Below are 57,671 nucleotides of genomic sequence, written 5' to 3'. Positions count from 1 at the left end.
CTCGTAAGAGATTACTTTCCGGTTTTATCCGGAGTAGTCGCGCTTTCCTTGTGAGGATCGTCGAGATTTTCCGGACGAAGATAGAAAACTTCGTTTTCCGGAGTTTGCAGATAGATTTCCGGATCCATTTTGAAACTGTAAAAGAACAGATACTTCTTAAACTTCACGTAAACCGTATACGTTCCTTTTTGAGGTTCGTAGAGCATGGTTTCCGCGTTCAGATCCTTGGTGATCTCTTTGTATTCGAGATACCTGTGATGAAGCGTATATTTCACCGCGGAAAGCAGATTCTTTTCTAGGGTCGCCTTTTTGACGGAATCCGAAAGCTTAACGTTTTTATTGAATTCTTCGACCTTGTTGAATTCTTCCACGACGCCTTGGGATTTTCCCGCTTGAAGGCCCGCAAAAGATAAGAGGAGTAAGAGTGAAATCACGAATATATTCTTCATCTGGGTTTCCTGTTTCTGCTATAAGTATCGGATTTTAGAGGGGCAAACTTACCCCTTCCTTATAATTTCTCGAGCGGGGTGTAGGCAACAAAAAAGTTCTTCTCCACGTTTCCGAAGCGGATTCCAACCTTGGTGTTTTTTTCCTTTCCGGAAACGGATACAATCGTCCCGATTCCGAATTGCTTGTGTTTTACACGGTCCCCCGGCTTGAGAAAGGCGTTATCCGGATTCGGAGCTTGGGAAAAACCGGAATCAAATTCTTCTTCCACGACTTCGCGGATCTTAGAAGCCAAAGGCGGTCCCTGCGGTCTTCGAGCAGTGCGCTCCCGAGCGGTGTAACCCCGATCTCCGAAACATTCCCGCGGAACCTCGGATAAAAATCGGGACGGAATCCGATCTTCCACCTTACCGAACTTGCGGGAAGTTCTGCAATAACTCAGATAGAGTTCCTCCCGCGCGCGGGTGAGAGCTACGTAGAAAAGTCTTCTTTCTTCTTCGTCTCCGAAATGAGAATCTTCCAAGCTCATACTGTGAGGAAACGTGCCCTCTTCCAATCCGGACAAAAATACGATTTTGAATTCCAATCCCTTCGCGTTATGCACCGTCATCAGGTTCACGTAGTCGGTCAGTTCTTTCGTGTCTTCCTCGCTGGTCAGAAGACTGATCTGATTCAGATATTCCTCCAAAGAGGGAGAATCCGAATTTTTTTCGTATTCCTCAATGGAGTTCACGAGCTCCTGAAGGTTTTCCAGTCGCGCGATCGATTCTTCCGTTCCCTCTTCCTTGAAATGGGACATGAGTCCGGATCGATTCAAAAGTTCTAATGCGATTTCCGAAGGCGCGGAACCTTTCTCCGATTTTTCGATCAGATCGTTGAAAAGATGATAGAGTTCTTTCCCTTTTGCTTTGGCCGCTTTTTTGAGAGGAATGTCCTCTTTTCCGAGCGTTTCCAAAAGAGAAATTCCGTTTTCCAGGGAGAATTCACGGATCTTATCGATGCCGGAATCACCGATTCCTCGCGGGGGATAATTCACGATTCGTAGTAAAGAAACGCTGTCGAGCGGATTGGAAACCACGTTGAGATACGCGATAAAGTCCTTGATCTCCGCACGATCGAAAAATCGAAAACCCCCGAAGATCTTATACGGGATCGCCAACTTGCGCAGGGTTTCCTCGAAGTATCTGGATTGGGCGTTCGTTCTATAGAATATTGCAATATTCTTATATTCCGTTCCCGAAGAATATGCCGAGCGAATTCGCGTTACTACTCCGTGCGATTCCTCTGACTCGTTTTCGTACTCGTTTAAAACGACGGGAGAACCTTCCGGATTGTTCGTGAAGATTTCCTTTTGCTTTCTCTGCGTGTTGTTCGAGATGACTTTCGACGCTGCGAGAATGATGTTCGAAGAAGAACGGTAGTTCTCTTCGAGTTTGATTACGACCGATTCGGGAAAATCCTTTTCGAAGTTGAGAATGTTTCCGATGTCCGCTCCTCTCCAAGAATAGATGGACTGATCGTCGTCGCCCACGACGCAGAGATTTCTTTTTTCTCCCGCGAGAAGAAGAACGAGTTCGTATTGGACCTTGTTCGTATCCTGATACTCGTCGACCATCACGTATTCCCATTTGTGACGATACTTTGCGATCGCATCCGGCGACTTTTGAAAGAGCTGAACCGTTTTCCAGATGAGATCTCCGAAGTCGAACGCGCGGCTCGCGTCTTTTCGTTTTTCATATTCTCTGTAAACGGCGGAAACCGTTTTTGAAAAATCGGTGCGTCCTTCCTTTTCCAGATACGCTTCGGGAGACAACATCTTGTCTTTGAGTCCGCTGATATAATTTCCGAGCATGGAAGGTTTGTAAAATTTTGGATCGAGAGAAAGATCCTTCACGACTTGTTTGAGAAGCGATTCCTGCAAAGTCGTATCGTACACGGTAAAACCGCTGTCAAAACCGAAGAAAGAAGCTTCTCTTCGTAAGATATAAAGACAAAGAGAGTGAAAGGTTTTGATTTGAAGATTGGCGGGGATAAACGGAACGAGACTTTTGACCCGTTCCAACATTTCCGCTGCGGCTTTATTCGTAAAAGTCACCGCGCAGATCCGGTCGATTCCGTGATTGACGAGAAGATTCGCGATTCTATGCGTAATGACTCTGGTTTTTCCGGAACCCGCGCCGGCCAAGATGAGAACCGGACCGGAAACCTGAAGAACGGCTTTTTTTTGTTCTTCGTTTAATCCAACTAAAAGAGGATCCACGGTTAAAATCTATAATCTCCGATCCCGAACACAAACTGAAATGCGTTGTCGGAATCGAATTTCGTAAACGGATGTTCCGCAACCCCCGTGTATTTCAACTTCTGCGCGAAGTAAATCCGGAGCGGAAGAACCGGGATCTGAATCCGAAGACCGATCCCCCAGGAGAATCGGAATTTATCCAAAGCGACGTTATTACCCGAAAGAACCAGGTTGGCCGGGTTGTTGAGTTCCTCATACGTATAATCCGCTTTGCGCAACGCACTGAGATTGTAGTGGTTCGTGAGCGCGTATCCGACCGGATCCTTGAGCTGTGCTTCCCGGATTCGCTGATCGTATGTCGTAAAAAGATCTCTTCTCACACCTTGGGCTCGATTGACCTCCTCATACAAGGCTCCCGCGTCGAAGAAAGCGACTAACCAGAGTAAGGTGGGCTCAATCGGAAAACGAATTTCCGAACCGAAGATCATACGGCTCGCGGCCCCGTCCCGCCACTCGGCGGGATATTTCGCGTCGTTGTAAAACCAACCGCGGAGGGATTCGTATCCGCCCAAGAATTGCAAATCCTGCAACTGAATATACGGATTTTGAATCGGGTCCTGTTTTCCGTAATACGGAACTCGTTGGAACGTGAAGAGAGACGAACTTCTGAATTCCTGCACGACTCTCCAGCGTCTCAGAGCGTTGTTTCTAAACAAACCGAAGAAGCTGTAATCGAACCAGGTATGATAGTATTCCGCAAGAACGCGATATTGGTCGAAGTGGGATTGCCCGCCTAACGCCTGTCCGACGTTGTCCATCTGAAAGAGAAGATCGTATCCTTGTGTAGGGTTGAATACGTTGTCCCGAATATCATACGCGATCCCGTTCGAAAGTTGCGAACGGAACTGCCAACCTCTACGAACCTCGGCAAGAACCTGATCCGAAACAAGGGAGGAAGGATTCGTCGAAGCGTAAATACTCGGAGAATATCTATGAAAATGCGTCCAGTTGATGAAGATCCTATGACCGATCCCCACCGTAAAACCGACCCCGTCCCTGGAATAAATCGCCTGTTCCTTGATGGACTGCTGGTTGTTGTTTTCCGTAATCGAAACGGCGCCCACGTTGTAAATTCTCGAAGAATAAAAAAGCGAAAGAGAAAGAGACCAAGGTTTATTGTAGAGCCAAGGTTCCGTCCAAGTAATCTGAAACAATCTTCGATACGGACCGAATTCCAGACGTCCCGAAATTTTTTGACCGGTTCCATTCAGGTTGTTTTCCCCGACTTCGGTAAAGATCGAAAATCCGGTGATCGTTCCGTAACCGCCCCCCATGGAGACCGTGCCTGTCGGTTGTTCTAAAACTTCGATGATGAGGTTCATCTTGGTTTGATCCGAACCCGGTCTCATGTTGAAGTTGACTTCCTTGAAATAGCCGAGGTTATAAATTCTTTCCCGAGAACGGTTTACGAGAGTGGAATTGAAAAGATCCCCTTGTTTGAAAAGAAGTTCGCGTCGAATCACTCGATCCTGGGTCTTCTTGTTTCCTTTGATGATTACGTTCTCCACGTAAGCGAGGTTGTTCTCGCGGATGTTAAAATCCACGTGAACGAATTTTTTACCGTGCAACTCCGGTTTGGTGTTGTAGAGCTGGCGAAGGCGTTTGACGTGAAGCTGCGTATATTCGCTTTCGCAAATTCTTCTTTCCTCTTCGGACTTTCTGCTGTAGCAATTCTCGTAATACTCGATATTTTCGCGATCGAGAGAGATCACCTTTCTGCGCGGAATGACCTGAGCGAACAGATATCCTTTCGAACTGTAGAGTTCGTTCATCGTTCCACGGTCCCGCATAAAACGAGTCTCGTCGAAGATGACTCCGATGTCCCCGTCGCTGTAATCCAAATTCTTTTCGATTTCTTTAGGGGTGAAAAGCGGTTTAAAATCATCCTTCGGAGTTTCGGGCGGATTCTTTTCCTTGTTTAAGAAGAGAGGGCGCCCTTCTCCGTCCAAGGACATATCGTGATTCAACGTATAACCGTTGAAGAAATAAACCTGACCTTCGGAAATCTTGATGTTTACGATGATAACGCGTCTGTCTTTTTTCTCGGGATTCTCCCAGTGAATCTCCCAGTTCGTACCTTCGCGCATGAGTTCGGCGTCGAGGTAACCCTTACTCTTGAGATAGGCGATGATCGTGTCCTTATCCTTTTCAAACGAGGACTCTTTGAAGTTTCCTCCTTCGAACACGCCTTCTTCCTTCATCTCCATCACCGAAAGAAGTTCCGATGTTTCCACGGATTCGTTTCCGTAGACGTTGATCTTGGAAACGGGAATCTCTTCCCCTTCGTCGATGATAAAACGAACGCGAACCAAGTTCGTCTTCGGATCTGGTTTGCCGAGTTCCACTTTTACGTACGCGAGAAAGAATCCTTCGTCCCTGTATTTCTGAAGAATCAAATCTCTGGATTTGGTGATCTTTTGGGGTGTGATGACTTCGTTGTCTTTGAGAGGAAGTTTGTCGCGCAAGTCGGCGGGAAAAACTTCGTCGGCTCCGACGAACTCCACGTCCCGAACCCGCGGTCGTTCCTTTAAGTCCACGATAATGCGAACTCCGTCCTGCACGTCTTCCGCTTGGATGTCCACAAAGTAAAAGAATCCGGAGTTGAATAAGGTCTTTAAGTCTTTATCGAGAACTTTTTTGGTAAGGGTTTTTCCGACCTTCATGTCGAGCATGGACTCGAGGTCGCCGTCGGGAGTGTTTTTGTTTCCCTTGAATTTGATTTCTTTGACGACCTTGCCGATGTAATCGGTTCGCTTGGAGAGAAGCTGAGTCAGTTCGCCCGAATAGAATAACAGTCCTAAAAGAATTGCTAATACGGATCCTTTCAGAGTTAAGGAGAATATTCTTTTCAAAGTAAAAGACAAGCCACCAGATATATGTTTACAGAACCAAACCGTCTAACCGAAGATTGTTTATTTTTCTCCGGAACCCGTTTGTCTAACCATGGCTAGGTTAAACTTACTCACTCCCGCCTCGTTTACCTTATCGATTACTTTGATCACGGTTTGATAGCTCGCCGTTCCGTCCCCGCGGATGATGACTCGATTTTTACCGGGTTCTCTTTTATCCGCAGGTCCGAGAAAGACGTTGATCTTTTCGGTGAGTTTTTCCAAAGGAACCGGATCGGTGTCCTTATCCAGAAAAATCTTTCCGTCCTTGTTGACCGTAATTACGAGTTCGTCCTTTTTCTTTTCCTGCGCGGTGGAAGAAGAACGCGGAAGTTCGATCTTCATCACCGTCGATTTTTCCAAAGTCGCGTTCATCAAAAAATAAATGACGATAAAAGAAATAACGTCGATGAGAGGAGCCAATTCGATTTGGCCTCCTCTGCTTGCGGAAGATCGGAACTTTCTGAATTTCATAATTTATTTCAGATATTTGAGAGCCTGACCGGAAAGGTTTTCCATTTCGGCTATCGTATCTTCCTTTTTCTTTTGAAAGTAGTTATAAGCAACGTAAGCCGGAATCGCGATTGCAAGTCCCATCGCGGTCGTAATCAAGGCCTCGCTGATCCCCACTTCCGCCCCTCTGGTTCCCGATCCTTCTTCAAAGGAGCGAATGATCCCGAGAACGGTTCCTAAAACTCCGAGAAGAGGAGAAATCGTCGCGATCGTTCCGAGTCCGGAAAGAAAACGTTCCATCTTCAGAATCTGCGCAAAACCTGCGGATAGCATTTCATCTTCTGCGGCATCCGAATTTTTACGGGAGGATTCGATACCCGCTTGGAGAACGATGGAAGCGGGACCGTTGTTGATGCCTTTGAGATAATCGGCTGCGGTGTCCCAATTTTTTTGACGGAATAAATCTTTTACGGAGCGCCAATCGTCCGGTGTGATCGGCTTCCACTTAGAGAAGTAAATCAGTCTTTCAATGATGATGGTAAAACCGATGATGGAAACTAAAACTATGATAATCGGTACGGATTCCGGAGGAATCGCAGAAATTAGAGAATCGGACTTGGCTAAAAACATTTGAATAAAATTCTCCCAGAAGTAGAGTTTAAAACTCTCTTGTGGCTGCCAAACAGTTTTCTAATCTGCGTGCCTCCTTTTTACAGGGATTCCAAATGAAAAAACCCGCACCGTTAGACCGCCTGTTTTTTCAGCAATTCCTTAGCGTGTTCAAGAGCGCCTTTTGAAACCCTCTGACCCGAAATCATTCTCGCAAGTTCCAAAGTTCGTTCTTCTAAACTCAAGAATTCCGCTTTCGAAAAAGTCCTACCGCCTTCCACGGATTTGCTGATTTTCAGATGATCGTTTGCGGCGGATGCGATCTGCTGCAAGTGAGTGATCAAGATCAGCTGGTGATTGGCCGCCAAGTTTCTGAGTTTGCGGGCCACATCGATCGCGATCTCTCCACCCAAACCGGAATCGATCTCGTCAAAAATCAACACGCGCAGATTCGATTGATTTCCAAGAATGGAACGGATCGCAAGCATTACTCGGGAAACTTCTCCGCCGGAAGCGATCTTACGAAGCGGTCTCGGTTTTTCTCCCGGATTCGGACTAAAGTAAAACTCAAGCTGATCCAGACCGGATTCGTTTACGATATAACTCTTGCCGGAGGCCGAAACTTCTCCCTCGGGACTCGGTTCCCAGCGGAGAACGACTTGCACGGCGGCGCCCGGCATTCCGAGTTGTTCGAGTTCCGATTTCAAAGAAGACTCGAATCGGATCAAGGATTCTCTCCTTGCTTTGGAAAGTTGAATCGAAAGAGAACCGAGTCGGGAAGTCACCTTTTCGATTTCGGTTTCCATAGATTCTTTGTTCTTGGAATTCTTTTCCATCGCTTCGAGTTCCTGTTCCGCTTTGTTTTTGCAGTCGAGAATCTCCGAAAGATTGGAGCCGTATTTCTTTTTCAGTTTGGAAATCAGATCCAAACGGGATTGAACGAATTGAAGTCTGTCCGGAGAGAAGAAGATCTCTTCCTTCTCATCCAAAACGGAAGAATTGATCTCCTTGAGTTGGATGTAAATCTCCTGTAACGAATCCAAGGTCTTGCCGAAATCGGGTTGAATCGATTTGATCTTTTCCGCGGCCATCAAAAGTCTCGGAAACGAAGGGAGAATCGCGGATTCGCTGTCGGCAAGATAGGAAGACAGAATTTCGTAATTCTCCGCAAGAAGTTCTCCGTGCGCAAGGAGATGTTCCTCTTGGACTAGACTTTCTTCCTCTCCGTCTTTGAGATCGGCTTCTTTGATCTCCTTGATTTGAAAGTTGAGAAATTCGATCCGTTTGAATTTTTCCTCTTCGTTTTTACGAAGTTCCTCCAAACGTTTCTTTAAACTTCTGTAAGTAAGAAAACATTCCTTCACTTCGTTTCGAAGAGGAATCAAACCCGCGTGCAGATCGATGATATCGAGCTGTTCTCCTCGATCCAAAAGAAGAATCTGATCGTTCTGATTGTGAACTTCCGCGAGCAATTCTCCCAAACCGCGGAGCGTCGTGGAAGAAGCCAAAGATTGATTGATGAGAATCCGGGACTTTCCATCTCGGCTGCATTCTCTGTGAAGCGTAAGTTCTTTGGATTCGTACGGGAACCCTTTCTCCTTCAACCATTCCAGCGCCGCCGGATTTTTAGAAAGATCAAAGGCGCCCTCTAACACATAACGCGGCGCCCCGGTTCGAATTTCCATCGGGCTGCTTTTCCCTCCCAAAAGCGAGGAAATCGCGTCCAGGATCAGAGACTTTCCGGCGCCGGTCTCACCGGTGATCACCGTCATTCCTTTTTGAAAATCGATACAGGCTTCTTCGATAAGAGCGAAATCTCTTATATTCAGTGTCTTGAGCATAGGTTCCTCTAAATACTAAACAAATTATACCCTTCATATAATTGCTATACAAATGATTGCAATCATTTTTTACCCGAAATTGAATTTTATTTTTCCAAGACGCAGAATCGGATTCGTATTCCCTTCTTCGCCTAACGAAACGACCGAAAAAGAAAATCGTTGGAACCAAAAGGAAATCGGTTTTATCACTTAGCGTTCGAACGAACGGGTCGAGAACGCGGAAGAAAGATCGATTCCTAAGAGCAATTCCCTTCTTATAAAAACGAAGGAGCCTATGTATCAAATTCAAATATGAAGAATTTAGAATGGAATCTTTTGTGAACCTCTGAGAAAAACATGCCGACGATAGGTTATGAATCCGGTAGTCCCTTTCTGTTTTAAAAAGAATTCAGAAATTCTAACGATCGGAACGGAGAAAGGAATCGTTCCGAATTTTTCTGATTTATCCGATTTTTAGAATATCGTAATTCTGGAATTTGATTGATTCCATCTCTTTATGATCGAAACTGACAGGGAAATTTGTAGCGTCCGGTATACCGCGGGGATTTAAAGAAATATGGCAAAAAGTTTTCAAGACTTAGATCAAAAGCTGTCCGAACTCATTCAAACTCGTTCCCGAATCACGGTTCAATCCTCCCGGATGAACTCCAAACTTGAAAAATACGTTCTCCGAATTATTACGGAAATCTTAACCAAGGTCGGCCAAACCCGATACATCGAGATGTTGTATACAATCACCAAAGAGATGTCCATCAACGGAGTGAAAGCCAATCAGAAGAGGGTCTTTTTCGAAGACGAAGGATTGGATATTCGAAATCCTGAACATTATGAAAAAGGAATTACCGCTTTTAAAGCGAAGTTCTCCGAGAAGATGGCGGACGAATATGGCAAGCGATGTCTTGCTCGCGGCATTTCTGTAAAATTAAACATTACTTATACGAACGAAGGTGTTGTCGTCGAGGTAACGAATAATACTCCCGTAATTGAAGAGGAAGAGGAACGGATGCGGGAGAAGATGAGAAAAGCGATGGGTTATAACGATATCGCCGAATTCTACATGGACAATATGGACAACACGGAAGGCGCCGGATTGGGAATCGCTCTGATTATGATTCTATTAAAAAGTGAGAATATAGATCCGCACCTATTCCGTATCATGACTCACGAACACCAAACGATTGCAAGAGTCGAAATCCCGTTTTCGGAACGTTATATAAGCATTAGAAGCAAAGAATTAAAGGAAAATAATCTTGGACATTAAAGGGAAAACAGTACTTGTAACCGGTTCCGCAGGCGGACTTGGAAAAGCGATGGCGGAGCATTTCGCCAAAAAAGGGGCAAAAATCGTCCTTTCAGACATATCTGAAGAAAAACTGAAAGAAGCCGAAAACGACATCAAAGCTTTAGGAGCGGAAGTATTCTCTTTCAAAGCGGACGTATCCAAAGAAGAAGATGCAGAAAAGCTTATGCAGTCTGCGGTAAAACATTTCGGAAGTTTGGATGTCGCAGTATTGAACGCCGGAATCTTAAGAGACGGTCTTCTCGTAAAAACGGATAAGGAAACGGGCAAAGTCGTTTCTAAAATGTCCTTATCGAATTGGCAATCCGTCATCGACGTGAATCTTACCGGAGTGTTTCTTACGGGAAGAGAAGCGGCGATCCAGATGATCGAAAGCAACAGCAAAGGTGTTATCATTCCGATTGCGTCGGTTGCGATGCACGGCAACCCGGGACAAACGAATTATTCCGCCGCAAAAGCCGGTGTTGCCGCAATGACAAAACTGTGGGCAAAAGAGTTAAGTAGATACGGCATTCGTGTGGCAGGTATTGCGCCCGGATTTATAAAAACAGAAATGGTTATGAAGGATATGAATCCGGAAGCATTAAAAAAATGGGAAGCTCTTATACCGATTGGTAGATTAGGAGAACCTTATGAAATCGCGCTCACTGCTGAGTTCATTGCTAACAACGATTTAGTGTCCGGAGTTGTATTAGAAATATCAGGTGGAGTAAAAATTTAATCGGAAATCATTTTTTTAAGAAAAGAACTTTACACTAAGATAAAATTATAATACAATAGACCGTAATTTACCGAATTGAGATTTACTAGTTTAACAAAACTGAATGGACTTAAAACGGTAAAGCGAGTCTAAAAAGAAAAGCATCTTCTTCTTTTAGAAATAAAAAAAAGAGTAAAACAATGTCTAAAGAAAAATCAGCATTAAAGAAAAACCAGTTGGAATCGGCAATTCGCGGAATCAAGGGGATCGCTCACCCAGACCGTCTGCAGATTCTTTTCTTCCTATCTCAGAAAGAACACAGCGTAGGTGAACTTGTGGATTTATTGGGAATCAGCCAATCTGCGGCTTCTCAACACCTGAGCAAAATGAAGATCAACGGAATTCTTTCCAGCAGAAAAGAATCCAACCAGGTCTTCTACTATCTGAAAGACGGAAAATACAAGGATCTGATCCGTACGATCGTAAAAATCTACGGTTAATCCTTAAAAAATCACTTTCAAAATACGTTATGTACCCTCTTCCTCATCGAGGAGGGTTACATACTCCCTCACCGCATCGCTCAATTTCGTAAAACCCTCGCTATAACCCGTTTTCAGCAGTTTCGTCGTATCGGCACAGGTGTAGTATTGATACTTCGCTTTTAAGGATTCGGGCATTTCAGTATACTCTATGTTCTTAGGAAGTTTCAACGTATCGAAGATCGCGGAAACCAGATCGTTCCATGTTTCGGCGATTCCCCTCCCGAGGTTGTAAAGACCGCCGTGACCGCCAAACGCCAGATAGGCGGTGATCTTTGCCGCGTCCTTCGCGTATAAAAAGTCGCGCTTCTGTTCCCCGTCCTTATATTCGGGCTTGTAGGATTTAAAAAGACGGATCTTTCCCTCTTTTTTAATCTGCTCGTATCCTTTCAACACGACGCTTCTCATGTCTCCTTTGTGCCCTTCTCCGTAACCGAACACGTTGAAGTATTTGATTCCGGTGATTCTATTGAGAAATCCCTGTTTTTGCGCGTAGAGATCGAACATATGTTTGGAATATCCGTACATGTTCAGAGGTTTCAAAGAATCGATCGAAGCCTTGTCGTCGTATCCGTTCGCTCCGTCTCCGTAGGTCGCGGCGGAAGAAGCGTAAACGAAACGCAATCCGTTCTTTAACGATTCTTTCGCGAGCAGCTTTGTGTATTCGAAATTGTTTTCGATCAGGTAGGAAGCGTCCGTTTCCGTGGTCGAGGAACACGCTCCCAAATGAAACAGAATATCATAATCTTTTAATAAGTCGGAACGAACCGCAGATTCGAGGAAACGATCCTTTTCCAAATAGTCCGAATATTTTTTACCGAGCAGATTCTTCCATTTGGAGGAAGTTCCAAGATGATCCACGACGAGAATCTCGTCGATTCCTTGTCTGTTGAGTTCTTCGATCAGATTGGAACCGATCAGCCCGGCTCCTCCGGTTACGATGCACCTTTTTTTCGTCATAGGGTTCAAATTTCCTAAAGTGAGTCTATCAGTCTACCAAATCTATCGTCGACCTTTCGGATCGTTTTCGGGTCCGCTTCCGTCAAGGGAGGATACCAGGTTTTTATTCTGCAGTCGACTACGACCGGAGGATACAGCGCCGGATGATTTCGGATTAATTTCGTATCGGCGTAGATATCTCCTGCGGGTTCGAATCTCGTAAAGATCGACCAGATAAAGTCGTGATCGCTTTTAGTCGCATCCTCCGAATCATCCACGATAAAAACGAAAAGAAAATCTCGGATCGATTTTTCTTTCAGAAGTTTCGCGGGAACTCCGTCCTTAAACTTATACTTCGGCCCGGAAACCACTAAGACTCCCGGATACGGAACCTTCGGATCGGTAAAGGAAGAATTCGCAAACTTGCCTCGGAAAATCGTTTTGAGATCGTTCTTCTTTTTACCCGATCCCAAAAGAATCGCCTTGCTTCCCTTGTTCACTTCCGGTCCGGTGTAATCCAGAGTATCCTGGGAAATGTTCGAAAAGATATGAAGGTCCGTAACAGGATTCATTCTTTCTAATACGCTAATAAACGTTTCTCTAAAGTTTTTGAGCTCCACGTTTTGATCCGTGACGAGCAACACCTTCGTCAGGGACAACTGCCCTTCTCCCAAAATCCGCAATGCTCCGGTAAACGCTTCTCCTTGGTATCTTTCCTGAACGACCGCAGCTGCAAGAGAATGTACGCCCGATTCTTCGTACGCCCAGACGCCTTTTACCGCGGGCATTACGACCGGAAACATAGGAGATAAAAGATCCTGAAGATATTCCGCGATCCAGTGATCCTCTTGCGGAGGACGGCCAACCACGGTCGCGGGCCAGATCGCATCCTTTCGATGATAGATTTTTTGAACCTGCACGATCGGATAATCGTGCTTCAACGCATAATAACCGTAATGATCCCCGAACGGTCCTTCCGGCTTTCGGATCTTCGGCGGGATCACTCCTTGAATCATAAAATCCGCGTCGGCAACGATCGGAAGAGGAGAAACGTTCGAATCGCGTTTTACTTTAAGCTTTTCACCTAACAATAACGATGCGAGAATGAGTTCGCTGATTTCTTCCGGCAAAGGTGCCACCGCGGCGATCGTCAATCCGGGAGGACCGCCCGCGTAGATATGAACGGGCAGAGCCTGTCCCTGTTTTTCGGCTTCGTAGTAATGATTTCCGCCGCCTCGATGAATCTGAATGTGCATTCCGGTTTCCATCGGACCGTGAATCTGAATCCGATACATTCCCAGATTTCCCTTTCCGGTTTTGGGACTTTCCGTATACACCAAGGGAAGAGTCACGAAGTTTCCCCCGTCCTTCGGCCAGGATTTGATCGTCGGCAGTTCATGCAAAGAATCTAATGTGTTTTCCAGAACGGGGGCCGTGCCGACCTTTTTTAATCCGACTTTCAGCGTTTGAAACGCGATGTTTCTCAGCCCCCAAATCTTGGAAGGGGTCGGAGGCAGAATGTGTTGAATCGTATGAGCGATCTTTTGTACGAATCGAACCGGATCTTCTCCGAACGCGATCCTCATTCTGTTTTCGGAACCGTAGAGATTGGTCGCTACGCTGAAACGAGAACCCTTTACGTTTTTAAAAAGAAGAGCGGGGCCTCGTTTGGCGACGACCCTTCTTTGAATCTCGGCGAGCTCCAAGATCGGATCGACCTCTTCCTCGATGACGAGCAGTTCCTTTTGTCTTTGCAGTTCTTGTACGAATTCCGCAGTGGATCTGAGTTTCATGATTTTCCCACCGGAAGTTCCGGATGTTTTTTATTTTTATTTCTGAGTTTGCTCAGTTTGCCGGAGATGGACGAAGGAAATTCTTCCTTGAGTTCCGATTCTCGGACCCATTTGAACTCGACGTCTTTTCGTTTCCGCAAAACGGCTTCCACTGTCTTGCGGTTCTTCGTTTCGAGTTCGCTGAACTTAAGCCGAATCTTATGATTGGTGATCGAATGTCTTGCGTGAATCGCGTTCTTTACGATCCGATCGTCCTCGAAAAGTTCTTCGATCCATTCGTCCGACTCATACGGATGTTTTCCTTCCAATCGAAACGGTAATGAATAAATCGTTTTGAAAAATCTTCGTTTCGGATCTTTCACCAAAAGAAGTTCTTCTTCCGATTTTAAATATAAAAAATTGAGATCCAGATCGATCCAATTCTCCACCGATTTCGGAGCGGGAATTTCCTTTTCCTTTCCCGCAATTCTCGCGGCGCAGCGTTTTTCCAAAGGACAAGCGGTGCAATTCGGAGCGGGAACACAAACGAGCGCTCCCAATTCCATCATCGCTTCGTTGTGATCTCCGGGAGATTCGGAGGTTAGGAATTCCTGCGCAAGGTTCGCAAGAAATTGATTGGTGGAACTCAAACCCGGATCGGACGTGATCAAAAACAATCGGGACAACACTCGCTTCACGTTTCCGTCCAACACCGCATGACGTTTTCCGTATGCGATCGATAAGACCGCGGCCGCGGTATAACTTCCCACGCCGGGAATGGACAACGCTTCTTCGTAGTTTTGCGGAAACGAACCTCGGTGTTTTTCCACGATCAACTCCGCGCCCTTTTTCAAGTTTCTCGCACGGGAATAATAACCGAGCCCCTTCCAATACTTCATGACTTCTTCTTCGCCGGCTTCTTGCAGCGCTTTGGGTTCGGGAAATCTTCGGAGGAAGGCTTCGTAAATCGGAAGCATCGCGTTGACGCGGGTTTGCTGCAGCATAATCTCGCTTACCCAAATTCGATATGCGTTTTTATTGATTCGAAACGGAAGGTCTCGTTTGTTTTTGTGAAACCAGGAAAGAAGATCCTTTCTGAGTTCCGGAAAAAGATTGGAGTCGATGAGATCGGTTGCCGCTGTCACTGTCGTAAAGAAAATCGATTTCTTTACATGGAATGATACGTGGAAGGAAGGTAAATCCCGTTTTATTTCCGAATTTCAATTTTCATTCGAAATCGGATTCGAAAACGCGAGAAAAGTCCGAGTTATTCTCTCGCAAGAACGGGTTGCTGCTTTCCTTGTTTGGCCGGATTCGAGATATGATACTTTCCTTCGGAGAACATGATGTGTTTTCCCTCTTCCAAAGCGTGATACAAACGTTTGAAATTCGGACCCGGCGTCTGCATGGACTGCGGATCTCCCAGATTCTTCTTAATGGAATCGATCGTATAAAGATCGTGACTGCCCACACCTTTGAGTTCCTTCATACCTATATACGCACAATCGAAATAATCACGCACGTCGTTGTAGACCGATTTGGAAACGGTGATCTTTCCGGGTTCTCCGATGTTTTCGATCCGGGAAGCGAGGTTGACCGTATGTCCCCAAATATCGAACGCGATCTTCGTATGACCGACTACCCCCGCGATCAAGGTTCCGGAATGAATCGCGATCCGAAGTCCCCATGCGTCGTCTCCGTCCTTGATTCGTTCCTTCTTTTTCATTTCCGTGTATTCCATCATTTCCAAAGATGCCAGAATGGAATCGAGTTTCGCGGTTCGTTTGTATCCGCCCAAACCTCCCACCGCAAGAAACGCGTCCCCGATGGTCTTTACCTTTTCGATTCTATGTTTGGTGCAGATTCGTTCGAACTCGTCGAAGTAGATCGAAAGTTCTTTTAAAAGTTCGTTCGGACTCATATAACGGCTGATATCCGAAAAACCGACGAAGTCCGTGATGATCACCACCGCGTTTTCGTGTTGGATCGGCCTTACCTTTCCCTTGAGCTTCAACTCTTCGATCATGTATTCGGGAAGAATGTTCTGCAAAAGAACGTCCGCCTTTTTTTTCTCCGCGAGAATCCGATTCCGATCGCTGTTGACCAAGTGATTCATCATCTCCCGCGTGAGAGCTTCCTTGTTTCGATAACGGACGATCCGGCTTAACGCGCGGTAGTAATCCTCTTCCCTTCGGATGATGTCTTCCGGACTTCCGATCGCGATGCTCTTCGCGAATTCCGCCAGTTCGTTCAACTTCTATCTCCTTTTCTCGCTTTTTGGATCATATCGTCCTTGATTAAATCCAGACCGCAGGGAAGATTCCAGAGTTCTTCGATGATCGAAGGAAGCTGTTCTTTGCGGATGATTTGTCCGTGTTGGGGCGCGATGACTTCCGCGTCGAAACTTTGAATCCGAAGAAGCGCATAACGCAGAGCCAGATTGGAAGGAATATAGGCCTGCATGAACGCTTTCATGTTGTCCAAAGCCCTCGCGTCGTGATACAAGGCCCATTCCTTTCCGAGACCGCCTAAAATATCGCTCGTAAAAAGCACTTTCGACTTTACGTCATACGTAATCATCGCTCCGGGAGAATGAGCGAAGGGCGTGCTGATAAACTGCAGTTTCCTTCCGCTCGGAGATTCGAAATCGGTCAACGAGTCCCCGATCCGAACGACGCTTCCCTTTACTCCGTAGTGTTTGATGAGATAGACGGTTCTCGTTTCTGCGACGAGCTGCACTTGAGTATCCCCCCTTAGATCTTCGAAGATGGGTACGTTCGCGCAAAGATCGGGGTCCTGGTGCTGCAGAATGATGGTTTCGATCGAATCCGGCGCGACAAGGGAGAAGATCTTTCTTGCGACCACGGGGAAGTCCGGAATGGAACCGGGGTCGATCAGAATGGTGCTGTCCCCGTTCTTGATCATGTAGGGATTGCAGTGAAGCGATTCCCTTTCGTCGTAGAAACCGATCCAGTATACGTCTTCGGCGATTTCCACCGCGTAATTCGTATCGATTTCAAGCGTTAATTCTCTTTGTATATTCTTTTGACTGTTATCCGGTTGAGCTACTTCTGTTGACAAGTACCGACTCCTATTCTATTCGATCTCAACGATCGTAACGTATACGACTTTGTCGGTTTACAAATATTCTATTTTTCGTATGTAAGAAGAAGCTCTCTGATCTTTTCGACGCTCACAGGTTTGATGAAAATTTCATTCACTCCCGCGATACGAGCCGCTTCAATAATCTCAGGTTCCGAGAAGGCCGTCATGGCTGCAATCGGAATATTAGAATTTTGTGCTCTTATTTTTTTCGTAAGTTCGATTCCGTCTAACACGGGCATTTTGATATCGGTAATAACAACGTCAGGTTGATACTCAAGGAATACGTCCCATGCGATTTTTCCGTTCTCCGCGGAACATACGGAAATCGCAAAACGTTCCAAAAAACGGACCATCATCACTCGAATCAGCTCTTCGTCTTCTACATAAAGAATCTTTAATGCGATTTGTTTCATGGAAGTTCTATCACCATCACCGCGCCCCGCTCGGAATTGTATGCGTAGATGCTGCCGCCCATGTTGTTTTCGATGATGGATTTGGACATATAGAGGCCGATTCCGGTCCCTTTCCCTTGATCTTTGGTCGTAAAGTAAGGCTGAAAGAGTTTGTCCAACACCGTCTTTTCGATTCCTCCGCCGTTATCTCGGATCGTTACGAGTTTTTTATCTTCTTTCATTTCGAGTTCGATCCTGATTTCCGGCTCGGAAGGATGCGTTTCCATAATCGCGTCCCTTGCGTTTCCGATCACGTTCAAAATCACCTGGGAGAATTCATTAGGAAAACCGAATACTTCATAATCGGAAGAAGGATTAAAGTAAATACTAATATTTTGATTTTTTAAACTTTCTTCCACGAGGGAAAACGTTTTATTGATCACCGTTTTGAGCGAAAACCTTTCCTTCGTTTTATTAGGACGAAAATAATTCCTGAAATCGTCTATCGTGCCCGACATCTGCTCGATCAGATTCATGATCTTGTCCGTCGATTGACGGATGTATTTTTCGTCCAGTTCCTCCGCTTCGTAAGCGTATAAGAAATCCTGCACGAACAATCCGATCGCGTTCAACGGCTGTCTCCACTGATGTGCGATATTGCCGATCATTTCGCCCATATCCGCGAGTCTGGAACGAAGAATCATCGCCTTTTCCTGTTCTCTTCGGCTATCGATCTCCGCATCGACCCTTGCCTCCAGACTTCGATTCAATTCCTCCAATGCGTTCGTCTTTTCTTTGAGTTCTGTTTCCGATTTTTTACGCGCCGTCATGTCGCGGATCACGCCGACAAAATACTGATTCTGGTTTTGGAAGAATTCCGAAACCGCGAGTTCCACCGGGAAAACGGTTCCGTCCTTTCGAAGAGCCATAACTTCCCTTCCGATACCGATGATCTTTTTTTCGCCGGTTTCGAGATACCGTTTCAGATAATGATCGTGTTCCGAATGATACGGCTCGGGCATCAAAAACTTGATATTCTTACCGACGACTTCGGTGAAGTTATAGCCGAACATTCTTTCGGCGGCCGTATTGAACATGATGATCGTCCCCTTCGGAGTAATCATGATGATCGCGTCGACCACGGTCTCGAAGATGGCCTGAAAGCGTTCGTCGCTTTCGCGCATCGCGTTGACCGCGAGAAATCTCTGTTCGCTTTCTCGAATATTCTTTAATCCTAATTCTAAGTTTCTTGCGATCCCCGCATACGTAGTCGCTTCCTCTTCGAGAAAATAGTTCTTTTGTTTGGAAAAGATACAAAGAACGGAAGTGAGTTCCCCCACAAGAAAGATCGGAAAAACTCCCATGGACTGATACCCCGCATTTACGCAGATGTCTTTCCAACTTCCGAAATCTTCCTGGGCGGCGATATCTTCCACGATGAGAGGGCTTCCGGTTTTGATCACGCGCAGCGCCGGTCCTAGATCTATGGCCTCGGATTCTTCCTGGAAAGCGAAGAGATTCTCCCCCGCATAAGCGACTTGGAATATTACGTTTTTCCTAGATTCCACCGTTCCGAAGCATACAAACCCGAAATTCTCCTCCGCGACGAGAATCTTGCAGATTCCTCCGTAGAGCTCCTGAACGGATTTGGACTTCAAGATCCATTGGTTGATTTCGTTTGCGATGAGATAGGATCGATTGATTTCGATTTTTCTTTCATCGTCCGTTTCGCCTCGTTCGGCCTGTTCGGGAAGAAGAACCCCTTCTACCTCGGAAACTTCTTCGTCTTTGAAAACCTTTCGAAGAAATACGGATCTCGTCTTGATATATCCGACCTCGGTCGTAAAATCGATCGCGGTGATCAGCTTATCTTTAAAAGCGTTCTTTGCAAATTCTCCGATAAAATCGGAAATGGTTTTTGAAAATCGGAAGGATTCTTCCCGTTCCGCATTCAATTCCAAAAACGTCAAAAACTCAAGATTGGAAGACGTATACGCTCCGCGCTGATTGGTTCGGAAGATGGGTGGTTTGAATTCTTGAGAAGATTCCCAGCCGGAATTCATGGCAAAAACTCGTTCTCTGAAAGAAGAATCAGAGACGACATTCGATCAAACCTCGGGATTTTTTAAATCACTTTTTTGCCATCTTTGCGTTTCTTTGATACATCGAAAAACTCATCCGTGAAATAGCCGAGTCAGAAAAGTTGTTTTTGAATTCGCTTTCATTCAGATCCAGAAGAGAATCGGGATTCTCCCGAAAAATAGAACGTACTCGAAATTCTTCCAGGCGCGTTCGAATCCCTTTTTTCCGGGCTTTTACGCGGTTCCAAGGACAAACATCCTGGCAAATATCGCATCCTGCAACCCATCCGTGCGTGGCCGAAATCTCAGGTGAAGAATCCTCCAAAGTATGATGGGAGATACATTTCCCTGCATCGATCCGATACGGTTCGAGCGCCTGCGTCGGACAAGCGTCGATACAAGCCGTGCAGGTTCCGCATCGATCCTTTTGTTCGATCTGCACGCTTACGATCGGGAGATCGGTAAGTATGACCGTAATAAAGAAGAAGGACCCGAAGTCCGGATGGATGAGATTCGTGTTCTTCGCCTTCCAACCAAGTCCCGCCCTTCTCGCGAGAACCTTTTCCGGCACCGGTAAAGAATCCACTCCTTGTCGGAAATGATGATTCGGATACTTCCGTTTTAGTTCTTGTAGAATCGGTTTTGCAAGTCTGCGAAGAACTCTGTGATAATCCTCTCCGACCGCGTATCGGGAAAATCGAAACGACATCGTTTCCGCAACGTCGTCGTAGTCGGGATCGTTGTAAATTGTACCGAGCGCTAAAACGGATCGAGGTTCAAAACCGAGATTCTTAAAATCCAAACGAAGATCCATGTTCTTCGGATACCATTCCATCTTTCCGTGTCTTCCTTCGGCGACCCAGGTAAGTATGTTCTCCCGATCTTCTTGTGGAATTTTTGCGTCACAAATTCCATACATATCAAAACCGGATCGTTCGATGAGAGTTTTGAATTCGGAAATTATTTCTTTACTTTCGATCATAAATTTGTTATACATCGAGTATGCAAAAAGAATTATCCGAACGTATTAAGTTTCCCAGAACCGATCTCGAATTGATCCCCGATCGTTCCGCTCTCTCTTATTCGGATGTGATCGCAGCGATTCGTCTTACTCTTTTACCTAAGGATAAACTTTCCAAACAAGTCGTGTTCGCATCGGTCGTCGGCGCGCTGAAAGGTTTTGCGGAAAGAGATCTCAAACCGTTTCACGCAAATCATAAATACGTTTTTTCGGAACTCGGTTCCGAAGTCTTAAAGATCTTGGAAGTTGCGGATACCATCGATACGATTTCGAACGAGGATAGAATCAAACTTTTGAAAGAAGCCTTCGACTACGGAATCCGTAAAGTATATCACTTAGAATGGAAACTGTATACGTCTCGGGAAATCTACTGATCCGTCCATATTCAAAACTCGTTTCGAGTTTTTCAAACGTCGTCTCGCTTCTTCGTGAACGCAACACCGTAATCGTCGGACTTGTCACACAGCGTAGAATAGAATTCCCGCAAAGCTGATCAACACGACCGCTTCCAAAATCCCAACCCCTACGTTTTGATCCCGGCTGATCTCTTCTTTGAGAGTGCTTCCCGGTAGAATCACTGCGTCCGTCAAAAGTCGAACCGCAGGAATCACGATCAATCCGAGTATAAAGTCGAGGAAGATCTGAAACAGGGTGTGTTCCATCGAGACGGGGTCTTTGTGAAGGGCTCTCGCGATAATGATCCCAAGAGCGACTAACGCGCCGCTGTAGGAAATTCCGGAAGCGAGATTTTCTTTCTCTTTCAGTTCCAAATCCAAGGAATACGGAACGATCTTCCGATAGGCGAACGTGAATAGAATGAGAGCGATTTGTCCGATGGAAAAAAATAGAATCCCGAGAAGGCTTCCGTCCAACAACTTCTGAACCGGTTCCAAAAGTCCCAGATCCTTCCAGATCGGAAACGCAAGTCCCGCGTTGTCTCCGCTGAGAGAAGCCGCGATGATGATGGAGGAAGCGACGCTGCTTCCGAACACGACCGCGCCTACGGCGACGTTTCTTCCCGAATAAACGAGTTCGTTAAAATCCAAACTGCGGAAGATCAGTTTATCGTTGATGAAGTAGGAAAGATTCAAAAGAAGAATCCCGAGTATTCCGTAATACAAAACTTGAAAGCAATCGGAGATCAAGTCGCTTCCCGGAGAGGATAAGATGACGAGAAGAATTAAGGTGAGTCCGAAATAATAGCCGGACAATCCCGCGGAAACCGCGGTGTTGTTGTTCGCGATGATTTCCTGATCGAGATCTCCCGGTTCGATCCAATCCTTTATTTTTTTACCGATGTAAAAGAGAACAAAACTGATTAAAAAAAATACCGCGTCTCTTCCTAAAGCGCTTAGATAACCGAGTACCGTTTCCATGACACCAGATTAACCTGATACGGTTAAAATTTCATAGCCTTTTTCGGTAACTAGAATCGTGTGTTCGAATTGCGCGGACCACTTGCCGTCCTTCGTAGTTACGGTCCAGTGATCTTCTTTCGAAAAATTCACCTGCCAAGTACCGAGGTTCACCATAGGTTCGATCGTAAAGATCATTCCCGGTTCTAGTTTGGCGAGTTTTCGATTTTGACGGAAGTGAGGAATCTGCGGATCTTCGTGAAAGCCTCGTCCGATTCCGTGGCCCATCAGATCGCGTACGATTCCGTATCCTTTGGGTGTGAGAAAATCGTCGATTGCATTCGCGATATCGTGTACTCGATTGCCGGGTTTGACTTGTTCGATCCCGATGTACATCGCTTTCTCCGTATCTTTTACGAGAGTTTCGACTTCGGGACTTGTCTTACCACCGACGATGAACGTACGGGAAGAATCTCCGTGATAACCGTCCAAGAGCGGAGTCACATCGATATTGATGATGTCCCCGTCTTTTAAAACGTCCGTCGCCTTGGGAATCCCATGACAAACGACTTGATTCACGGATGTACAAATCGATTTAGGAAATCCTTTATAACCGAGCGGAGCCGATTTAGCTCCGTGCTTCTTCGTAAATTCCTCACAGAGATCGTTCAACTGAAGAGTGGAAACACCCGGTTGAACGTGCGCGGAAATATAATCCAGAAGTTTAGCGGCCAGTCTCCCAGCCGCTCTCATTTTTTCGATTTCGCTCTTGTTTTTGATGAAGATCAAATCGAATTAGAAATCAGTCGGGCGGACCGTACTTCTTTTGTTGGATTCAGTACGTTTCACCGCGTCGTCGATCAGTTGATGAATCTTCTCATTCAAACCGTCAATCGCGTCTCCGGAAGTCATAAATCCTTTAGACTTGATATAAGCCTTTACTTTGCTCGTTACGATCAGGGTTTCCTTTTCGACATTCTTTCCAGCCATTGAGTTCTTCCTCTCTGTCTTAGTTTTCTTCTTTTGTGCCATCTTCAATATTGCTCCGGTTCACGGCCGTCCAGTTTGTTTTTGTCCGTTTTCGGTTTCAGTTTGCATTCTTTTCAGAAACCCGGAAAAAGAACAACCTTTTAGAACTTTCCCCTTTGCGACCTTACCTTTGTTTTAAAAAAAATGATACCATAACTTTGAAAATGAGACATAGAGCTCAAATCGGAAGTCGTCAAGAAGTATTTCATTTCTTCTTAACGGACTCGCTTTGTAGAATCGTATTCACAAGCCCCGTCTCTAAATTTAATTTTTCCGCGATGGTTTCCGCAGGCCATTGAAAGTTATGATACAGATTCAGCACGGTGGCTTTCTTTCTTTGGATCAAATGATCCTTGGAAGTGTCCTTCGACTTGCCGGAAGGAGACGAACCTTCGGTAACCGCGCCTACCGCGTCCAAAAATCCGGAGAGTTTTTCGAACTTATCGTCCGCTTCTCCCAAAAGACTTTCGAGATCTTCCTTCACGACTAGGGCTCCGGCCTTCAAGTCTTCCATTCGATGCTGCAACGTGGAGATCTGTTTGTGTCTTTCGGAAAGATCGACCATCAAGTCTTCGATCTTTTCGAACTTCGCTTCCACGGAACGGATTTCTTCCTTTTTACGGAACAAGGATTCGATTCGGTCGTCGGTCTTGCGCACCGTTTCCGCGATTTCCTTTTCTCTCGCTTCGAGAATTTCAACGTCGTTTTGAAGAGAATACAGTTTGTTCGTAAGTCCCTTCGCGGCTTCTTTGTGCGCGTCGGTTTCGTCGAAAAGACCTTTGACTTCTTCGCGAACGGACTCCAACGTTTCGAGTCTCGCCGTAAGATCTCCGAACGTTTCCTCCATTTCGAGGGCCTTTTCACCCGCTTCGAGAAGTCTCGTAAACGTGTCTTCCCAATCGGAAGATCTTCTCTGAAGTTCCTCGAATTCGTTGCGTAAAAGATCCGAAGAATCTTTGATGGAAGCAAGTGAATCCAATCTGAGTTTCAAGTCTTCCGTTTCGGAAAGAAGAGAATGTTTTAAGTTCTGCAATTCTTCGAGTTTGGTTTCGAGTTCGTTTAACAACGGAGTCTTCTCGTCCGCTCTGGAAAGAAGTTCTTCCATCGTTTGAATATAAGAATCGGTTCTTTCGACGACCTCGCTTGCTTTGTGGAAGAGTTCGGTTTTTTCTCCGAGTTCTTCCATCTTGTCCGTGATCGCTTCCACGGAAGAACGCAAACCTTCGGATTCTTCCTGGATTTCCGCGATGAGATTTTTCTTCGCGTTGCGGATTTCTTCGAGGTCGCGTTTGAGATCGAGTTGAAGAGTTCTGTATTCTTCCATGGAATCCTTGAACTCTTCTTTTCCGGAACGTAAGAATTCTTCCGCGGCCGATTCCATTTCGCGAAGTTGATTCTGAAGTTGTTTTTGAAATCCCTTCATCTGATCGTCGCTGTCTTTGCGCGAAGACTTGAGGGATTCTTCCAGATTCTTTTTCACGTCCAGAATGTATTTGCTGATTCTCTCTTCGAGCTGACCGAGCTGAAGCTGGCCCTTGTCCATGAGAGAAGTGAGCTGTTTGGAGATTTTTGCGTCGATCGTTCCGTTTAAGCGGCTGATCTTTTCTTCCTGTTTTTCAAAGAAGTCTTCCGCGGAATCGCGGAGACGGTCTAACACGCGTTCGGCGTCTCTTCCCGCGTTTTCCAGGTTGGATTCCACGTTATTGCGGATCTTTTCCGCGTGAATTTCAAGAACCTTTTCGTTCTTTTTAACGATCTGTTCCATCTTATCGATGGTTCCGGAAAATTCTTCCCGGAGATTCTGAAGGATCTCGGATCCTTCTTCTTTTATACTGCGTAACGATTCGCCGAGACGATCGGAAACGGTATCGCCTTCTTTTTGAAAGTTCGCCTTATAACGGGAAACGAATTCTTCGATCTTGTCTTTTTGAAGCGCGTATTCGTTTTTGAATTCTTCGAGCAGCCCCCGCCCTTCGACGTGGATTTCACCGAGTTTATCCTGCAAACGGCCCATTTGATCTTGTGCGCCGAGACGGATATTGCCGAGTTCTTCTTCCCAATAACGGCCCAAGTTCTCGAATCTTTGATCGATTTTACGAACTTCTTCATCCACGGTTCCGGAAAGAAGATCGATCTTTTCTTCGACCTGAGACATCAGATCGCCCGCGCTGGATTCCATCGCGGATTGAAGATCACCCAGATACGAATCCACGTCCTTGATCCGAGTGGAAATCTGTTTATCGAGAGTAACGATGGATTGACGAACCGCGTCCAAATCCTGTTGGATTTGTGCGGAACGTTCCGCGTGCATTTTAGAAAGTTCTAAATCGAAATTCTCCTGAAGCGTGGAAATCCCGTGAATGGTTTTTTCCTTCGCCTCTTCCCTCGCCGAATCCAAAGCGGAATGGAATTCCCGGAGTCCGAGGGAGATTTCTTTTTTCAGGCCGTCCGCGTCGCTTCTAAGATTGCTGCTGATCCGGTTGAATTCCTCTTCAAAGCTGTCGATCTGACGAAGCAGTTCGGACTTGCGAGCGTCGGCTTGACGAAGCAGTTTGTTTTCCGCTTCGAGATATTTTTCCTGAAAGAATTGGATGGATTCGTTGATCGATTCCGCCTGACGTCTCGTTTCGTTGAGAATTTCGTCCCGGCGAGTCATCGTTTCCAAACTCATTCCCTCGATCTCTCTGCGGATCGAATCCACTTCGAGTTTGACGCCGTTGATGAACGCTTCTTTGGAATGAGTGACCTGTTCGAGGATACGATCCAGTTTTTCCTGAGCGGATTTTTCGGCGACACGCGCCATATCTTCGAGTTTGCGGTCCGCGGCTTCCGCCTTTTCTTCCACTCTGGAATCCAATCGTTCGAGTTTATCGCTTACGGTTAAGAATACGGTTTGCAGCTTTTCGGATCTCAGATCCAAATCTTCCTCTTTGTTGCGGATCGTTTCAAAGAGAGAGGAGATTTCCGAGCGAAGCTGTTCGATTCTTCCCACGGATTCACGCATCAGAGAATTGGAATGCGCTTCCAGACTTTCCCTGTGATTGGCTGCGATCGAGTTAAGACCTTGATCGATCTTATCGTTTTTAATTTCTAAAAGTTCTTCGAGTTCTACGATTTTAGAGGCAAGAGATTGCAGGAGTTCGTCCGAACGAAGATTGACCTTATCGGTAAACACTTCCAGAATCGCTTCGGCTTCGGATCTAAGATCCAGAATTTTCTGATCCAGAAGTTGGATTTCCTTCTTCCCGGATTCCATACGAAGAAGTCCCTGTTGAATCGCGTTGGATTCTTCGCGAATATCCGAAGAAAGTTGAACGACTTCCTTGAGATCGCGCGCAACGCTATCGAGAAAATCCCGGTTGGTTTTGATCGAATCGAGAAGCTGTCTGGATTCTTCGTTGAGTGCGTGAACGTCGTTTGCGAGTTTACGCGTTTGTTTGAGGCTGATTTCTAAATCGATTCCTGCGTCTTTTACGGATTGGATTTTTTCCAACGCGATATCGTTCAATTCGTCTTGAACTTTTCCCGTAAAACGTTTGATTTGACTGAGTTTATAGTTGGATTTATCCAGCCTTCGAAGAAGGATTGTAATTCCTACGCTGGCTATAAACGGCAGGAGTAATTCTATTCCCATTGAATTTTGTTTACCATAGACATATTGTTTCCGGAAACATTATGTCTCATCAAATTACGATTGACTATTGGAAAGATCGTAAAAAGAGCAAGAAAAAATTAAATTATGCTTAAAAAAAAGCCCTATTCCGGCTTTTCGTCGGTTTATGACGCAGTTATGCGCGAAGTTCAGTACAGGCGTTGGTCTGAATTTATTCTCTCTTCTTACTCCGCTCACTGTGAAACGATTTTCCCGAAATCGATCTTAGATCTCGGCTGCGGTACTTGTCGGCTTTGGGAAGAATTCCCGGATTTGGTGGAACTTACCGGAATCGACTCAAGCTCGGAAATGCTCGAAATTGCAAGAAAAAAGGAGATTGGCGGAGAATTGATTCTTTCCGATTTACTGCAATTCGACCTTTCCCCGCGAAAATTCGACCTTATTCTTTCCACACACGATACGCTCAATTACTTGAACGATGAACGCGAATTGAAACAAGTTTTCTCCAAGATTCGATCCCATCTCGCGCCCGACGGACTTTTCTTTTTCGACATCAGCAGTCTTTACAATTTCAAGAATCATTTTGACGGACAGACTTTTGTGGAACGCGCCGGGGATTATAAAATCCGCTGGATCAATCGATTTTTGGAGAAAGAGAGCGTCCTCGAATCGACCCTCACCTTTTCACACAAAAGAACGGACGAAGAATTTACCGAAACTCATGTTCATAGATACTTCCCAAGGAATACGATTCATCAACTTCTGCGGGAATGCGGACTCTTCCTTTTGGAAGAAGGTTCCGATTACGAAGATTGGATTTTGAAGGAAGACGCTTCTCTCGTAAATTATCTCTGCGGAAATTCGGAAATTTATTTACGGAATCGGTGACATTTATCATATATTTAGCATTCGATTTATTACGTCCAAGCATGTTAACCCTATAAGAACGGGTCCAAGCAAAATCGTTTTAGAAAGTACTGATAGAGAAAAAGAAGAGAAAGGATTTCAGTTTCACAACGTCAAAGACGGAAACCGAGGAAAAAGCGTATGTCCAAGTTAAAGTTAGAAGGAAAGTCCGGTAAGGTAATGATCGATACAACTGTGATCGACGGTTATGATAAGATCTTCGACGAGGTTTCCAAAAGCGCGTCCTCGGGTTCATTGACGGACGTCGAGTTTCTTCTCGACTCGGTGAAAAAAATCACTTCGAGCGGGATCGCAAAACTTCTCACGTTGAAGAACTTGATGGACAACTACGGAGTGAAGATGAAAATCAAAAATCTCAGTCCCGATCTTCTCGAAGTTTTGAAAAAGTTCAAAGTGGACGGCAAACTCGGACTCTGAGATGTTTCGAAAAACGATTGCCGCTCGAATCGGATCGGCGATCTCTGGGTTATCCCAATGGGAACGATCTCCGTCAGTCAACTTTCCAAATCCTATCCGGGAAAAATAGCGGTCTCGAATCTTAATTTTGAAATTCCAAAAGGAAGAATCACGGGGCTGCTCGGTCCGAACGGGGCCGGTAAAACCACCACTCTCAAACTTTTAACGGGGTCCCTTCTTCCGAACGAAGGATCCGTTCGTTACGACGGTCTTAATTTTTTTCAAAATCGAATTTCGATCCAGAAACGGATCGGCTATCTTCCCGAATCCTCTCCGATTTATCCGGATCTTACGGTTTTCGAATTTCTTTCCTTTTTGGGAAAAGCAAAGGGAATCGCTTCCGATCGTTTGAAAGAAAGAATCGAGTTCGTGATTTCGCTCTTAAAACTCGAAACGGCGGTCCATAGACCGATCGGATTTCTTTCCAAAGGATTTAGACAACGGACTTCTTTGGCGGGAACGCTCATTCAAGATCCTGAATATATCATTTTGGACGAACCGAGTTCGGGTTTGGACCCGCTTCAAATTTCCGAACTGAAAACCCTTCTGCGTACATTAGGAAAAGAGAAAACGATTCTTTTGTCCTCGCACGTTCTGCAGGAAGTGGAGGAAATCTGCGATCACATTCTCGTGTTAGACGAAGGAAGACTGATCGCGGACGGTTCGGTCGAATCCTTATCCAAAGGAGAAGGTTGTCTGATTTTGGCTGAAACGGATCTGAAAACGATCCGAGCCTTGTTTTCGAACGACTCGTATTCGATCGAAACGACCGGTAAAACTCAGGATTCCTTCGCGGAGTTTCGCATCAGCGCGTCCGCTGAAAACGGACGAATCGTGTCGGAAGACGTTTTTCGGATTTTGAAAGGAGCTTCCTTTCCGGTCCGTTCCTTGGTTCCGGAAAAAAATTCCCTGGAATCCGTGTTCGAATCCCTCACTTCCCCCGCGCAGCGATGAACGTTTCCGATTTTTTAAAGGAATTTTCCAACAACGTCAAAACGGTCTTTTGGAAAGAATTTTCCGTGTATTTTAATTCTCCTTCGGGAATGATCTTCGCTTCCTTCTTTTTGTTTCTGACTTCGTTTTTATTTTTTTTCGGACTCGGAGACGGTTCGTTTTGGGATTTTAAATCCGCGAGTATGGAAGCGTATTTCCTTTGGGTTCCGATCCTGTATGTAGTGTTTATTCCCGCCTTGTCCATGCGTCTTTGGTCCGAGGAAGAACGTTCGGGAACATTAGAAATTCTTTTTACTCTTCCGTTGCGGGAGGCGGAACTCGTATTCGGGAAATTTTTGGCGGCTTGGAGTTTTTTAGGGTTCGTGCTTTCATTCACGTTCCTCATCCCCGGAACGATTTTATATTTAGGCGATTTGGATTTCGGAACGGTCGCGGTCGGTTACATCGGAATCTTTCTTTTGGGTGGAGCCAATCTTTCCTTGGGAAGTTTCGTGTCCTCCCTTACGAAAGACCAGATCGGTTCGTATCTTCTCGGTATGATCGTCTGTCTCGTGTTCTTTCTTTTAGGATATCGACCCTTTCTGCAATTCGTAGGACCCGAACTCGGAAACGCGCTTTCCTTTTTATCGCTCTCCAAACATTTTGAAACGTTTCGTCTCGGGATTTTGGACGGACGAGAAATATTCTTTTATCTGAGTTTTATTCTTTTGACGGTTTATGCGAACGCGCTGCGCCTGAGGTCCAAACGATGATCGCAAAGGCAAGGACGTTTTTTACTCGCTGGAACGGAAATCCTCTGTTTCTGTTTTTTCAGGTTTTTCTTATATTCTTATTTTTGAATGGAATCGTTTCGCAATTCGCCTGCAGAAAGGATCTTTCCAAATCCGGCCGATTCGAGATATCGGAAAGTACGAAAAACGTATTCAAAAATCTGCATTCTCCCCTGACGATCGACGCGTTTTATTCCTCCAAGATTCCGGGAGAATACAAGGTTCGTTTGGATTTGACCAAAGAACTTCTGAAAGAAATCGCATCGCTCGGAGGCGCAAAGGTTTCGCTGCGGTTTCATGATCCGGACGAATCGGAGGAAGAACAACGAAAAGCGGCCGAAGCGGGGATTCAACCGCAGATCTTGGAAAAAACGGAGCGAGGCGGCGCCGAAATCAAACGGGTTTTTCTGGGACTGACTCTTACCCTCGGAACGCGAAAAGAAACGCTTCCGGTCACGTTTTATGCGGAAGAAATCGAATATCAGATTTTGACGACTTTGCGAAAGATGATCCGCGAACGACGAGACGCGGAAATCGGAATTCTTTCCTTATCCGGAAGTTTATTCTCCGGTCATCCCGGACCCGAAACCGGAAAAGACACGATCGGAATTTTTACGCATCAGATCTTAAAGGAAGAATACGGAAACATTCCCGAACTCAAACTCGAGGAAGAAGAAGTCCCCGCATGGATTCGGACCTTGCTTTGGATCGGCGAAGGCGCGTTATCCGAAAAAGCGGCCTATCGCCTCGATCAGTTTTTGATGCGCGGTGGAAATCTGGTGATTCTCGCAAAATCGATGGACTTTCGTTTGGAATCTCCCGAACGGGAAACCGGAATCGGAATGAATACGACCGGAGTCGGGATCGCAAAACCTTCCGCGCACAACGAAGAACAAAATCAACTTTTTGAATATTACGGTTTTCGAGTGAACACGGATCTCGTTTTCGATCTCCGTCGTTCCTTACCGATCGGCTCCTTGATGGAAGTGGAACCGGGTGTGATCGGAAGATACGCCTACCCCGCCTGGATCGTCGCGGATTCTTCCGAAAAAATGTTAAGCGAAGAGAGTCCGTTCACAAAACCCTTTCAAAGTCTTCTTTTGCCCTGGGTTTCCAGCGTACGTCTGTTACCGGAACGCCAGCCGACGGTAAGAATGGAACCGATCCTTTGGTCCTCCGAAGAAGCGGAAGCCCGTTCCTCGATCGTGGCCTTGGGTGAAAAACAGATCTTTGCGACTCCGTTTACCGCTTCCGGCAACAAAATCGTGTTAGGCGCGGTCTTAGAAGGAAGATTCCGATCCCGTTTTTCCCAAGCGGAGAATACATTCCAAAAATCGAATTCGTTTTTGCAATCCACTCCGGAAGGCAGGGTTTCCCGAATTTTGGTCATCGGTTCGCCTTATCTCGTTTCCGATCTACTGGCATTTCCGGATACGAGGGAAATCTATCAAGAATCCAATCTTCCGTTTTTGTTAAACGCATTGGACGTTTCCAACGGGGATATGGATCTGATTTCTTTGCGCGGAAAAAAATCCGCCTTTTTAAAGCTGAAACCCTTTTCGGACGCGGAAAGAATCACATTCAGCTTTTTGAATCTTCTTGGAATTCCGTTTTTATTGGGTCTTTACGCGTTTTTAAGAATCAGAAGCCGAAACTCGGCGCAACCCTTTTCTTCCGAGGAATCATCAACGTGAAAGTGTCGTTTCAAAACCGAATCGTTTCTCGGATCGTCCGTTTTTTTCAAGAAGACAAAGCGCTTTCTTTGGTTCTGGTCAATGTCGTTTTAGCAACGGTTTGGGTTTTACTCGCAAATCCGTTCGGATTCTTTTTGAAAAACTACCAAAGCGCGGACCCGTTTTTTCCGTTTTCAAAGGACGAAATCGAACGGATTCAAATCGGAAGAAAAGGACATGAAACCGTTTTGGAACGAATCAACGGCGCCTGGATCGTGACGGTTCGAAACGATACGGCGGATTCCGATTCGCAGAAAGTCGCCGCGTTTTTAAACGGAATTTTGAAGATTCGAAAATTTACCAAGATCGAAGAAAGCGGTTCGAACGGAGCGGAGTTCGGATTCAACGGGGAGGAACTCAGACTGGAACTCCAAACCGCATCGGGAGAAATCGCTTCTCTCGGCATCGGCGCCGGCGAAACGAATGCGAACGGAACCTTCGTGCAAGAAAGTGTGAACGGCCCGATCTGGCTCGTGGAAGAAAACTTAAACTCTCTTTCCGGCCGGGGAAACGAAACGTTCTTTTTTTCCGGAAAATTCTTTCCCGAAACCGGAAATATTCAAGAAATTCATACTATTCTAATATATTCGAAAGGCGCCCGGGAAATCGAAGTCAGTCTAGAACAAATACGATCGGGCTTATGGAAGCCGGACCGTACCGGAACTCCGCTTTGTCCCGGAAAAGATTGTTCCGCATTGATTCAAAAAATTATCTCCTGGAAGGCGGAACGAGTTTGGATCAAACCGTTTCACGAAAGAATTCTTCCTCTATCATCCCGAGACAAATTGCGGATCGAGATCCGTTTTCACGGAACACAAACTTCTCCCTTGCGTTTGGAATGGATCGGAAACACGATCGATCAGGAACCGATCTTTCGTTCGAACTCGGATTCCATTTTGTTCGTGGGCGATCCCGTTTTTCTACGCGGATTTCGAGAAGATTTCAACGCAAACGAGTTCTTTCGGGATTCTTTCGATCCGTTTTGAAGCTCCGATTCTCTATTGACAGGGCAAGGGCTTCCAATTTCATTTCAAAAGAACTCTATAACTTAGGACGAAAGCATGGCTTTGATCGAAGAATTTGAATCTCAGGGGAATTTTTTATTTCGTTGGAGATCCTATATCCCCGGTATCATCTTGATTCTCTGCATCGGTCTTTTGCCGTTCTATCAGTTTCCCGGCAATTCATACACGTATCATCTTTATTATCAGTCTTTTTGTTTTGCGGTCAGTCTCTTGGGACTTTTTGTTCGCAGCTTCGTAATCGGTTATGCACCCGCGAGAACTTCCGGAAGAAATACGAAAGAACAAGTCGCGGACCTGGTGAACCAAGAAGGAATTTACTCCTTGATTCGTCACCCTTTGTATCTCGGAAATTTTTTGATGTATCTCGGTGCGGTTCTCTTCTTAAAGAATTTTCTGATCGCGTCCGTATTTATTTTATTCTTCTGGGTATATTACGAAAGAATTATGTTTGCGGAAGAACAATTTCTGCGCAAGAAATTCGGAGAAGCCTATCTTTCTTGGGCGAATACCGTCCCCGCCTTTCTTCCTAAGTTCAGCGGTTATAAAAAACCGGCGTTGGGCTTTTCGATCCGCAACGTTCTCAAACGAGAATATCCGAGTCTTTTCGGAATCCTTGTGATCTTCAGCGTGTTCGATTTGATCGCTGTTTATTTCAACGAGCCTGTGAGCAATCTTGTGGAAGCGATTCGTCTTCCGCAGATCATTCTGTTCGGCGGCGGTCTTGTATTTTATATTCTCGTGAGAATCGTCGTTAAGACGACAAAACTTCTGCATGTAGAGGGTCGCTGAGCGATCCGTAGAGAGCGAAGCGGCTGAGTTCCTGAGCGATCTGAATTGTGATCCATAGAGAGCAACTCGCTGAGTTCCTGAAAGTCGTGCGGTTGAATTAAAAATTCGTCCGTTCTACCGACAATCTTCTGTAAAAATGGGCGCCCCGCCCTTGCTTTGGGTGGGGGGTGAGGTGGTGGGAAAGCTCCACGGATCTGGCAATATCAGAAAATTCTACTTTTTTCAAGTAGAATTTTCAACCCAACCGCTGTCGGAACTCCTACAATCCAGGTTCTTTATCGGAGTTACATTCGAAGCTGCGTTGTTCTCCATTTCCCCTACTCTCGACTTCCTCTAACCGGCAAACGTCCTGGATGAACTTTCCAAATACGATTTCAGGTGACTGGTTTCTCTCGTAAAGAAGACCGGCACCGGATAATTCGACTTAGAAGGAATGAGAACGATCCCCTCGTCGAAAAAAAGAATCTTTTCAATCTCCGAAAAAGAATATTTATAACTGCTGTTCAACGCTTCGAACGCGAGCATATCGCGGCTCTCGTTCAACTTACCCGGACCGATCCGTTTCAAACCCTTGAGTTTATCCGGAGTCAATTCTTCCTTTTTGCTCGCAAGCTTTTCATACGGAAGTTCGCGATTCTGATCCAGATACAAAAGCCCGTCGATTTCAAAACGAACTTCCCGAATTTCTTCCTTCTTTTGCTCGCTTGCAAAGGAGAACTTCGGAGATTCTTCCAAAACCTCGATCCCGGAATGAGGAGCGTTTCCTTCCTCAAAGTCTTCCTCGATTTCGATGCTCGAAACGGGTTCGTAATTCGCTTCCGGCTCTGATGCGGAGATTTTGTTTTGTTTCGGAATTTTCCTTCCTTCCACAAAAAGATTCTCCAGATGTTTTTGTTTTTCGATCTGTTCCAAACTCGGAGCCCTTTTGGAAGAAGCGAGAATCTCCGCTCCCTTCCGGGCATTCGGTCTTGAAATCAAATGTTCGTTTTCCGAGCTGCCTTTGCGCAAGCCGGGTTTGAACCCGAAACCCTCGGAAGGATTCGGGTTCAGAGAGACATAGATAAAACAGAGTAGTCCCACAAGGATGAGTGCGATCGCAATAAAGAGCATCATTTTATGTATCTGTCGTTTGGGCGGGTTTCTGAAGCGTTTTTCTCACTTTTCTCCTTTACAGAAATATTCCTTCACAAACCCTTTCAGTTTAACAGTTACAATCATGGAATTAGAAAACGTTTCCCTCAAAGACAAGATCATCCGCACAGTCGTCGGATTCTTTCTGTTTATCCTTGTCGGTGGTTTGATCATCACCTTTCTCCCCGGCGACGCCGAAAAAAGCTTTTTCGACGTAATCTCCGGCCGCTCGAATTTGAACGCGGGAAAAATCGGGGACTATTCCATCCCGATGGATTATTTTCAAGCTGCGAGAAGAGATTGTTTCTTCCAATACAGAAGTATCGCCCCTTCCCTCGCGGAAGATCCTTCTACTCTTCAATCCTGCGCCTTTCAGACGATCCGCAGTTTGGTGGTCACCAAACAAATCGCGGACGCGACCGGATTCTCCGTTTCGGAAACCGGAATCCGTGAAGAACTTTCGGACGAAGCCCGCAGAATCTACCGCGAATCGGTAAACGGCGCCGGATATTCGGACGAAGACGTTCGCAAACCGGAAGCGATCTACAAGCAGATCCTGAATTCCGCTCCGATGCAATACAGAATCGACCGCAAAAACGCAAGCGGTCTCTACGAAGCTCTTTTAACCTCCGATCTCAAAAAGACGGACGGAGAAGTTGCGATTCAAAAAGAATCCTCTTCCGCAAGAGTTCGTCTTCGTATCGTTTCCTACACGGACGATCAACTGACGAAACTCGCGGAGAAAGAAGCTCCGATCACAGACGAAGTTTTACGCGCTAAATACGAAAACGAAAAGAAAGAAGGAAAACTTCCGAAAAACAAGGACGGAAAGGAAGTCAGCTTTGAGGAAAGAAAAAATTTCCTAAGAAGCAAACTGCTTCTCGAAACCCGTTCCAAATCTCAGGAAGAATGGAAGGGAAGAATCGCCGCTCTTCAACAAGAGCCGGACGGACTTCAGAAAATCGCTTCTCTTTTAGGCAGTGGCGTTCAGGAATTCAAGGATCAATCTCTTTTGAATCTCTGGGAACTCAAGGCGGGAAATCAAAACATTCGTTTGGGAAATAACACTCAGTTCCTGAAAGATTTGACAACCGTAGCATTCGGGTCTAAAAAAGTCGGCGGCCCTTACAAAGATTCCGAAAAAAATGTTTTTGTGGAATTCGCTTCCTTGGAAATAGATACGTCTAAAATCAATACCTCCCAGGGACCCGATTTGAGAGACAATCCGAACCTGATGAACGGGTTCGTAATGGAAATCAGTCAGGCGCTTCAGGAAAAATACCCGATTGAACGAAGGATCGGTCAAAAGGCAGAAGAATAATGCAAATCCGGGCTGAACTGGTAAACCCCTTTCTCGAAGCTGCTACGATCGTTTTTAGGGATGTCTTAAAAACGGACCTGATCCGTGGGAAGATCGGAATCAAGGATAGTCCGGAAACCAATCTTGAACTTTCCATCGTGATCGGTGTGATCGGAACCTTCAATGGAGAAGTCGTCTACGGTCTCAACTACGACGCAGCGTATAAGATCGCGGGAGTTCTGATGCCCGGAATGAGCGACCAGGATATCAAAAACGAATATAAGGATATTCTCGGTGAGATCGCGAACATGACTACGGGAAATGCGATGAACATCTTCGCAAGTTCCGGTCAATCGATCGAGATTACGGCACCGAACATCATCGATTCCAAAAACGAAACATTAAAGATCCCTAAAAAACCTTCCTTAGGAATCAGCCTTTTTTCCAAGTTCGGAAAGTTGGACGTAAACGTATCTCTGACATGAATTGCGACCCGTAGGGAGCAATTCGCTGAGTTATTGCGACCCGTAGGGAGCAATTCGCTGAGTTATTGCGACCCGTCGAATGACCCTTAGGGAATGAGACGCTTAGTTCAGGGAGCAATTCGCCGGGTTAAAACGCGATCCGTAGAGAGCGTTTTAGCAGACGAATAGCGGAGCTTAATGAGTGGCTCTCCTGCGACGCATGAGAAATCAACGCGAATCGTTCCAACGAGTCAGCGCATAAAAAAACCGGACAGCAGGTCCGGTTTTTTTATTCCATAACACCTTTTTCCTATCGGTCGAGCGGATTGTTGGGATTTTAGAATTCGTACATTCTCAATAATATCTTCGTTTTAAAATTCTACGAAGTTCTTTCACAAAGGGAGAATCTTCGGAAGCGTCCGGGTTCAATCGTTCTAGATAGGCTTTCGCCCAATTCTCCGCTTCCTCGTATTTCCCTTGATCGCTGTAAATTCTCGCAATCAGGGTAATGCCTTTTTCAAGATGGTCCTTTTTCGGATCCAGCTCCGGTTTTTTCTGAAGAAGTTTCACAAGCTGCAACAAATATCGTCTCGCGGAATCCTTACGATCCGTTGTGGAAAGCATTTCTCCCAGAGAAAGAAGGGAGATGGATTGAAAACTTTCCGGCGCCTCGGTGATGATTCGTAAATATTGCGTTTCGGCTTCGGGGATTTTTCCGTTGCCTCGCAAAGAACGCGCAACTTCAAAAACGGCCTTCCACTTTTCCTCGTCGGAATCGATCTGTTCGGTGATCGCATTCGCGTCGTTCGAACTTTCCGCGGTCAATCTTGCGTCTTCGAGTCTCGAAGCGTTCGCCGACTTTCCCTGCCCCGCCTGATTGAACTCGGTCTTTGCGTTGTTTCTCTGATTTTCACGCAACCGAAGAAGTCCTTTTTTATATCCGCTCTCGGACGGATCTTCTTTCTTCTTGTCCTTCTTCTTTTTTAAATTCGTTTTTTCGGAATTCGGAAGGGTCGTCTTGGAAGGTCGCGCGGATTCTTCCGGAGTTGTTTTGGAAATTTCTTGTCCGCTTTCCGTCGAGGAAGAAGCGATCTTCGGCGCATTCGGATCCGCGGATGGGTTGGAACCCTCGACGTTCGAATTCTTATTTTCCTCCGAACCGCCCTCGCTTTGCGAGTTTCCTTCGTTCAACGATTTTGATTTTGAATCCGCAGAATTCCCTGCTTCGGCGGAACCCGAACCGGTAGAGCTGGATGTTCCGGCTTCGTTCGCGGAAACCGAGCTTTCCTCCAATTCTTCCGGAAACGGAAGAGGCATATCGGCATATAAAGAAACCGTAATACTGATTTGCAATAAAGCTAGGGCGGCCGCTGAAAAACGTATCATCGAAGTTCGGGAGATCCTTTCGAATTGTTTTTAGGAGGACGAATCAGACTCGGCCGATCCTGGTTATTGGAAGAATTTCCGGTTCCGCGATCGGGGGAGACGGTTCCCGGATCGTCCAAATTGCGGTTTGAATCCGGTGTTCTTTGTCGGTCCTCGGTCGGAAGAGAATCGGATTCCGTCGGAAGTTTCGGCGTTCCGGTTCCTTCCCTTCTTCCCTCACGCAATGGATCCTTTCCTTCGGGAGAATTCGACTCGGGCAACAAACCGCTCTTGGGTTTATCCCTTTCATAACGATCGATTTCAAGACTGGAGGATTCTCCCGTGATGGAAAGATCTGGATCGCTGTAGTGGATGGATCTCCGTTTGCGGTTATAATTTCGTTCTATGTCTTCTAAAAAGAGCGCCTTACGATCCAGTTCCTTGGCTTGGTCGTCGAACGCAGCCCCTTCTTTTCCTCTTTGAATTCCTACGAGAACGGCCAAAGAAACCCCCAATACCGCGAGGGAAATTCCGGTGTACAAAAGGGTCTTTTGCACCTGCGGAGGAAGATTGCGGGATAGACTGTCGATCGAGGAAAATCCGGACTGAAGTTTATCTTTGAAATTGAGATCCATTGTTTTTAATTTCGGCCGTTTTCCCAATTCTACTAACAAAGAGAAAATTCTCGACCCGTTTTTTTACGGTTTTACGGAGAAGAAGAAGCGTAGTTTTCCAGCCCTTACAAAGGAAGAAACAAAGAGGTAAACGGTAATTCCGGGAAGATTGCAATGGAACCGATCATTCGGAGTTTGCAAGTTTTTAGATCGATTTCAAAGCGGATGAAAACGGATCCGTACGTAACGGATTTCTGCTAACGGCATTCGATTTCATTCTGAGAAAGAATCTCATAACGTCTCCGATACGAGAGTGACCATACTCGAATTTTCTTCCGATTCCTCAACTCCGTGGAACGTTCCAAACCTTGACATTTATCATGCTCTTGAAACTCGGAAGTTCGTTCGGAATTCTTTCTTTCCCAAGTCGGTTTAAATATAAGGTTAAATCGTAAACCCTAAGTCCGTTTCTATATTCAATTTAGGTAAATTAGATTCGAATGATGAACGGTCTGAGTTTAACGAAAGAAGGAACAATCGAATCAGGAGACTAATTCTCATGAGCCAAACGAACGCCAAATACAACGATTCCATCGTAAAAGGGTTCATCATCTCGGCTATGGTGTGGGGAGTCGCTTCCATGTTAGTGGGAGTTCTCGCCGCATTTCAAATGGTTTTCCCGGAACTGAATATCACGCAGTATTTCAGCTTCGGTCGAATCAGACCCTTGCACACGAACGCGGCGATTTTCGGCTTCGCGCTGAGCATCATCTTCGCCACGGCGTATCATCTCATCCAAAGATTATGCAGAGTAAGAATCTGGAGCGATTCTTTAGCGAAGATCCACTTCGTATTATACAATCTAACCATCGTTCTTGCAGCGATTACTCTTCCTTTGGGTCTCAATCAATCCAAAGAGTACGCCGAGCTTGAATGGCCTCTCGATCTTTTGATCGTGGTTTGGTTCGTGATCTTCATCGTGAACTTCTTCGCGACCATCTTCACGAGAGAGGAAAAACAACTTTATGCCGCGATTTGGTTCTACATCGCTTCCTTCGTTACCGTTCCGATTCTCTTTATCGTGAACAACCTTTCGATTCCGGTCGGTTTGGGAAAATCCTATTCGATCTTTTCGGGAGTTTACGACGCGAACATCCAGTGGTGGTACGGACACAACGCGGTCGCCTTCGTATTAACGACTCCGTTTCTCGGTCTGATGTATTACTACTTTCCGAAACATATCAAACAACCGATCTACAGCCATAGATTGTCGATCATTCACTTCTGGTCCTTGATCTTCATTTATATTTGGGCCGGTCCTCACCACTTACTCAACACTCCTCTTCCCGAGTGGCTGCAAACCACGGGGATGGCTTTCTCCATCATGTTGTGGATGCCTTCCTGGGGCGGAATGTTGAACGGATTTCTTACCTTAACTCAAGCGAAGGAGAAAATCAAAACCGACGCTCTTCTCAAGATGATGCTCGTGGGAATCACGTTCTACGGTATGTCTACTTTTGAAGGTCCGCTTCTTTCGATTCGTTCCATCAGCGCCCTCGGTCACAACACGGATTGGATCGTAGGTCACGTTCATTCGGGAACCCTCGGTTGGGTGGGAATGATGTCCTTCGCCGCGATCTACTATCTCGTTCCTAGATTATGGAACTCGAATCTTTATTCCGAAAGATTGGCAAACCTCCACTTCTGGCTCGCTACGCTCGGAATTCTTCTCTACATCGTTTCGATGTGGGTTTCGGGAATCACCGAAGGTTCCATGTGGAGAGCGATCGATTCGAAAGGTTTCCTTCAATATCCGAACTGGGTTCAGATCACGGAAGTTCTCAAACCTTTTCGCTTTGCGAGAGGGGTCGCGGGTACGATTTATCTAAGCGGCGTGTTCGTAATGATCTATAACGTCGTTAAGACGATTCAAAACTCCGGTTCCGGTTTTCAAGAAACCGATCTGAGAGTGAAAGAACAAGGAGGAAACGCATGAAACTCTTCGACAGTCTTCTTACCTGGTTTAGCGGTTTTACCGAAAAATGGGAAAAACAGGGAGTTAAGTTCACCGTATATACCACGATCGCGGTTTTGATCGGAGGCATCTTCGAACTCATTCCTCCTTTCTTTATCTCGAGAACCGCGGTTCCGATCCAAGGAGTAAAACCGTTCTCCGCATTGGAACTTGCAGGAAGAGATATCTATCAAAAGGAAGGTTGCAACAACTGTCACACGCAGATGATTCGTCCTTTCAAATGGGAAGTGGATCGTTTCGATCCTTCCAAATCCTACGGAAGAGACGGATATTCCAAAGCCGGTGAATTCGTTTACGATCATCCGTTTCTCTGGGGTTCCAAAAGAACCGGTCCGGACCTCGCACACGAATCCCAGATTCAACCTTCTTACGCTTGGCATAAGACGCATTTGATCAATCCGAGAGACACTTCTCCGGGATCCGTGATGCCCGCCTATCCGTGGTTATTCGAAGAAAGCGCGAGACTCGACGCGGAAAAAATCGTGAATCACATGAAAGGTCTTTCCAAAATCGGCGTTCCTTATTCGGAGGCGGATTATCTTTCCGCGGCTAAGGAATTGGAAGGTAAAACGGAAGGAGACGCTCTCATCGCGTATCTCTTGAAACTCGGAAAGGACACCGCCGAACTTTCCAAATCCATTCAGTGAGGCGAAGTATGGAACTCGAATTGATTCAAATCTACAAGTTCGCGAGACTTCCGATTCTCGTGTTGGCGATCGCTTTGATCACAGCATACGTCTACAACCGGAAACGGAAGACGGAAATGGAAGAACCTAAGTTCAGAATGCTCCAGGAGGACTAAATCGATGACTCATGATTCCAATAAGGATTTCGACGGTATCCGACAAGAAGACAACGCAATGCCCGCTTGGTGGCAATGGATCTTCGTCGCATGTATCGCCGCGGCCGTAGTCTATGCGGTTTATTTTCATAAGTTTTCCAGTTGGGAACAGGAAGTGGCCTACGAACTGGAAGTGCAGGAGCACGAAGCGAAGTTTCCGAAGGAAGTCGCGGTTTCGTCTAACGACGGCAGCAACCCGTTCCGTGGAAATGCGAACGCGATCGCGGAAGGGGAAAAAACCTTCAAAACGATCTGTGCTGCTTGTCACGGACCTACGGGTCAAGGTCTTGTTGGACCGAGCCTGATGGACAACGAATGGATTCACGGATCTGCGGACCCGCAAGTTTATGAAACCATCATGAAAGGAATCGCCGCGGACAAAACGAAACTCGGAAGAGGTCCGATGCCTCCGCATGAGAATTCTCTCGGTTCCGAAAAAGTGTATCAAGTGATGGCTTGGCTTGCGTCTCAAAACACAAGCATCAAGGCGTCTCGTTAAATTATCGTTTCAACTCCGGAGAAAGTTTTCGGTCCGTCTAAAAAACTTCGAAACTTTTTCCGGGGACCACAAGGAGGACTTTTGTGGTCATCTCCAGACAAATTTCCGGTAAGATTCGTTCGGCGAGATATCTTGTAGAAGCGTTCTTACTTCCGTTCTACTTCCTTCTTCCATGGCTGCGTTGGGGAGAACATCCTCTGATCCGGCTCGACATCCCCGGAAGAAAATTTTATCTGCTCGGAAACATCTTCACTCCGCAGGAAGGTTTTTATCTTCATCTCTTCCTGATCGGAATGGGACTTTCCCTTTTCTTTTTCACCACTTTGATCGGAAGGGTTTGGTGCGGTTGGGCCTGTCCTCAAACCGTGTTCACCGATCTGTTCGATTTGATCGGGAGAACCGTTCTCGGTTCCAAATATGGGAAAAAAGACGCGCCTCTATTTGGAAAAATTCTCGTTCATAAACTTTGGATTCTCGTGAGCGTCTTGGGCGCCTTGGCTTGGGTTTCCTACTTTGCCGACCCATACGAAATGATAAGCGACATCCGTTCGGCTTCGTTTTTCGCCGCTCCGCCGACTTGGATCTACTTCGTTCTCTTTTTTACGATGACTCTTTATCTCGATATGGCGTTCGTACGAGAACAATTCTGCAAATACGCCTGTCCTTACGCAAGATTTCAAACCGTGATGATGGATGCGGATTCGGTCAACGTCACTTACGACTACAAACGAGGAGAACCTCGCAGAAAAGCAGGAACCCAAGTCGGAGACTGCACGGCGTGTAACCTTTGTTTGGTGGTCTGTCCCACCGGAATCGATATTCGGGAAGGCGTCAACGTAGGCTGCATCGCCTGCGGAAAATGCGTGGACGCTTGCACCAAAACCATGGCGAAAGAAGGAAAGAAAACTCTCATCGGTTATATGTCCGAAAACCAAGCGAACCAACCCGGTGCGAAAATTCGATGGATTCGTCCGAGAAGCATCGTATACGGAGTTCTTCTTTTCGGAGTTGCGATCGTTTCCTCCGTTCTGCTTTACAACCGAGTTCCACTTTACGCAAACGTTCTACCGGATCGAATCATACAGCCGATGGAAATTCCGGGAGGAATCGTACGCAACTTTTATAATGCACAAATTTTGAATATGACGTTTCAGAATCGGAATTTGAACGTTTCCGTGGAGGAAAGCACTCTCCATTCTCCCGTTCGAATCCTTTTGGGAGGAACCGAGGTTCCCTCGATTTCGATCCAGCAGAATAGTTCCCAGGATTTCAGAATCATTTTGGAAGCGGAGATCAAAGAAGAAGATCTTCGGAAAACCTCGCATCAAATCACTCTCAAAGTCGGCGATGCCGAAAACAAAAATTACGTCCTAAAAAAGACGATTCCGTTTCGAATCCCGATTCAGGATCGAAACTAAAGGAGAATCTATGGCTCTGCACAGAACTATGAAATTCGCGTTCGCTTGGATCGGAGTTGCGTTCATCGCTTTGATCGCCGCGACCGTGGTAACGATCCGATACGCGAACAACGGTTATACCGGACCGATCGAAAAGGAATATTACGAAAAAGGATTGAACTACGAAAAGTCCATTCTCGAACAAAGAAAGATGCTCGCGGAAGGTTATTCGTATGAGAATCCGCTTTTTCAATCGAACGCAGAACTCAAAGCCGGAAAAAATCCGATTTCGATTCGTTTTCTAAAATCCGGTCATCCGGTTTCCGACGCAAAACTCGCGGTTCAAATCGAAAGATCTGCCACCGATCAATGGAATCGAACCTTAGAGTTAAAGGAAGATACCGAAAACAAGGGAACTTACTTAGGGGAAATCGAATTTCCCGAAAAGGGAAGATGGATTCTCAGCCTACGCGGGGAAACCGGCGGAAGGATTCTTGAAAAAACACAAGAATTGAATATTCAATAAACGATATGCAAACCCTGACGATCACGAACTGTTATCACTGCAACACTCCGATCCGTTCGGAAAAGGAAATCGTATTCGGAGAACTGAAAGGAAAAACGGAAACCTTTTGCTGCTCCGGATGCAGATCCCTCGCAACCCTTCTGGTGGAAAACGGGCTGACTCGGTTTTATGATCTCAGGGGATCGGAGACCTTGGAGCCGGTCGCTTCCGAAAGAAAGAATCGAGACGATTTGGAAACCCCTTCCGTATATCAGGAATACGTGATTCAAAAGGAGAACGGAATCTGCGAAACCCTGATCACGATCGGAAAAATCCATTGTTCCGCCTGCGTATGGTTGAACGAACGGGTTCTTTCCGAACGAGACGGGGTTCTCGAAGTTCGCATTAATTTCGCGACCGCGAGAATGAAACTCGTCTATGATCGGAACAAAGTAGATCTCAACGAAATTTTCGCCATCATCCGAAAGATCGGTTACGAACCGTCCTTGTATTCGCCTTTGAAAGCGGAAACCAAGGTCGGACTTTTTTCCAAGGATCTGTTTCTCAGAATGGCCCTTGCGGGATTTTCTTGGGGAAACATCATGCTTTTCAGCATCGGACTCTACGCGGGATACTTTACGGGAATCGAAATCGAATTCAAACGACTCTTTCATTACGTTTCCTGGATCTTCGCGACTCCCGTTTATCTTTATTCTGGTTATCCGTTTTACAAAGGAGCCATCGAATCGATCAAACGAAGAATGTTGTCCATGGACACTCTTCTGTTTCTGGGAGTATCTCTCGCCTACTTTTACAGCGTCTACGTAACGTTAAGCGACAAAGGGGAAGTCTACTTCGATTCGGTCTGCACGATCTACTTCTTTATCCTGATCGGAAAATTTCTCGAATCGGCGATTCGTCTCAAAGCCGGAAGAAAAATCGGAGAACTTTTGTCCACCTTACCGGAAGAATACACCGTATTACGGGACGACGTCGAACGTTCCGTATCTCCGAACAAAATCCAAACAGACGATTTGATTCTATTAAAAAACGGAAACAGAGTTCCGGTGGATGGAATCTTACGTTCGGCTACTGCTTATTTCGACGAATCGTTCTTAACCGGAGAATCCAAACCTGTCACTCGGAAAGAAGGAGAATCGATTCTTTCCGGAGCGCTTTGTCTGAGTTCGAACGTTCGGATGAGCGCCTCCACCACCGCGAAAGAAAGTACGCTCGCGAGAATTTCCTCTCTGATCGAAAGTTCGCTTCAGACAAAACCGTCGATACAAAGAACCACGGATCGATTTTCGACGTATTTTATTCAAGTCGTGTTTCTAATCGCGGTTGCAACGTTTAGTATATTCGGATTTTATTATGGAACTTGGGAGGCCGCGACCCTCAACACGATCAGCGTTCTCATCGTCGCCTGCCCTTGTGCGCTCGGCTTGGCCGTTCCGGCGGCTTACGTGGTCAGCAATCTGCTGCACGGTTCCAAAGGGATTCTCGTCAAGAACCCGGATTCTCTGGAAATTTTGAGCCGCGCCGATCGAATCTACTTCGATAAAACCGGAACCTTGACGCTTGGCAGACTTTCGATTCAAGAGGAACGGTTTTTAAAACAGGAAGATCCTCTTCGGATCTATTCGATTCTGATTTCGCTTGAATCCAAATCCACGCACCCTCTGGCGGTCGGATTAAAAAAAGAGATCGAAAAGAAACTCGAAGTATTACATCAAACTCCGATTCCGATCTCTTGGAAAGAATTGAAGGAAATTCCGGGAAACGGAATCGAAGCGGTTTCCCTCAACGGAAATCAAACGTATCGAATCGGAAACAAACAATTCGTGACGTACGGCCGGGACCCTCAGGACGGAAAGATTTATCTCGGCTGCAATCGGGAACCGATCGTATCTTTTTCCATGGAAGATACGGTTCGTCCCGAAGCGAGGGCTACGATCCAAACGTTAACCGAAACGATTCCGTTCTTGGGAATTCTTTCGGGGGATTCTAAGTCCAACGTTCAATCCCTGGCTTCCGCTTTGCATTTGGAACATTCTTTGTATGAGTTAAAACCCGAAGAGAAGCTGGAAGAAATCCGAAAGGCACAGAACGAGGGACATACGGTCGTTATGGTAGGAGACGGGATCAACGACTCCGCCTGTTTGGCGGCGGCCAATCTGGGAATTTCCATGGGAATCGCATCCGATCTTTCCATCGACAAATCCGATCTCGTGCTTCTTTCCAATCGATTGGACTCTCTCGTTTCCGCGGTTCGAATCTCCAAAAGCACACGCAGAATCATATTTCAGAATATTCTAATATCCTTAACGTACAACTCGATCATGATCCCGCTCGCGGCCTTCGGGTTTATGCTTCCGGTCATCTGCGCCGGGTTTATGACTCTGAGTTCCTTATCCGTAGTCCTCAATTCGATCTCGTTACAATGGAGAACCAAACTATGAACGCTTTGTATCTGACGATCCCGATGGCGATGTTGATCGCACTCGGGGCCTTGGTCGTATTCTTTTGGTCCCTAAAATCGGGACAATATGAAGACATAGAAGGTCCGAAATACAGAATGCTTTTCGACGACGATCCTCCGCAGACGGAAAAAAGAAATACCGGTATTACCTCGAAAAAGGAAGAATCCCATGCAAACTGAATTGGTTATTACGACGATTTCGGTCGCCTTCCTTCATGGAATCACGAGTTCGCTTCATTGTCTCGGAATGTGCGGGCCGTTTGCGGGAACCTTAAACTTGGCGGGTGAAAAATCCAAATTCAAAACGAACCTACTCTACAATTTGGGAAGACTTCTCTCCTATTCCACGTTAGGCGCCATTTTCGGGTTCGTAGGTTCCGGTCTCAATCTCGCGGGAAGCCTGGTCTCATTACACGAGTTTGCGGCGATCGTTTCCGGAATTTTCATCGTCGTCTTCGGGCTTAGCCTGATTCAAAACGCGGGTCCCGAACGTTCCGGGTTCTATCAGAAAATTCTAAACTACTTCGCGTCTCCTTTGATCGCTTCCCTCAAACAGGGAAAGAATCTGAGCGGAGCCTCTCTCTCATTCGGAATGGTTACCGGACTTCTACCCTGCGCGGTTTTGTATCCCGCTTTCAGCTTGGCCCTCGCAACGGGAAGCGCACCTTCCGGAATTCTCGTAATGTCCTCCTTCTTTTTAGGAACGTTTCCCGCGCTCTTTCTATTCGGAATCGGATTTCGCAAGATTTTGACTAAATTGCCGAGCGGAGCGATTCGATTCGGAGGAATCGCGATCATTCTGATCGGAATTTCGATGATCTTCTTTCGGATGAATCATTCTCACGCAGATCATGAACATTCCGCTCCCGGAGTCAAAACCGAGTGGAATTCTTCTCCAAACGAGGATCATTCGCATCATCACTAAAGAAAAATTCTTTCCAAACATTCAAGTTTTTCCGGGAGATTTCGATTGTAAAAAGGGACAATGATTTCTACACTGAAACCCCGGATGAGCGACTCTCTCAAGAATTTTACAGATTCCCTTTTAAAGGATCTGGAAGAGAATGAAAACGGCTTCTTTAAAATCGAAAATGAAGACGGGCTCGCCTATCTATCGGTTTTTCCCGCGGGTAAAAAAGGAAAGCCGGTCGACTCCAAAGAAATCTTAAGAAGAATCGAACTCTTTCAAATCACGGAAGCTTCCCCCACGGTCGTCAAAGATCTTGTTCAGAAATCGGACGGACTTTCGCATCTCATCGGAAAATGGCCCGGCAAACCGGAAAGTTCCCGGATCGAAATCGAAATTCCCGAAGACAAGATGAAGGCTTTCTTGATTTTTCATCCTCCCAAATACGGAGGTAGAATTTTAAACACGGAACAAATCCGCGAATCGATTCAACTTCGCGGAATTCAATTCGGAATCCTTCAAGAAACCATCGATCAACTTTCGCAAGAACCGGAATACGGGAAACGAATTCTCATCGCGGAAGGAGCAGCGCCGATTCCTGGAAAAAACGGGGACATTCGGATCCTATTCATTCATCCCGCGACTCCTCATTTGGAAGAGGATCAATACGGAAGAGTGGATTTTAAGAATATTCAAATTATTCAAAGTGTTGCGAAGGATCAAAAACTCGCGGAAAAAATTTCTCCGATTCCCGGCAAGGAAGGAAAGAACGTTTTGGGAGAAATTCTTCCATACGACCCGGGAAAAGAAGCGGAATGGAAGCTCGGAGCCAACGTTAGACTCTCTTCGGAAGGAACGACGGTCCATTCGCTTATCAACGGAAGACCGATTCTCGATCGTCAAGGAACGATCCGAGTCGACGAGGTATGTCATCTCGAAAACGTGGACTTCTCGACCGGAAACGTAAGTTTTCCGGGAACGATCATCGTCGAAGGTTCTATCGCCGACGGGTTCACGTTGGAAACCGAAGGATCGATCATCGTCAAAAAATCCGTGGGCAAGGTATTTCTCAAAGCGGGAGGCGATGTCGTTTTATCGGGCGGGTTTATGGGAAGAAACGGCGGCCTGATCGAATCGGGAGCGGACATATACACGCGCTTCGTCGAACAAGGAAGATTGATCGCAAAAAACACGATCTTTATCGAAGAAGCTTCCATGCATTCCGAACTCGTGGCGGGAGAATCCGTCGTGATCCGCGGCGGGCGGGGAGAATTGATCGGCGGAACCTGTGTCGCGGGTAAATCGGTCGTCTGCACGAAGTTAGGCGCCGTCGCCGAAACCAAAACCTCCGTGTCCGTGGGAATTCGCCCCGAACTTCTGGAAGACCTGGAAAAGCTCCGTTCCGAAGTTCAAAAGAATCAGGAAATTCTAAAGAAGGTAGAATTGAGTCTCGTCAAACTTCACGAAGATTCGCAAAGAAGACAACTCACTCCCGAAGAAAAGGAAAGTCTTCCCAAGCTCGGAGCGATCAAACAGAAATATTCAGGAATTCTAAACAACTTGTTGGGTCAGGAACAAACCATGATTATGGGTTTCGAGCCGGACAAGGATTCGTATGTGGAAGTGGAGCAGGAGATCTTTCCCGGAGTGGACATCTATCCGGGCAAAGGGAAGAATTTCAAAGTCCGTCTCAAGGAAATCCCCGGACCTTCCTTCGTATTTTTAGGAAACGACGGTAATCCTCAGATCACGAAAGTACGACCGAAACGTCTCGGAATCCTGCAGGAAGAAAGCTGATTTTTTAATACGAAGTCGTCTCGGGCGCGACTCCGTTATAACGCGCCCGAGGCCGAATCAATTGTCCCGTTTGGTATTGTTCCATAGAATGCGCCATCCAACCCGCCGATCTCCCGATGGCGAATAACGCAAGTCCCGCCCCCTTCGGAAGTTTTAACGTTCTGCATACCACGGCCAAACCCGCGTCGATCGTGGGATAATCTCCTAACAGTTCGGTTGCCCGGTCGATGATACGTTTTGCGGAAAGAAATTCCTTGCTCTTAGGAAAGAAGCGTTCGCAGAGTTCCATCAGTTTTTTTCCTCTCGGATCTCCGTTTTTGTAAAACGGATGGCCGAACCCTGGAATCGTTTCCCCTCTTCGCAAACGTTCGGTGAGAATTTCCTTTGCGTCCATTTTACGAACGCTCGCGCTCTCGAGCAGCTCGATCGTTTTTTCGGTTAACAAACCGTGCTTTATTCCCGAAAGCGCGGCCAGTCCGGCGATCACCGCTTGATACAAGCTCGCGTCGCTGGACGCCACGCAGCGCGCCGTGAACGAAGAAACGTTGAGTTCGTGATCCGCCGATAGAATAAGAGACGCTTCGATCAATCGGACGGCTTTTTTATCCTCGCTCGTAAAGTTCGAACTTCTTTTCCCATCCATTACAGTTTTCGAATGTGATTTGGAACGGACAGAATTAGACGCTTCGGAATTTTTCCAAGACGACCATAAAGTTTCAGCGATCGACATTCTCCCTTGGATTGTGCGAGACGCGAATAAACACAGAAGTCGAACGATTCGAGAAGCCGTTCTCTGCAAAGCTTCCGGAGTTTTTAGAAGCGCCCCCGTATCATCGTATTCCGCGATTCCGAGGAGAATCCTGCAAAGATCGATCAAGGGACGATCGGAAAGATGAGGAAGAGATTTTTTGCAGGCATCCCCCAACAAGGGCCAAGGGGAATCGAAAGCGGACGAAGCCGTGTCCCAGAGAAGATTACAAACTTGCTCGAACGTGTAGGATTCCGCGAGATCCAGAATATTCTTTCCGCGATAATAAAGTTTTTCGTCTTGAATCAGAGTGATTGCTGATTCCAGAACGGGCTGGCCGAACGTCAGCGCAGCACGCGCCGTTTTTCCCGGATGAAGTTTTTCCTCTCTTTGCAGAAGAAGTCGTTCCACTTCCTCGCGTCGATAACGTTTACTTCGGTCCTTGGAACCTCCTGGTTCGGAATGAAGAATTCCTCTGCTTACGTAGGCGTAGATCGTCTCCACTTCCACCCCGAGTTCCTGAGCGGCTTCGAGCGCGGACAAAAACGGTTTTTTAGAAGAATTCTTCATACATTGACTATGAAATCAATATTGATTCATTTCTGTCAATCTTGTAAACTAAAACCGAACAAGGAAATCAATATGAACACGACAATCAATCCGATTGAAGAAAGAAAATACAGCCCCGGTCTGGAAGGAATTCCCGCGGTTAAAACGAGAATTTCAAAAGTGGACGGAATCAACGGCAAACTTACCGTCGCCGGTTATCCGATCGAAGAATTCGCAAATAAAGCGAGTTTCGAGGAAACGTTTTATCTGCTTCTCGAAGACAAACTTCCCGATCGCCGACAAAGAAGACAAATCACGAGAGATCTGATCGCCGCGCGCCGATTTTCAAAAACACATCGAACGATTCTCGAAGCAGCCGTTGCGGAAAAAGCTTCCATCATCGAATGTCTGCGGATCGGCGCGGCGGCGCTCTCGCTTGGAAATAAATTTTCTTCTCCCGAAGAGGAAGGTATGACGGTGGTTGCAAGTTTTCCTCTGATCGTTGCCTGGGTGTATCGATTGAAAAAGGGGCTCGTTCCGATCCTCCCCGATTACAATCTTACGCACGCGTCAAATTTCCTGAATATGCTCGGAATCGATCCCGATCCGAAAAAGGAAGCGGCTTTAAACGCATATTGGAACACGGTCGCCGATCACGGATTAAACGCCTCTACCTTTACCGCGCGGGTCATCGCTTCCACACAATCCGATTTGATTTCCGCGGCGACTGGAGCAGTAGGCGCGCTCAAAGGTCCGTTGCACGGAGGAGCTCCGGGTCCTGCGCTCGACATGGTTTTCGAAATCGGTAAAAAAGAAAACGCGGAGGATTATCTTAGAAATAAATTGATTCGAGGCGAACGGTTGATGGGGTTCGGTCATCGAATCTACAAGGTTCGGGATCCGAGAGCGGACGTTCTTGCAAGAGCCGCAAAAGATTTATACGAACTTCCGGAACTGAAGGAATTGTACGACCTCTCCCTGTTCGTGGAAGAAACGGCGCTTCGCTTATTAAAAGAATTCAAACCGGATCGGGTTCTCCATACGAACGTGGAATTTTATACGGCCCTTTTACTTCATGGGCTCGGATTACCCACGGAGTTATTCACTCCCGTATTTGCGATCGGACGTGCAGCAGGATGGATGGCGCATTGCCTGGAACAAAAAAAGGAAAGAATCTTGAGACCCGATGCGATCTATATCGGACCGGAGGACCGTCATTGGATTTGAAATTCTTTGAATGAACCGAACGAAAGCGTGATCCGAAAATCGAAAGATACTCGTTCGCCTATTCGTCTTTGGAGGACTGAAACAACTCTTGGCAGGAAGGGATTCCCCCTCCTTCCATTTCCTCACAAGGAACTTTCAGAAGATCCTCCATACAGACTTTGACTTTGGCGATCTGCGCGTCCGTGACCTTTTCATATTCGTCGGGAAGAATGTTCTGATCCTTTTGTTCTTCCATACATTGATCCACGGAATACGCCGCGTTCTCGGAAGTTTTTTCGGAAGCGGGAAGAGTTTCGAGATAACGACTCGCACATTCGGCGGTTTTCGTGCAAAGCCGCGTAAAATAATCCTTACTCAGCTTCTGAACTTCTTCTCTGGAAATGGACGGTCCTTTTCTGCAGTTCGGTGTAGAAACAATCGAAATCACTAATATAACAAAAACGAATATACTTTTTCGAAACGGATTCATTTCAGTTTTGTGAGAATCAGTCGGTTCCCTTCCGGCAGGGATTGGTCGAGATAAAAATGATCCGTGAGTTTTTTCACGAGATACAGACCGATTCCTTCCTCCCGGTAATCATTAGGCTCATATCCTCTGATTTCGGAAAGATTTTTCTGACTTCCGAAGTCGCGAATTCGAATTTCCATCCGGTTGTCGTAGAGATTGATTTCGAGAAAAATCGGTAAATTCCGTTTCCCGCCGTAGGAATGTTTGATGACGTTTTGGAGGCATTCTCCGACTGCGAGTTTGAGGTCGGCCGAATCGCTCGTGGTAAATCCGTTCTCGAACGCTAAGTTATAAACGAGGCTTCGAATAATCGACAAGTAACGGGGATGCGAAGGAATCTGCAATCGAAACAGATTTTCGAAATCTTTCTTTTTACCGGAATCCATTTCGCTGTTCGATTCGTTTTGGAAATTCTTTAGTACAGCCGCCGCTTGCGGCGGCGGAGATTTCAGAAAATTAGTTTATCCTCTCGGATGAAACTTCTTATGAACTTCCTTGAGAGTCTTATTCGCCATGTGCGTATAGATCTGCGTGGTGGAAATATCGATGTGACCCAAAAGTTCCTGAACCGATTTGAGATCCGCGTGATTCTCCAGCAAGTGAGTCGCAAAAGAGTGACGGAGCGTGTGAGGAGTCACTTTTTTCGAGATGGAAGTCCGTTTGATGTAATGATTCAAAAGTCTCCACACGGATTTGCGATTGATATACGATCCTTTTTTGGAAACGAAAAGGTATTCGCAGTTTCTCGCTTTGAGAATAAAAGGTCTGCTTTGTTTCAAATAACGATTGAGAATGTCCAAGGATTTTTCGCCGAACGGAACGAGTCTTTGGCGACCGCCCTTTCCCTCGACGGTGAGAGTCATTCCTTCCAGATCCATGTCGCTCAATCTGAGATTGCAGGCTTCCGAAATTCTCAAACCGGAGGAATATAACAATTCGAAGATGCACTTGTCTCTGAGTTCGTAGAGGTTGTCTTCGCGAATGCTTGCAAACAATTCTTCGATTTCTTCCTGAGTCAGATAATCGGGAATGCTCCGCATGACCTCGGGAGTTTCTATCTTTTCAGTCGGGTTGGTATCGAGCTTTTTCTCGTCCTTTAGAAACTTGTAAAACTGTCGGATCGCGACGACTTCCCTCGCGATGGTTTTGGAGCTGATCTTTCGATCCTTCTCCTCGTTCAAAAAACGCATGATATCGTTCGCCTGGACTTCAAGGAAATCGATGTGTTCCTTTTCCAGAAAGTTCTTAAACTTGTTCAAATCGTAACCGTAGGAGTAAATCGAGTTGTCGCTTAATCCCTTTTCTACGGAGAGATATTCCTGGAAATTTTGAAGTAGGTTGTTATGTGAAGATGTCACTGTTTTTAGTCCCGTCTGAAATGTTTAACAAGTACTAAATCCTTCGGACGTTTCCTCTCAGGAGATTTAAACTTTTTTATGTTGCCTTAAGGCTTTATGGGAAAATTCTAAACGAAACCCCGGACAAATCCCTGTTTAACTTGGATTTTTTCGAATGGTGAGAGCAAAAACTTCTGTATTTATGAGACTAAATATCCGATACGTTTCCTTCTCATTTTTTCTGTTCTTTTGTCTTTTCTGTTCCTCCAACGAGGAAATGATCTGGGACGCTCGCGATTCGCTTTCCAGAGGAAATACCGCGGAAGCGATGCGTCTTTATGAACTGATTCTGAAAAAAAATCCCACGCATCTGGAAGCGAATCGAACCCTCGGAATGATTCTCGCGGACAGCGGACTTGCGCTGAACTCTGCGGCGTTTTATCTCGAACGAGCCGAAACTTCCGTTCCCGGCGACCCCGCACTTTTACTCTATCTTCTTGAAATTCATTTACAAGAAAAAGACAAGGACAAGACCAAACGAATTTTGGAAAAATTCTCCAAAGGAAAGGAGAAGGAAATGGAAAGTTATGCGGTTTTTCTGAAGGATTGCCTTTTGGAAAAAAAGAAAAACAATTCCGAATTCAACCGTTTCAAAACGAGCGAGATTCCTGCCCTTCTTCCTCCGGCTCGACGTATGTTTTTAAAATGCGAACTTTCTCTGTACGCTCAGCCTGCTTCATGAAATCGTTTTTTACCCGTAAGATTCTTTTCCGTTCTTTTCTTGTTTTGATCGCCTTGGCGGTGTTAGGTGAAATTCTCTTGAGAATTTTTCCGCCCGCAGGATTGATCTATAAACTCCGGGACAAACAAGTTCATTGTATCGAAGAACGGGAAATTCCCGAAATTATGCTTTGTCCGAACTCGGATACGATTCTTCCTCATCCCGCGGGTTTTACGTTTCGAGTGCGCGTCGATGAACGCGCGGAAAGAATCGTTTCGGAGGAACCGGTTCTCCCCGGTAGTAAACCAGAAGTCTGGTTGATGGGAGATTCCATCGCATACGGTTTCGGTCAGAATGACGAAGATACGATCGCATGGAAAATGCAGGAAGCGTTGCGATCATCGGGAATTCAGGTTCGAAACTTGGGCGTGGATTCTCTCGGCACAGGCGGCATTCAAAGAAGAATGGAACGCGCTCTGATTTGCAAAGACAATCAACGGAAGAATTGTATTTTACCGAAAGCGGTTTTTTGGATCTATCATCCTTCGGATTTGCAGGACGTTCATAGAGAATTCTATTTAAGGAATTCCGTTTATGGAAGATGGCTCTTTCGAGGTTCCGTTTTTTTATCCAGATACAGCGCTCTTTACAACTATTCTAAGATTCGAAGCGAGATGCGACGCTTAGAGAAGCTCCGCGAGAACGGTCCCGAAATCATTCCCGAAACTCTTTCCAATCATCCGCACGATCATCCATCGTTCAAAGAGATGAAACGGTTTTTCGACGTTTGCAAAGAATTAAAAATTCCATTGACGGTCGTTTTGTATCCGAATGGAACGCATGGTTTGACTCCTCTTCCATCAACGCCTTTGTTGGATTTGGTGGCCATGATTGCCCAGCAGAAAGGAATTCCCGTTTTGGATACGAGACTGGATTTTCTGAGTGAATACGAGAAGAATCGAACGGATTTTTATCTGCAGAATGATGGACATCCGAATCCGACTTCCGCTCGCTTGATTTCTAAGCGAATCTTGGATAGAATTTCAGTTCCTATTCCGGTGGGAGTTGGTCGGTAGATTTACCGAGACTTGATACGAAAAAGCTCCTTCCCTATTTCTTGCGGTATTGATTCTTTATTTTCTTTGAAAATGTGTGTTATCGGATAACCGGATTGTAACCTCGTGGAACCGCCTCCGATATGGGCGTGCTGCTTCTCCATTCAGATTATAAACTCGATGGCGTTCTTCAGGAAATTACCACAAACGTAGTAACTCTGATTGTTCCGGAGGCGACCTTATCTCTTTATTCAGAGTCAGAACGGAGGCAACTCGCCAGGAGAATCCCCGAGCTTTTAGAAAGATATTCGAAATATCTAACGGCAATTCCTCGATTGGGTCATAAAGCGGGGAAGACAGTGTATCAAAATAGTCCCGGTCCGAAAAAAATGAAACGGATCAATGTCCGACTGAGTACGGGAAGTTGGGCATTGTTCGGAACTCTTGCGCAAGCCCACGGAGTTTCCCGCTGTTTTCTTTTTAATTTTCTTTTGGAATTGGATCGGGCCGGAGTCGGATATTCTATCGTGAATACGATGAATGAAGGAGGTCCTACATTCCACAGGAATTACAGTTATATCCTCCACCTCGACCTATTAAACAACAGAATTACGAGAACACTTCAGTGCGTTCCCGAAAACTCATTTTACGTTTTAGATTACAGAGACTGGTTCGATTCCTAATCGAACGGTCGATCGATCCAACGACAAACAGCGTCCAAAGAAAACGTTCCCACTTTCAAAACTGAAAATACAAGAACGGCTGACTAACGGTTACGCTGTATAAAATAAATCCCACCAGAATCATCATACCCGCAAGAGGATAGACCACCCAAGGCTTGTTTTGGAGACGTTCCATCCAATTCGATTTCTTCTCTTGTAAAAAATCGGCGCCGAACAACACGATCACTGCAAACAGAACGGAAAACGGAACAGAGAGACTTTGGCCGCTTTCAAACGAGAAACTTCGCTTAACAATCGCAAACGCCAAGTCCAAACTCGTTTCATATCCGTGTTCAAGAGAAGGTTTTGCGCGAAAGAAAAACATCGAAAACGAAAATACGAAAAACGGATAAACGTATTTGATCCATTCCGGAATCTTGTCCCAACCTCGTTTCAAGATCGAAAAAGAAAAGATAAACCGTTCGAACACCATCACGGAAGCGTGACACGCTCCCCAAATGATAAAGTTCCAATCGGCTCCGTGCCAGAGTCCGCTGATAAACGTCGTAAAAAATACGTTGAAGTAAGCGCGGGGGATGCTCACTCGATTTCCACCGAGAGAAATATAAATGTAATCCCGAAGCCAAGAGGAGAAGGAGATATGCCATCTTCTCCAGAACTCGGTTACGGTCTGGGATAAAAACGGACGCACAAAGTTTTCGGGAATCGAATATCCCATGATTCTTCCGGTTCCGATCGCAACGTCCGAATATCCGGAAAAGTCGCAATAAATCTGAAACGAAAACAAAAAGGAAGTCACAAGCAAAGACCAAGAATCGTACGCCCCCGGATTTGCGAACACCGGATCGACCGTCATCGATATCGGATCGGCCACGAATGTCTTTTTAAAAAGACCCCATGCAAGCTGACGAATTCCGGGAAGAAGATTTTCCTTTCTGTAAGTGTAATTCTCCAGAAACTGATGGAGCATATCCTGCGCACGGATAATCGGCCCCGCAACCAACTGAGGAAAGAAGGACAAAAATAATCCGAACTGAAACAAACTCTTCGCCTGCGGAACCGTTCCGCGATACACGTCCACCGCGTAAGAAATCGCCTGCAATGTGAAAAAGGAAATCCCCATCGGTAACAATGCGCCGGTCAAAGAAACGTAAAAAGGATCGCAAGGTTGCGAATTCGTAAAGATATTCCACGCATGGATCGAAAAGTCCATGTATTTGAATACGTAAAGAAGAAGTAAATTTCCCCAGACCGCCGCGTTCAGACAGAGCAACTTAAGAAATTTGGAATGTGCCGCTTCCATTCCCTTGACCGCATAATAGGTCAATACGATCGAATAAATCAAAAGAAGAATAAAAGGAATTTTGAATATGGCATAAAAATACAAACTCGCCAGAAGAAGCCACAATCTCTGAAATCTTGCAGGAATCCAAAAATAAACGAGAATGACTACGGGCGCAAAGATAAGATACTGAACCGAATTAAAGAGCATTCTTTTCCAATTCCTTGAGCTGTTTTTCCACCGAACGTTTCGCCCAACGGTTTCCGGGAACCGTCAAGTGCCCGTCTTCCGGAATAAAGTAGTCTCGAATCCCCGAGAATTTTTTTCCTTGGGGAGAATCGATCACTTCCCCGCACATTTCCTCGGTTTGTTTTCTGAGTTTTAAAACGGGAACGCCCTTCTTTTCAAAATAAGCGGCTGCGCGAAGCGCATAATTTTCGAGAGGATGATAGAGTCCTCGGTTTCTACAAAAAATTTCTTCCACTTGGATCGGCATTAAAACGACGATCAAACGGATTCCGTTCGCTCGGGAATATTCCACCATTTCGTTATACGCTTTTTGCGTAATCTGGGGGAGCGGTTCGAGAGAAGCAAGGTTCGGCTCTTTGTCCACGCAGGTAAAATAATCGGGAATCGGTTCGGGACAATATTGTTTTTTATATTCTTCCCGGGACATGTTGTCCGGAATTGGATTCAAAACCGCACCGGACGTCGATGTCGGAGATACATTCGTTTTTTCGAATGTAGTCTTCGTATTCGGATCGCACTTCGTTTCGGGAGTTCTAAAAAATGAATCCTTCATATACTTTGCGGGAGTTTGTTCCGCGCTCGAACTCGCCGAAAGCCCTGTCGAATTCCATTCGGACTGCAATCGAAATTTGGTAAACGCGTATTGAACCTTCAACTGCTCGAACGCCAATTTCAAAGCTTGCAGCGTGTACGATGCCCGAGACAACTCGAACTGAATCTGAAAGTTCCGATTGAATGAAGGGTCCTTATCCCGGATCTCATCCACCTCGTCGTCCGAAAGCATTCCCTTGGCTCGTAGTTCGTCGGGGATCGTAAAGTCGTTGCCCGAAACGAAAAACAAAACCTCTTTGAGATTCTTCAGTTTAGGAGCCATGTCTTTCAGCCTGCGAACGGCACCTAACGAACCGTAGGCGTCTACGGCGAGATTCAGAGCCTGT

At 46.0% G+C, this 57,671-nt stretch carries 52 protein-coding genes and 2 pseudogenes (1 of these 54 only partly in view); 27 read left to right on the top strand and 27 right to left on the bottom strand.

Annotated features, from left to right (window positions below; genetic code table 11):
- Positions 1-11 precede the first annotated feature (11 nt).
- The 6 genes from DLM76_RS13885 to recN form a co-directional block, all read right to left on the bottom strand.
- Positions 12-449, bottom strand: a complete 438-nt coding sequence (locus DLM76_RS13885) for an LIC11625 family surface-exposed protein (RefSeq protein WP_118955729.1) — start codon at positions 447-449, stop codon at positions 12-14.
- Positions 450-508: 59 nt separating this feature from the next.
- Positions 509-2,707, bottom strand: coding sequence for an ATP-dependent helicase (locus DLM76_RS13880; protein ID WP_118955730.1), 2,199 nt, complete (start codon positions 2,705-2,707; stop codon positions 509-511).
- Positions 2,708-2,709: 2 nt separating this feature from the next.
- On the bottom strand, positions 2,710-5,598 hold the full coding sequence (locus DLM76_RS13875) for a BamA/OMP85 family outer membrane protein (RefSeq protein WP_167450771.1): 2,889 nt from the start codon (positions 5,596-5,598) through the stop codon (positions 2,710-2,712).
- Between the two features lie 60 nt (positions 5,599-5,658).
- The gene (locus DLM76_RS13870; protein ID WP_118955732.1) at positions 5,659-6,108 is read right to left on the bottom strand and encodes an ExbD/TolR family protein; all 450 of its coding nucleotides are present in this window, start codon (positions 6,106-6,108) and stop codon (positions 5,659-5,661) included.
- 3 nt (positions 6,109-6,111) lie between these two features.
- Positions 6,112-6,717, bottom strand: coding sequence for a MotA/TolQ/ExbB proton channel family protein (locus DLM76_RS13865; protein ID WP_118955733.1), 606 nt, complete (start codon positions 6,715-6,717; stop codon positions 6,112-6,114).
- Between the two features lie 113 nt (positions 6,718-6,830).
- Positions 6,831-8,537, bottom strand: coding sequence for a DNA repair protein RecN (gene recN, locus DLM76_RS13860; protein WP_118955734.1), 1,707 nt, complete (start codon positions 8,535-8,537; stop codon positions 6,831-6,833).
- Positions 8,538-9,093: 556 nt separating this feature from the next.
- Here recN and DLM76_RS13855 point away from each other — a divergent pair.
- From DLM76_RS13855 to DLM76_RS13845, 3 genes are all read left to right on the top strand, one after another.
- Positions 9,094-9,798: a histidine kinase gene (locus tag DLM76_RS13855; RefSeq protein WP_118955735.1), complete on the top strand. Its 705-nt coding sequence runs from the start codon at positions 9,094-9,096 to the stop codon at positions 9,796-9,798.
- Complete coding sequence (locus DLM76_RS13850) at positions 9,788-10,558, top strand: SDR family oxidoreductase (protein ID WP_118965542.1); 771 nt, start codon at positions 9,788-9,790, stop codon at positions 10,556-10,558. Before DLM76_RS13855 ends, DLM76_RS13850 begins: the two co-directional genes overlap by 11 nt.
- 179 nt (positions 10,559-10,737) lie before the next feature.
- A complete protein-coding gene (locus DLM76_RS13845; protein WP_000031888.1) occupies positions 10,738-11,037 on the top strand; it encodes an ArsR/SmtB family transcription factor in 300 nt (99 codons plus the stop codon).
- 27 nt (positions 11,038-11,064) lie between these two features.
- Here the strand turns inward: DLM76_RS13845 and rfaD are convergent, their stop codons facing one another.
- The 8 genes from rfaD to queG all read right to left on the bottom strand — a co-directional run bounded on the left by rfaD (position 11,065) and on the right by queG (position 20,347).
- Positions 11,065-12,036, bottom strand: coding sequence for an ADP-glyceromanno-heptose 6-epimerase (gene rfaD / locus DLM76_RS13840; protein ID WP_118965541.1), 972 nt, complete (start codon positions 12,034-12,036; stop codon positions 11,065-11,067).
- A gap of 14 nt (positions 12,037-12,050) precedes the next feature.
- Positions 12,051-13,808, bottom strand: coding sequence for a UbiD family decarboxylase (locus DLM76_RS13835; protein WP_118965540.1), 1,758 nt, complete (start codon positions 13,806-13,808; stop codon positions 12,051-12,053).
- On the bottom strand, positions 13,805-14,932 hold the full coding sequence (gene mutY / locus DLM76_RS13830; RefSeq protein ID WP_118965539.1) for an A/G-specific adenine glycosylase: 1,128 nt from the start codon (positions 14,930-14,932) through the stop codon (positions 13,805-13,807). The genes DLM76_RS13835 and mutY overlap by 4 nt, the downstream gene beginning before the upstream one ends.
- Positions 14,933-15,054: 122 nt before the next feature.
- A complete protein-coding gene (locus DLM76_RS13825; RefSeq protein WP_158586391.1) occupies positions 15,055-16,041 on the bottom strand; it encodes an adenylate/guanylate cyclase domain-containing protein in 987 nt (328 codons plus the stop codon).
- Entirely contained in the window at positions 16,038-16,868 is an 831-nt protein-coding gene (locus DLM76_RS13820) for an oxygen-binding di-iron domain-containing protein (RefSeq protein WP_118965538.1), read from the bottom strand. The genes DLM76_RS13825 and DLM76_RS13820 overlap by 4 nt, the downstream gene beginning before the upstream one ends.
- Positions 16,869-16,936: 68 nt before the next feature.
- A complete protein-coding gene (locus DLM76_RS13815; RefSeq protein ID WP_118965537.1) occupies positions 16,937-17,305 on the bottom strand; it encodes a response regulator in 369 nt (122 codons plus the stop codon).
- Positions 17,302-19,347: a PAS domain S-box protein gene (locus DLM76_RS13810; RefSeq protein WP_118965536.1), complete on the bottom strand. Its 2,046-nt coding sequence runs from the start codon at positions 19,345-19,347 to the stop codon at positions 17,302-17,304. Before DLM76_RS13810 ends, DLM76_RS13815 begins: the two co-directional genes overlap by 4 nt.
- A gap of 67 nt (positions 19,348-19,414) precedes the next feature.
- The gene (queG, locus tag DLM76_RS13805; RefSeq protein ID WP_118965616.1) at positions 19,415-20,347 is read right to left on the bottom strand and encodes a tRNA epoxyqueuosine(34) reductase QueG; all 933 of its coding nucleotides are present in this window, start codon (positions 20,345-20,347) and stop codon (positions 19,415-19,417) included.
- 20 nt (positions 20,348-20,367) lie between these two features.
- Here queG and DLM76_RS13800 point away from each other — a divergent pair, with 20 nt between their 5' ends.
- The gene (locus DLM76_RS13800; protein ID WP_118965535.1) at positions 20,368-20,760 is read left to right on the top strand and encodes an LIC_11502 family protein; all 393 of its coding nucleotides are present in this window, start codon (positions 20,368-20,370) and stop codon (positions 20,758-20,760) included.
- A gap of 84 nt (positions 20,761-20,844) precedes the next feature.
- Here the strand turns inward: DLM76_RS13800 and DLM76_RS13795 are convergent, their stop codons facing one another.
- The 4 genes from DLM76_RS13795 to DLM76_RS13780 all read right to left on the bottom strand — a co-directional run bounded on the left by DLM76_RS13795 (position 20,845) and on the right by DLM76_RS13780 (position 26,404).
- A complete protein-coding gene (locus tag DLM76_RS13795; protein WP_118965534.1) occupies positions 20,845-21,762 on the bottom strand; it encodes a DUF350 domain-containing protein in 918 nt (305 codons plus the stop codon).
- 9 nt (positions 21,763-21,771) lie between these two features.
- Entirely contained in the window at positions 21,772-22,530 is a 759-nt protein-coding gene (map, locus tag DLM76_RS13790) for a type I methionyl aminopeptidase (RefSeq protein WP_118955745.1), read from the bottom strand.
- A gap of 6 nt (positions 22,531-22,536) precedes the next feature.
- Positions 22,537-22,731: a hypothetical protein gene (locus DLM76_RS13785; RefSeq protein WP_003008197.1), complete on the bottom strand. Its 195-nt coding sequence runs from the start codon at positions 22,729-22,731 to the stop codon at positions 22,537-22,539.
- Between the two features lie 244 nt (positions 22,732-22,975).
- Entirely contained in the window at positions 22,976-26,404 is a 3,429-nt protein-coding gene (locus DLM76_RS13780) for a SpiroCoCo family coiled-coil protein (protein ID WP_118965533.1), read from the bottom strand.
- 105 nt (positions 26,405-26,509) lie between these two features.
- Between DLM76_RS13780 and DLM76_RS13775 the strand changes: the two genes are divergently transcribed.
- The 7 genes from DLM76_RS13775 (at position 26,510) to lmtA (ending at position 33,037) form a co-directional block, all read left to right on the top strand.
- Positions 26,510-27,271 (top strand): class I SAM-dependent DNA methyltransferase, encoded by a 762-nt coding sequence (locus DLM76_RS13775; protein WP_118965532.1) that lies wholly within the window; start codon positions 26,510-26,512, stop codon positions 27,269-27,271.
- A 159-nt stretch (positions 27,272-27,430) separates the two neighbouring features.
- Positions 27,431-27,727, top strand: coding sequence for an STAS domain-containing protein (locus DLM76_RS13770; protein WP_118955748.1), 297 nt, complete (start codon positions 27,431-27,433; stop codon positions 27,725-27,727).
- 57 nt (positions 27,728-27,784) lie between these two features.
- Positions 27,785-28,720, top strand: a complete 936-nt coding sequence (locus tag DLM76_RS13765; protein ID WP_118965531.1) for an ABC transporter ATP-binding protein — start codon at positions 27,785-27,787, stop codon at positions 28,718-28,720.
- A complete protein-coding gene (locus DLM76_RS13760) occupies positions 28,717-29,472 on the top strand; it encodes an ABC transporter permease (protein ID WP_118965530.1) in 756 nt (251 codons plus the stop codon). The genes DLM76_RS13765 and DLM76_RS13760 overlap by 4 nt, the downstream gene beginning before the upstream one ends.
- Positions 29,469-31,184, top strand: a complete 1,716-nt coding sequence (locus tag DLM76_RS13755; RefSeq protein WP_118965529.1) for a GldG family protein — start codon at positions 29,469-29,471, stop codon at positions 31,182-31,184. Before DLM76_RS13760 ends, DLM76_RS13755 begins: the two co-directional genes overlap by 4 nt.
- Before the next feature lie 2 nt (positions 31,185-31,186).
- On the top strand, positions 31,187-32,209 hold the full coding sequence (locus DLM76_RS13750; RefSeq protein WP_118965615.1) for a DUF4340 domain-containing protein: 1,023 nt from the start codon (positions 31,187-31,189) through the stop codon (positions 32,207-32,209).
- Positions 32,210-32,284: 75 nt separating this feature from the next.
- Complete coding sequence (lmtA, locus tag DLM76_RS13745; RefSeq protein WP_118965528.1) at positions 32,285-33,037, top strand: lipid A Kdo2 1-phosphate O-methyltransferase; 753 nt, start codon at positions 32,285-32,287, stop codon at positions 33,035-33,037.
- Between the two features lie 333 nt (positions 33,038-33,370).
- Here the strand turns inward: lmtA and DLM76_RS13740 are convergent, their stop codons facing one another.
- Complete coding sequence (locus DLM76_RS13740) at positions 33,371-34,150, bottom strand: LIC_11490 family protein (protein ID WP_118965527.1); 780 nt, start codon at positions 34,148-34,150, stop codon at positions 33,371-33,373.
- 103 nt (positions 34,151-34,253) lie between these two features.
- On the opposite strand from DLM76_RS13740, the gene DLM76_RS13735 reads away from it, so the two are divergent.
- On the top strand, positions 34,254-35,489 hold the full coding sequence (locus DLM76_RS13735; protein WP_118956054.1) for a hypothetical protein: 1,236 nt from the start codon (positions 34,254-34,256) through the stop codon (positions 35,487-35,489).
- A complete protein-coding gene (locus DLM76_RS13730; RefSeq protein WP_118955755.1) occupies positions 35,489-35,953 on the top strand; it encodes a chemotaxis protein CheX in 465 nt (154 codons plus the stop codon). The genes DLM76_RS13735 and DLM76_RS13730 overlap by 1 nt, the downstream gene beginning before the upstream one ends.
- A 333-nt stretch (positions 35,954-36,286) precedes the next feature.
- Here the strand turns inward: DLM76_RS13730 and DLM76_RS22165 are convergent.
- Positions 36,287-36,952: pseudogene (locus DLM76_RS22165) on the bottom strand (tetratricopeptide repeat protein); the annotation flags it as partial.
- Between the two features lie 362 nt (positions 36,953-37,314).
- On the bottom strand, positions 37,315-37,932 hold the full coding sequence (locus tag DLM76_RS13720) for an LIC_11485 family protein (RefSeq protein WP_118965526.1): 618 nt from the start codon (positions 37,930-37,932) through the stop codon (positions 37,315-37,317).
- Positions 37,933-38,470: 538 nt separating this feature from the next.
- On the opposite strand from DLM76_RS13720, the gene ccoN reads away from it, so the two are divergent.
- From ccoN to DLM76_RS13670, 10 genes are all read left to right on the top strand, one after another.
- On the top strand, positions 38,471-39,907 hold the full coding sequence (ccoN, locus tag DLM76_RS13715; RefSeq protein WP_118955758.1) for a cytochrome-c oxidase, cbb3-type subunit I: 1,437 nt from the start codon (positions 38,471-38,473) through the stop codon (positions 39,905-39,907).
- Positions 39,904-40,593 (top strand): cytochrome-c oxidase, cbb3-type subunit II, encoded by a 690-nt coding sequence (gene ccoO / locus DLM76_RS13710; protein ID WP_118955759.1) that lies wholly within the window; start codon positions 39,904-39,906, stop codon positions 40,591-40,593. The genes ccoN and ccoO overlap by 4 nt, the downstream gene beginning before the upstream one ends.
- An 8-nt stretch (positions 40,594-40,601) precedes the next feature.
- A complete protein-coding gene (locus DLM76_RS13705) occupies positions 40,602-40,748 on the top strand; it encodes a cbb3-type cytochrome c oxidase subunit 3 (RefSeq protein WP_118955760.1) in 147 nt (48 codons plus the stop codon).
- A gap of 4 nt (positions 40,749-40,752) precedes the next feature.
- Positions 40,753-41,286 (top strand): cbb3-type cytochrome c oxidase N-terminal domain-containing protein, encoded by a 534-nt coding sequence (locus tag DLM76_RS13700; protein WP_118955761.1) that lies wholly within the window; start codon positions 40,753-40,755, stop codon positions 41,284-41,286.
- 83 nt (positions 41,287-41,369) lie between these two features.
- On the top strand, positions 41,370-42,704 hold the full coding sequence (gene ccoG, locus DLM76_RS13695; RefSeq protein ID WP_118965525.1) for a cytochrome c oxidase accessory protein CcoG: 1,335 nt from the start codon (positions 41,370-41,372) through the stop codon (positions 42,702-42,704).
- A gap of 10 nt (positions 42,705-42,714) precedes the next feature.
- The gene (locus DLM76_RS13690; RefSeq protein ID WP_118965524.1) at positions 42,715-43,209 is read left to right on the top strand and encodes a FixH family protein; all 495 of its coding nucleotides are present in this window, start codon (positions 42,715-42,717) and stop codon (positions 43,207-43,209) included.
- 5 nt (positions 43,210-43,214) lie between these two features.
- Entirely contained in the window at positions 43,215-45,650 is a 2,436-nt protein-coding gene (locus tag DLM76_RS13685; RefSeq protein WP_118965523.1) for a heavy metal translocating P-type ATPase, read from the top strand.
- Positions 45,647-45,850, top strand: coding sequence for a cbb3-type cytochrome oxidase assembly protein CcoS (gene ccoS / locus DLM76_RS13680; RefSeq protein WP_118955765.1), 204 nt, complete (start codon positions 45,647-45,649; stop codon positions 45,848-45,850). Before DLM76_RS13685 ends, ccoS begins: the two co-directional genes overlap by 4 nt.
- Positions 45,840-46,595 (top strand): sulfite exporter TauE/SafE family protein, encoded by a 756-nt coding sequence (locus DLM76_RS13675; protein ID WP_118965522.1) that lies wholly within the window; start codon positions 45,840-45,842, stop codon positions 46,593-46,595. The genes ccoS and DLM76_RS13675 overlap by 11 nt, the downstream gene beginning before the upstream one ends.
- A gap of 84 nt (positions 46,596-46,679) precedes the next feature.
- Positions 46,680-48,374, top strand: a complete 1,695-nt coding sequence (locus tag DLM76_RS13670) for a flagellar assembly protein A (RefSeq protein WP_167450770.1) — start codon at positions 46,680-46,682, stop codon at positions 48,372-48,374.
- A gap of 4 nt (positions 48,375-48,378) precedes the next feature.
- Here the strand turns inward: DLM76_RS13670 and DLM76_RS13665 are convergent, their stop codons facing one another.
- Complete coding sequence (locus DLM76_RS13665; RefSeq protein WP_118965521.1) at positions 48,379-49,692, bottom strand: citrate synthase family protein; 1,314 nt, start codon at positions 49,690-49,692, stop codon at positions 48,379-48,381.
- A gap of 72 nt (positions 49,693-49,764) precedes the next feature.
- On the opposite strand from DLM76_RS13665, the gene DLM76_RS13660 reads away from it, so the two are divergent.
- On the top strand, positions 49,765-50,898 hold the full coding sequence (locus DLM76_RS13660) for a citrate synthase/methylcitrate synthase (protein ID WP_118965520.1): 1,134 nt from the start codon (positions 49,765-49,767) through the stop codon (positions 50,896-50,898).
- A gap of 58 nt (positions 50,899-50,956) precedes the next feature.
- Here DLM76_RS13660 and DLM76_RS13655 read toward each other — a convergent pair whose 3' ends face one another.
- The 3 genes from DLM76_RS13655 to xerD all read right to left on the bottom strand — a co-directional run bounded on the left by DLM76_RS13655 (position 50,957) and on the right by xerD (position 52,764).
- On the bottom strand, positions 50,957-51,367 hold the full coding sequence (locus DLM76_RS13655; RefSeq protein WP_241548246.1) for an LA_2478/LA_2722/LA_4182 family protein: 411 nt from the start codon (positions 51,365-51,367) through the stop codon (positions 50,957-50,959).
- Positions 51,364-51,792 (bottom strand): ATP-binding protein, encoded by a 429-nt coding sequence (locus DLM76_RS13650; RefSeq protein WP_118955770.1) that lies wholly within the window; start codon positions 51,790-51,792, stop codon positions 51,364-51,366. Before DLM76_RS13650 ends, DLM76_RS13655 begins: the two co-directional genes overlap by 4 nt.
- 75 nt (positions 51,793-51,867) lie before the next feature.
- A complete protein-coding gene (xerD, locus tag DLM76_RS13645) occupies positions 51,868-52,764 on the bottom strand; it encodes a site-specific tyrosine recombinase XerD (RefSeq protein WP_118955771.1) in 897 nt (298 codons plus the stop codon).
- 154 nt (positions 52,765-52,918) lie between these two features.
- Between xerD and DLM76_RS13635 the strand changes: the two are divergent.
- The 3 genes and pseudogenes from DLM76_RS13635 to DLM76_RS13625 all read left to right on the top strand — a co-directional run.
- Positions 52,919-53,470: pseudogene (locus DLM76_RS13635) on the top strand (tetratricopeptide repeat protein); the annotation flags it as partial.
- 11 nt (positions 53,471-53,481) lie between these two features.
- Positions 53,482-54,540: an LA_2486 family SGNH/GDSL-type esterase gene (locus DLM76_RS13630; protein WP_241548245.1), complete on the top strand. Its 1,059-nt coding sequence runs from the start codon at positions 53,482-53,484 to the stop codon at positions 54,538-54,540.
- A 122-nt stretch (positions 54,541-54,662) separates the two neighbouring features.
- On the top strand, positions 54,663-55,202 hold the full coding sequence (locus DLM76_RS13625) for a DUF1564 domain-containing protein (protein ID WP_118965519.1): 540 nt from the start codon (positions 54,663-54,665) through the stop codon (positions 55,200-55,202).
- 55 nt (positions 55,203-55,257) lie between these two features.
- Here DLM76_RS13625 and DLM76_RS13620 read toward each other — a convergent pair whose 3' ends face one another.
- A complete protein-coding gene (locus tag DLM76_RS13620; RefSeq protein ID WP_118965518.1) occupies positions 55,258-56,694 on the bottom strand; it encodes an MBOAT family O-acyltransferase in 1,437 nt (478 codons plus the stop codon).
- A protein-coding gene (locus tag DLM76_RS13615) for an LA_2490 family SGNH/GDSL-type esterase (RefSeq protein ID WP_118965517.1) crosses the window boundary here: on the bottom strand, positions 56,684-57,671 show its 3' portion. Its footprint extends 377 nt past the window's final position; the window shows 988 of its 1,365 coding nt (coding positions 378-1,365); its start codon lies off the right edge, out of view; the stop codon is at positions 56,684-56,686. Before DLM76_RS13615 ends, DLM76_RS13620 begins: the two co-directional genes overlap by 11 nt.

The sequence above is a fragment of the Leptospira yasudae genome, assembly GCF_003545925.1.
Classification (GTDB): Bacteria; Spirochaetota; Leptospiria; order Leptospirales; family Leptospiraceae; genus Leptospira; species Leptospira yasudae.
The sequence above is the reverse complement of the archived record's forward strand: the minus strand, read 5'-3'. Positions and strand labels throughout refer to the sequence as shown.

Coding starts and splice junctions, on each gene's coding strand:
- DLM76_RS13885 (WP_118955729.1), bottom strand. CDS start 449: ATGAAGAATATATTCGTGATTTCACTCTTACTCCTCTTATCTTTTGCG.
- DLM76_RS13870 (WP_118955732.1), bottom strand. CDS start 6,108: ATGAAATTCAGAAAGTTCCGATCTTCCGCAAGCAGAGGAGGCCAAATC.
- DLM76_RS13865 (WP_118955733.1), bottom strand. CDS start 6,717: ATGTTTTTAGCCAAGTCCGATTCTCTAATTTCTGCGATTCCTCCGGAA.
- recN (WP_118955734.1), bottom strand. CDS start 8,537: ATGCTCAAGACACTGAATATAAGAGATTTCGCTCTTATCGAAGAAGCC.
- DLM76_RS13855 (WP_118955735.1), top strand. CDS start 9,094: ATGGCAAAAAGTTTTCAAGACTTAGATCAAAAGCTGTCCGAACTCATT.
- DLM76_RS13845 (WP_000031888.1), top strand. CDS start 10,738: ATGTCTAAAGAAAAATCAGCATTAAAGAAAAACCAGTTGGAATCGGCA.
- rfaD (WP_118965541.1), bottom strand. CDS start 12,036: ATGACGAAAAAAAGGTGCATCGTAACCGGAGGAGCCGGGCTGATCGGT.
- DLM76_RS13835 (WP_118965540.1), bottom strand. CDS start 13,808: ATGAAACTCAGATCCACTGCGGAATTCGTACAAGAACTGCAAAGACAA.
- DLM76_RS13815 (WP_118965537.1), bottom strand. CDS start 17,305: ATGAAACAAATCGCATTAAAGATTCTTTATGTAGAAGACGAAGAGCTG.
- DLM76_RS13810 (WP_118965536.1), bottom strand. CDS start 19,347: ATGAATTCCGGCTGGGAATCTTCTCAAGAATTCAAACCACCCATCTTC.
- queG (WP_118965616.1), bottom strand. CDS start 20,347: ATGATCGAAAGTAAAGAAATAATTTCCGAATTCAAAACTCTCATCGAA.
- DLM76_RS13800 (WP_118965535.1), top strand. CDS start 20,368: ATGCAAAAAGAATTATCCGAACGTATTAAGTTTCCCAGAACCGATCTC.
- DLM76_RS13795 (WP_118965534.1), bottom strand. CDS start 21,762: ATGGAAACGGTACTCGGTTATCTAAGCGCTTTAGGAAGAGACGCGGTA.
- DLM76_RS13785 (WP_003008197.1), bottom strand. CDS start 22,731: ATGGCTGGAAAGAATGTCGAAAAGGAAACCCTGATCGTAACGAGCAAA.
- DLM76_RS13780 (WP_118965533.1), bottom strand. CDS start 26,404: ATGGGAATAGAATTACTCCTGCCGTTTATAGCCAGCGTAGGAATTACA.
- DLM76_RS13775 (WP_118965532.1), top strand. CDS start 26,510: ATGCTTAAAAAAAAGCCCTATTCCGGCTTTTCGTCGGTTTATGACGCA.
- DLM76_RS13770 (WP_118955748.1), top strand. CDS start 27,431: ATGTCCAAGTTAAAGTTAGAAGGAAAGTCCGGTAAGGTAATGATCGAT.
- DLM76_RS13765 (WP_118965531.1), top strand. CDS start 27,785: ATGGGAACGATCTCCGTCAGTCAACTTTCCAAATCCTATCCGGGAAAA.
- DLM76_RS13760 (WP_118965530.1), top strand. CDS start 28,717: ATGAACGTTTCCGATTTTTTAAAGGAATTTTCCAACAACGTCAAAACG.
- DLM76_RS13755 (WP_118965529.1), top strand. CDS start 29,469: ATGATCGCAAAGGCAAGGACGTTTTTTACTCGCTGGAACGGAAATCCT.
- lmtA (WP_118965528.1), top strand. CDS start 32,285: ATGGCTTTGATCGAAGAATTTGAATCTCAGGGGAATTTTTTATTTCGT.
- DLM76_RS13740 (WP_118965527.1), bottom strand. CDS start 34,150: ATGATGCTCTTTATTGCGATCGCACTCATCCTTGTGGGACTACTCTGT.
- DLM76_RS13735 (WP_118956054.1), top strand. CDS start 34,254: ATGGAATTAGAAAACGTTTCCCTCAAAGACAAGATCATCCGCACAGTC.
- DLM76_RS13730 (WP_118955755.1), top strand. CDS start 35,489: ATGCAAATCCGGGCTGAACTGGTAAACCCCTTTCTCGAAGCTGCTACG.
- DLM76_RS13720 (WP_118965526.1), bottom strand. CDS start 37,932: ATGGATCTCAATTTCAAAGATAAACTTCAGTCCGGATTTTCCTCGATC.
- ccoN (WP_118955758.1), top strand. CDS start 38,471: ATGAGCCAAACGAACGCCAAATACAACGATTCCATCGTAAAAGGGTTC.
- ccoO (WP_118955759.1), top strand. CDS start 39,904: ATGAAACTCTTCGACAGTCTTCTTACCTGGTTTAGCGGTTTTACCGAA.
- DLM76_RS13705 (WP_118955760.1), top strand. CDS start 40,602: ATGGAACTCGAATTGATTCAAATCTACAAGTTCGCGAGACTTCCGATT.
- DLM76_RS13700 (WP_118955761.1), top strand. CDS start 40,753: ATGACTCATGATTCCAATAAGGATTTCGACGGTATCCGACAAGAAGAC.
- DLM76_RS13690 (WP_118965524.1), top strand. CDS start 42,715: ATGGCTCTGCACAGAACTATGAAATTCGCGTTCGCTTGGATCGGAGTT.
- DLM76_RS13685 (WP_118965523.1), top strand. CDS start 43,215: ATGCAAACCCTGACGATCACGAACTGTTATCACTGCAACACTCCGATC.
- ccoS (WP_118955765.1), top strand. CDS start 45,647: ATGAACGCTTTGTATCTGACGATCCCGATGGCGATGTTGATCGCACTC.
- DLM76_RS13675 (WP_118965522.1), top strand. CDS start 45,840: ATGCAAACTGAATTGGTTATTACGACGATTTCGGTCGCCTTCCTTCAT.
- DLM76_RS13670 (WP_167450770.1), top strand. CDS start 46,680: ATGAGCGACTCTCTCAAGAATTTTACAGATTCCCTTTTAAAGGATCTG.
- DLM76_RS13665 (WP_118965521.1), bottom strand. CDS start 49,692: ATGAAGAATTCTTCTAAAAAACCGTTTTTGTCCGCGCTCGAAGCCGCT.
- DLM76_RS13660 (WP_118965520.1), top strand. CDS start 49,765: ATGAACACGACAATCAATCCGATTGAAGAAAGAAAATACAGCCCCGGT.
- DLM76_RS13655 (WP_241548246.1), bottom strand. CDS start 51,367: ATGAATCCGTTTCGAAAAAGTATATTCGTTTTTGTTATATTAGTGATT.
- DLM76_RS13650 (WP_118955770.1), bottom strand. CDS start 51,792: ATGGATTCCGGTAAAAAGAAAGATTTCGAAAATCTGTTTCGATTGCAG.
- DLM76_RS13630 (WP_241548245.1), top strand. CDS start 53,482: ATGAAATCGTTTTTTACCCGTAAGATTCTTTTCCGTTCTTTTCTTGTT.
- DLM76_RS13625 (WP_118965519.1), top strand. CDS start 54,663: ATGGGCGTGCTGCTTCTCCATTCAGATTATAAACTCGATGGCGTTCTT.
- DLM76_RS13620 (WP_118965518.1), bottom strand. CDS start 56,694: ATGCTCTTTAATTCGGTTCAGTATCTTATCTTTGCGCCCGTAGTCATT.